Origin of the sequence: uncultured Phascolarctobacterium sp. (assembly GCF_934190775.1) — a bacterium.
Lineage (GTDB): Bacteria > Bacillota > Negativicutes > Acidaminococcales > Acidaminococcaceae > Phascolarctobacterium_A.
The window spans coordinates 1-57,671 of record NZ_CAKPTG010000012.1 but is presented as its reverse complement, the minus strand read 5'-3'; the positions used below and the strand labels follow the sequence as shown (position 1 = coordinate 57,671).

The 57,671-nt window shown below is 46.1% G+C and carries 44 protein-coding genes and 1 riboswitch (1 of these 45 running past the window's edge); of the genes, 35 read left to right on the top strand and 9 right to left on the bottom strand.

Annotated features, from left to right (window positions below; genetic code table 11):
* The 17 genes from Q0G26_RS07710 to Q0G26_RS07630 all read left to right on the top strand — a co-directional run.
* Positions 1-502, top strand: the final stretch of a protein-coding gene (locus Q0G26_RS07710) for a TonB-dependent receptor (protein ID WP_293829609.1). Its footprint begins 1,409 nt before the window's first position; the window shows 502 of its 1,911 coding nt (coding positions 1,410-1,911); its start codon lies beyond the left edge, outside the window; its stop codon occupies positions 500-502.
* Between the two features lie 273 nt (positions 503-775).
* Positions 776-1,567: an ABC transporter substrate-binding protein gene (locus tag Q0G26_RS07705; protein ID WP_293829607.1), complete on the top strand. Its 792-nt coding sequence runs from the start codon at positions 776-778 to the stop codon at positions 1,565-1,567.
* Positions 1,568-1,697: 130 nt separating this feature from the next.
* Positions 1,698-5,408: a cobaltochelatase subunit CobN gene (gene cobN, locus Q0G26_RS07700; RefSeq protein ID WP_293829606.1), complete on the top strand. Its 3,711-nt coding sequence runs from the start codon at positions 1,698-1,700 to the stop codon at positions 5,406-5,408.
* 98 nt (positions 5,409-5,506) lie between these two features.
* A complete protein-coding gene (locus tag Q0G26_RS07695) occupies positions 5,507-6,535 on the top strand; it encodes an AAA family ATPase (RefSeq protein ID WP_293829604.1) in 1,029 nt (342 codons plus the stop codon).
* A 12-nt stretch (positions 6,536-6,547) separates the two neighbouring features.
* Entirely contained in the window at positions 6,548-8,503 is a 1,956-nt protein-coding gene (locus tag Q0G26_RS07690) for a VWA domain-containing protein (protein ID WP_293829602.1), read from the top strand.
* Positions 8,504-8,559: 56 nt separating this feature from the next.
* Positions 8,560-9,117, top strand: coding sequence for a hypothetical protein (locus tag Q0G26_RS07685; RefSeq protein ID WP_293829600.1), 558 nt, complete (start codon positions 8,560-8,562; stop codon positions 9,115-9,117).
* Positions 9,118-9,302: 185 nt separating this feature from the next.
* Positions 9,303-10,376 (top strand): efflux RND transporter periplasmic adaptor subunit, encoded by a 1,074-nt coding sequence (locus Q0G26_RS07680; RefSeq protein ID WP_293829598.1) that lies wholly within the window; start codon positions 9,303-9,305, stop codon positions 10,374-10,376.
* Positions 10,376-13,435 carry an efflux RND transporter permease subunit gene (locus tag Q0G26_RS07675; protein ID WP_293829597.1) on the top strand — a complete coding sequence of 1,020 codons (3,060 nt, stop codon included), beginning with the start codon at positions 10,376-10,378 and terminating at the stop codon, positions 13,433-13,435. The genes Q0G26_RS07680 and Q0G26_RS07675 overlap by 1 nt, the downstream gene beginning before the upstream one ends.
* Before the next feature lie 286 nt (positions 13,436-13,721).
* Positions 13,722-15,608, top strand: coding sequence for a TonB-dependent receptor (locus Q0G26_RS07670; RefSeq protein WP_293829596.1), 1,887 nt, complete (start codon positions 13,722-13,724; stop codon positions 15,606-15,608).
* A 119-nt stretch (positions 15,609-15,727) separates the two neighbouring features.
* Entirely contained in the window at positions 15,728-16,951 is a 1,224-nt protein-coding gene (locus Q0G26_RS07665) for an ATP-binding protein (RefSeq protein ID WP_293829594.1), read from the top strand.
* 191 nt (positions 16,952-17,142) lie between these two features.
* Positions 17,143-17,331, top strand: a complete 189-nt coding sequence (locus Q0G26_RS07660; protein WP_293829592.1) for a hypothetical protein — start codon at positions 17,143-17,145, stop codon at positions 17,329-17,331.
* A gap of 257 nt (positions 17,332-17,588) precedes the next feature.
* Positions 17,589-19,595 (top strand): TonB-dependent receptor, encoded by a 2,007-nt coding sequence (locus Q0G26_RS07655; protein WP_293829590.1) that lies wholly within the window; start codon positions 17,589-17,591, stop codon positions 19,593-19,595.
* 100 nt (positions 19,596-19,695) lie between these two features.
* A complete protein-coding gene (locus tag Q0G26_RS07650; RefSeq protein WP_293829587.1) occupies positions 19,696-19,950 on the top strand; it encodes a hypothetical protein in 255 nt (84 codons plus the stop codon).
* The gene (locus tag Q0G26_RS07645) at positions 19,947-20,498 is read left to right on the top strand and encodes a hypothetical protein (protein WP_210684351.1); all 552 of its coding nucleotides are present in this window, start codon (positions 19,947-19,949) and stop codon (positions 20,496-20,498) included. Before Q0G26_RS07650 ends, Q0G26_RS07645 begins: the two co-directional genes overlap by 4 nt.
* Positions 20,499-20,819: 321 nt before the next feature.
* Positions 20,820-22,007 (top strand): ATP-binding protein, encoded by a 1,188-nt coding sequence (locus Q0G26_RS07640; RefSeq protein WP_293829585.1) that lies wholly within the window; start codon positions 20,820-20,822, stop codon positions 22,005-22,007.
* Positions 22,008-22,631: 624 nt separating this feature from the next.
* A complete protein-coding gene (gene trpE / locus Q0G26_RS07635; protein ID WP_293829583.1) occupies positions 22,632-24,095 on the top strand; it encodes an anthranilate synthase component I in 1,464 nt (487 codons plus the stop codon).
* Positions 24,096-24,098: 3 nt separating this feature from the next.
* Complete coding sequence (locus Q0G26_RS07630; RefSeq protein ID WP_293829581.1) at positions 24,099-24,665, top strand: aminodeoxychorismate/anthranilate synthase component II; 567 nt, start codon at positions 24,099-24,101, stop codon at positions 24,663-24,665.
* 435 nt (positions 24,666-25,100) lie between these two features.
* On the opposite strand, the gene Q0G26_RS07625 is transcribed toward Q0G26_RS07630, so the two are convergent.
* Positions 25,101-25,301 carry a helix-turn-helix transcriptional regulator gene (locus Q0G26_RS07625; protein WP_044484102.1) on the bottom strand — a complete coding sequence of 67 codons (201 nt, stop codon included), beginning with the start codon at positions 25,299-25,301 and terminating at the stop codon, positions 25,101-25,103.
* Positions 25,302-25,523: 222 nt separating this feature from the next.
* Between Q0G26_RS07625 and Q0G26_RS07620 the strand changes: the two genes are divergently transcribed.
* The 9 genes from Q0G26_RS07620 to Q0G26_RS07580 all read left to right on the top strand — a co-directional run bounded on the left by Q0G26_RS07620 (position 25,524) and on the right by Q0G26_RS07580 (position 39,665).
* Positions 25,524-28,760, top strand: a complete 3,237-nt coding sequence (locus Q0G26_RS07620) for a helicase-related protein (RefSeq protein WP_293829579.1) — start codon at positions 25,524-25,526, stop codon at positions 28,758-28,760.
* The gene (locus tag Q0G26_RS07615) at positions 28,760-29,371 is read left to right on the top strand and encodes a DUF4391 domain-containing protein (protein ID WP_293829577.1); all 612 of its coding nucleotides are present in this window, start codon (positions 28,760-28,762) and stop codon (positions 29,369-29,371) included. The genes Q0G26_RS07620 and Q0G26_RS07615 overlap by 1 nt, the downstream gene beginning before the upstream one ends.
* Before the next feature lie 2 nt (positions 29,372-29,373).
* Positions 29,374-31,248: a site-specific DNA-methyltransferase gene (locus tag Q0G26_RS07610; RefSeq protein ID WP_366517758.1), complete on the top strand. Its 1,875-nt coding sequence runs from the start codon at positions 29,374-29,376 to the stop codon at positions 31,246-31,248.
* Positions 31,248-34,415, top strand: a complete 3,168-nt coding sequence (locus Q0G26_RS07605) for a DEAD/DEAH box helicase family protein (RefSeq protein WP_293829573.1) — start codon at positions 31,248-31,250, stop codon at positions 34,413-34,415. The genes Q0G26_RS07610 and Q0G26_RS07605 overlap by 1 nt, the downstream gene beginning before the upstream one ends.
* A gap of 161 nt (positions 34,416-34,576) precedes the next feature.
* A riboswitch (Lysine riboswitch) is annotated at positions 34,577-34,742 on the top strand.
* Positions 34,743-34,836: 94 nt separating this feature from the next.
* A complete protein-coding gene (gene dapB / locus Q0G26_RS07600; RefSeq protein ID WP_210684542.1) occupies positions 34,837-35,607 on the top strand; it encodes a 4-hydroxy-tetrahydrodipicolinate reductase in 771 nt (256 codons plus the stop codon).
* 20 nt (positions 35,608-35,627) lie between these two features.
* Complete coding sequence (locus Q0G26_RS07595) at positions 35,628-36,665, top strand: aspartate-semialdehyde dehydrogenase (protein ID WP_293829570.1); 1,038 nt, start codon at positions 35,628-35,630, stop codon at positions 36,663-36,665.
* A 111-nt stretch (positions 36,666-36,776) separates the two neighbouring features.
* Entirely contained in the window at positions 36,777-37,997 is a 1,221-nt protein-coding gene (gene dapG, locus Q0G26_RS07590; RefSeq protein WP_293829568.1) for an aspartate kinase, read from the top strand.
* A 367-nt stretch (positions 37,998-38,364) separates the two neighbouring features.
* Complete coding sequence (gene dapA / locus Q0G26_RS07585) at positions 38,365-39,261, top strand: 4-hydroxy-tetrahydrodipicolinate synthase (RefSeq protein ID WP_293829566.1); 897 nt, start codon at positions 38,365-38,367, stop codon at positions 39,259-39,261.
* Positions 39,258-39,665, top strand: a complete 408-nt coding sequence (locus Q0G26_RS07580; protein WP_009145027.1) for a CGGC domain-containing protein — start codon at positions 39,258-39,260, stop codon at positions 39,663-39,665. Before dapA ends, Q0G26_RS07580 begins: the two co-directional genes overlap by 4 nt.
* Before the next feature lie 75 nt (positions 39,666-39,740).
* On the opposite strand, the gene msrB is transcribed toward Q0G26_RS07580, so the two are convergent.
* The 3 genes from msrB to Q0G26_RS07565 all read right to left on the bottom strand — a co-directional run bounded on the left by msrB (position 39,741) and on the right by Q0G26_RS07565 (position 42,959).
* A complete protein-coding gene (msrB, locus tag Q0G26_RS07575; RefSeq protein ID WP_293829563.1) occupies positions 39,741-40,712 on the bottom strand; it encodes a peptide-methionine (R)-S-oxide reductase MsrB in 972 nt (323 codons plus the stop codon).
* A gap of 488 nt (positions 40,713-41,200) precedes the next feature.
* Positions 41,201-42,703 carry a sodium/pantothenate symporter gene (gene panF / locus Q0G26_RS07570; protein WP_293829560.1) on the bottom strand — a complete coding sequence of 501 codons (1,503 nt, stop codon included), beginning with the start codon at positions 42,701-42,703 and terminating at the stop codon, positions 41,201-41,203.
* Complete coding sequence (locus Q0G26_RS07565) at positions 42,696-42,959, bottom strand: YhdT family protein (RefSeq protein WP_293829557.1); 264 nt, start codon at positions 42,957-42,959, stop codon at positions 42,696-42,698. Before Q0G26_RS07565 ends, panF begins: the two co-directional genes overlap by 8 nt.
* A gap of 182 nt (positions 42,960-43,141) precedes the next feature.
* On the opposite strand from Q0G26_RS07565, the gene Q0G26_RS07560 reads away from it, so the two are divergent.
* The 3 genes from Q0G26_RS07560 (at position 43,142) to Q0G26_RS07550 (ending at position 44,782) form a co-directional block, all read left to right on the top strand.
* Entirely contained in the window at positions 43,142-43,549 is a 408-nt protein-coding gene (locus Q0G26_RS07560; protein ID WP_293829555.1) for a hypothetical protein, read from the top strand.
* Positions 43,539-44,348 (top strand): Cof-type HAD-IIB family hydrolase, encoded by an 810-nt coding sequence (locus Q0G26_RS07555; RefSeq protein WP_293829553.1) that lies wholly within the window; start codon positions 43,539-43,541, stop codon positions 44,346-44,348. The genes Q0G26_RS07560 and Q0G26_RS07555 overlap by 11 nt, the downstream gene beginning before the upstream one ends.
* 62 nt (positions 44,349-44,410) lie before the next feature.
* Positions 44,411-44,782 (top strand): metal-sensing transcriptional repressor, encoded by a 372-nt coding sequence (locus Q0G26_RS07550; RefSeq protein WP_009145261.1) that lies wholly within the window; start codon positions 44,411-44,413, stop codon positions 44,780-44,782.
* A 40-nt stretch (positions 44,783-44,822) separates the two neighbouring features.
* Here Q0G26_RS07550 and Q0G26_RS07545 read toward each other — a convergent pair whose 3' ends face one another.
* Positions 44,823-46,133: an MATE family efflux transporter gene (locus Q0G26_RS07545; protein ID WP_293829550.1), complete on the bottom strand. Its 1,311-nt coding sequence runs from the start codon at positions 46,131-46,133 to the stop codon at positions 44,823-44,825.
* A 147-nt stretch (positions 46,134-46,280) separates the two neighbouring features.
* Here Q0G26_RS07545 and Q0G26_RS07540 point away from each other — a divergent pair, with 147 nt between their 5' ends.
* The 4 genes from Q0G26_RS07540 (at position 46,281) to ftsY (ending at position 52,332) form a co-directional block, all read left to right on the top strand.
* A complete protein-coding gene (locus Q0G26_RS07540; protein WP_293829547.1) occupies positions 46,281-47,294 on the top strand; it encodes a radical SAM protein in 1,014 nt (337 codons plus the stop codon).
* The gene (locus Q0G26_RS07535) at positions 47,261-47,758 is read left to right on the top strand and encodes a DNA-deoxyinosine glycosylase (protein WP_293829544.1); all 498 of its coding nucleotides are present in this window, start codon (positions 47,261-47,263) and stop codon (positions 47,756-47,758) included. The genes Q0G26_RS07540 and Q0G26_RS07535 overlap by 34 nt, the downstream gene beginning before the upstream one ends.
* An 87-nt stretch (positions 47,759-47,845) precedes the next feature.
* A complete protein-coding gene (smc, locus tag Q0G26_RS07530) occupies positions 47,846-51,415 on the top strand; it encodes a chromosome segregation protein SMC (RefSeq protein WP_293829542.1) in 3,570 nt (1,189 codons plus the stop codon).
* Positions 51,415-52,332: a signal recognition particle-docking protein FtsY gene (gene ftsY, locus Q0G26_RS07525; protein WP_210684530.1), complete on the top strand. Its 918-nt coding sequence runs from the start codon at positions 51,415-51,417 to the stop codon at positions 52,330-52,332. The genes smc and ftsY overlap by 1 nt, the downstream gene beginning before the upstream one ends.
* A gap of 157 nt (positions 52,333-52,489) precedes the next feature.
* On the opposite strand, the gene Q0G26_RS07520 is transcribed toward ftsY, so the two are convergent.
* Entirely contained in the window at positions 52,490-53,320 is an 831-nt protein-coding gene (locus Q0G26_RS07520; RefSeq protein WP_293829539.1) for an Rpn family recombination-promoting nuclease/putative transposase, read from the bottom strand.
* A gap of 521 nt (positions 53,321-53,841) precedes the next feature.
* Here Q0G26_RS07520 and Q0G26_RS07515 point away from each other — a divergent pair.
* Positions 53,842-54,600 (top strand): hypothetical protein, encoded by a 759-nt coding sequence (locus Q0G26_RS07515; protein WP_293829537.1) that lies wholly within the window; start codon positions 53,842-53,844, stop codon positions 54,598-54,600.
* A gap of 127 nt (positions 54,601-54,727) precedes the next feature.
* Here the strand turns inward: Q0G26_RS07515 and Q0G26_RS07510 are convergent, their stop codons facing one another.
* Positions 54,728-55,570 (bottom strand): Rpn family recombination-promoting nuclease/putative transposase, encoded by an 843-nt coding sequence (locus Q0G26_RS07510; protein WP_293829535.1) that lies wholly within the window; start codon positions 55,568-55,570, stop codon positions 54,728-54,730.
* Between the two features lie 336 nt (positions 55,571-55,906).
* Here Q0G26_RS07510 and Q0G26_RS07505 point away from each other — a divergent pair, with 336 nt between their 5' ends.
* The gene (locus Q0G26_RS07505; protein WP_293829533.1) at positions 55,907-56,392 is read left to right on the top strand and encodes a GNAT family N-acetyltransferase; all 486 of its coding nucleotides are present in this window, start codon (positions 55,907-55,909) and stop codon (positions 56,390-56,392) included.
* A 308-nt stretch (positions 56,393-56,700) separates the two neighbouring features.
* Here Q0G26_RS07505 and Q0G26_RS07500 read toward each other — a convergent pair whose 3' ends face one another.
* Both Q0G26_RS07500 and Q0G26_RS07495 read right to left on the bottom strand, forming a co-directional pair.
* The gene (locus Q0G26_RS07500; protein ID WP_293829531.1) at positions 56,701-57,024 is read right to left on the bottom strand and encodes a hypothetical protein; all 324 of its coding nucleotides are present in this window, start codon (positions 57,022-57,024) and stop codon (positions 56,701-56,703) included.
* The gene (locus Q0G26_RS07495; protein ID WP_293829528.1) at positions 56,996-57,547 is read right to left on the bottom strand and encodes a thermonuclease family protein; all 552 of its coding nucleotides are present in this window, start codon (positions 57,545-57,547) and stop codon (positions 56,996-56,998) included. The genes Q0G26_RS07500 and Q0G26_RS07495 overlap by 29 nt, the downstream gene beginning before the upstream one ends.
* Between the last annotated feature and the right edge of the window lie 124 nt (positions 57,548-57,671).

Sequence of the window (57,671 nt, the reverse complement as noted above, 5' to 3'; positions counted from 1 at the left end):
GGCTTATGATGCTACACCTACTGCAACTCATCCAAAAGGACAATATGTAAATATTGCTCAAGAACATGCAAGAGGTGCTTCTTTAAGATTAAACAAAATCTTAGGAAATGGTTTCAGTGCTAATGTTGGTTATAACTATTTATATATTAAGCCAGATGCCGGCAAAGCACCTAACAGAAATGGTGCAATGCCAAGAAGTAACTTTAATTTAGGTATGAATTACAAAAGCAGTAAATTTGATATAGATTTAGCAGGTCGTTTGACCGTTGGCAAAGCTCAGAACAGATCTAAAAACCAAACAATTGGTAAATCGTTTAGAACATATTGGGTTTGGGATAGTGTTGTTAACTACAAACCGACAAAAACAATAAATATTTTTGGTAGAGTTAACAATATATTTAATAGAATGTATACTGAGACAAGCTATGAATTGAATCCTAACGATAAATGGTTCTCAGCACCGGGCAGAAACTTTGAATTAGGAGTAGAGTATAGTTTCTGATAGATTAAGGCAGCTAACACTCCCGAAAAAGTGGGGCGGATTCATTCCGTCCTGCTTTTTCATATAACAGAAAAATGAGGTGAAACTATGTGGAAGAATTTACTGCTGCTTTTACTGCTGCTGGCATTTTGTGCAGCAGGCTGTCAAAAGCAGGACGTTGAAAAAACAAGCGGAGCAGCCTATCAGGTAGTTGATTCGCAAGGGACTGTAATAAAATTTTCCCAAAAGCCCCAGCGGATTATGACAACACATTTTAATCTGGATAATATTGTAATGGGACTTGTTGATGAAGAGCGTGTTGTTGCACTTTCTAAATCAATGTATGATGCTTCGGTATCTTACATAAGTACTGAGGCAATAAAAAAGCCTACAAAATTAAATTATGATTTTTCTTCAGAGCAGGTTCTGGCGCTCAAGCCGGATTTAATAATTGCCCGTGAAAGCACCGGAGAAAACCGCATTCAGACTTATCGTGGTATGGGAATACCTGTATATGTTGTGAGCAATGCGAATAATGTGGAAGAAATTAAAAAGCAGATTCAGGATATAGGTCAGGCTGTCGGCGAAAAGGAGCATGCAGACAAGCTGTTGCAAAAAATGCAAAAACAGCTCGACTATATTAAAAACAAGGTGGATAGCGCTGGCGTGAAACCAAAAAGTGTGATGCTTGTTTCTAAAATGAACCATAATTACGGTGGTAAGGGATCTTTTTTTGATGATATGTGCCACTTTGCCGGGGTGAAAAATGCACCTGCAGAGATAGGGGTGCTCAACGGTCAGCTAATGGATAAAGAAATAATGCTACGTGCTAACCCGGATTACTTTCTGCTTTCACTGTCATGGGAGCTTAAGCATGATAACAAGGACGGGTATAAAAAGGAATTTTTGGATGATCCTGCGTTGGCTAATCTGGAGGCGGTCAATAATAATCATGTCTGCTATTTGAAGGACAAGTATTTATATGCTTCCAATCAAAACTGCGTATGGGCGATTAAGAAGATTGCCAATCTTGCTTATGGAAATATATTTACTGATGAAGAGGAAGTTTTTCTTAAGGGATATTAGCAAATAAACCCAAAGTGCTTGACTGTATGAGAACTATATAGCGTAATATTATTTTATTGTGAGGGCGATGGTTGTTCGTCCTCATTTTTATGAAAGAATAGGAGTATCGATAATTTTCGGAGGTGAAAGAATGCAACAAATTTTATTTCTCACCAATATGGAGCAGACTGCAACCTATATGCAGGACGCATTGAAGCTGGCGCAGCAGACGCAAGAAGCTGTCGCGGGGCAAGTGCTGTATGTCCCAAGCGATACAGAGTGGACAAAGGATATGGAAAAGCAGATGCAGCAGGCGGAGGTAGTCATCTTCCCTTGGATGGGCACAGGACTTAGCACCAAGTTTCTGTCGGAATCATCATCATATCTGCTAGCCAACAAAAAGAAACACGTCTATCTGATGACCGGTAATCCGGAGGATATACTGCACGGCGGTCTGGCTGAGGAGGAGCTGAAGCGGATAAATGATTATTATAAATTCGGCGGTCTGCAGAACTGGACGAATTTGTGGCTGTGGTTGGCACAGCAGTTTTTGCAGGCAGCATGTAATGCGCCTGCTCCTGAGCTTTTGCCGTGGGATGGTATTTATCATCCGCGTGCAGCCAAGGTTTATGATGATGTGGATGAGTATCGCCGTGATTTTTGCAAGGACGGCAGACCTACGCTGGCCGTTGTCTTCTTTCGCAGTGACTGGCTATGGGGCAATACCGTTTTTGCAGATGCGGTAGTCAGAGAGATTGAAGCGCTGGGGTGCAACGCCTTATGCTTCTTCTCTACAAGCTCGCCTGACGCCGCAAGTGGCTGCGGCGGCTTTAAAGAAGCCTTAAGCAAGTACGTTTGCGCGGACGGCAAATGCTATGCCGATGTTTTCATCAACACTATAAAATTTTCCTTGTTCAGCATTCGCGCTTGTGCCTTGGATGATTTGACCAAGCTCAATATCACGGTACTGCAGGCCTATACCTTGTATCGTTCGTATCAGGAATGGTACGAAAACTTTGATGGCATGAGCGCCGTAGAGGTGGCGTACAGTGTGAGTCTGCCGGAGTTTGACGGTATTATCCATAGCTGCCCGGTAACTACGGTGGAGCGTGATGCTGAGGGCAAGCAGGTTACGCAGGAGATTGCGGAGCGCATGAATATGTTGGTGCGTAAGGCGAAAAAGCTGGCACTTTTGCGTATCAAGCCGAATGCCGAAAAGAAAATCGCTATTGTTTTTCACAACCATCCGTCGACCAATTCCAACATTGGCAGCTGTGCGGCGATTGACAGTATTGAAAGCGTGCGTTTGCTGCTGCAGGACTTGCGTGATGCAGGTTATGTCATTGACCATATTCCGGCGGACAGACAGGAGTTTATTGACGAGCTGATTGCCGGTGCGACGAATGACAGGGACTACATGAGCGAAAAGCAGATTGATAATGCCGATGCCAAGCTGCTCGTCAGTGCATACCGCGATTATTACAGGACGTTGCCGGAAAAGGTACAGCAACGTCTGGCGAACGATTGGGGAGAAGCCCCGGGCGAGGTTTTCTTTTATGATGATTTTTTACTGATTCCCGGAACGATGAACGGCAATATTTTTATTACGATGCAGCCACCGCGTGGCTTTGGCGAGGATCCTGACAAAATTTACCATTCGCCCGACTGCGCGCCGACACATCATTATTTAGGCTTTTATCATTGGCTGCGCGATATCTGGGGCGCAGATGCGATGATGCATATCGGTACGCATGGCAGTTTGGAATGGCTTCCGGGCAAGGGCGTGGCGATGGGCAATGAATGCTATCCCGATATCTGTACTGGTGATTTGCCAAATGTTTATCCCTATTGGGTAGTTGATACGGGCGAGGGCATACAGGCCAAACGCCGCAGTGCTGCCTGCCTCATCAGCTATCTTTCGGCACCTCTGAGTATTAGCGGCGTGTATGATGAGCTGGCGGAGCTGGAAAAGGCTTTGGAGGAATATGTACACTTTAAGGCTGATAAGGATGCCGATTTGAGCGAGCCGATGGCACAAATCAGGGAGAAGGCCGCTGCTGCCGACCTTACGGATGAGGTGCGTGAAGAGGATGCTGCCGATTTTGATGATTACGTCAGCCATCTGCATACATATCTGACGGATTTGAAGAATATGCAGATGACTACCGGCCTGCATATCATGGGCAATCCGCCGCAGGGCGAAAAGCTTACGGAATATCTTTATGCGTTGGTGCGCTTGGAAAATCCCGATATGCCGTCACTGCCTAAAACATTGGCACAGGCCTACGGCTACGATTATTATGAGCTGATTGACAACAGCAGTAAGCTGTTGCCGGACGGTATTTTGAGCTACGGTATGCTGCTTGATAAAATTAACGGCCAATGCTTGGAGATTATCCGTCTGCTGCAAAATGATGGCTTCGTAGTCCACGAAGATAAATTGCGGGCGTTGGAGTGCGTAAAGTGTTGGGATGAGACTGTGCAGCAGGATATTATAAAAATCGCCGGCTTCATCTGCGACAAGCTGTATCCCAGCCTGGCGCATACTACCTGGGAACGCAGCAACTGCATCCGTGCGCTGAAGTCAGAATATATTGAGCCTAGCGCCGGCGGCGCGCCTACGAGCGGCGGTGCTGAGATCTTGCCGACCGGACGCAATTTTTACGGCGTTGACCCGCAGCTGCTGCCTACTCCCGTAGCGTGGAAGATCGGTTCGCAGATGGCGGAGGATGTAATCAACAAGTTTGTGGCGGAGGAAGGCCGTTATCCCGAAAGTGTTGGTATTTTGCTGTGGGCAACCTATAACATGCGCTCCAATGGTCAGTGTATGGCGGAATTTATGCGCCTGATGGGCGTGCGTCCTGTTTGGCAGAAGGGAACGCTGAAGGTGACAGGCATCGAGATTATTCCGCTTGATGAGCTGAAGCGTCCACGTGTTGATGTTACCGGACGTATCAGCAGCCTGTTCCGTGATACACTGCCTGGAGCGGTTTGCTGGCTGGATAAAGCAGTACAGCAGGTGGCAGCGCTTGACGAAAGCTTTGAGGACAACTTCGTGCGTAAGCATGTGGTGGAGGAATCTCAGCGGTTGGAAAGCGAGGGCGTGGACAAGGAGCAGGCCTGGAGACAGGCGTCCTACCGCATTTTCGGCGACCCGCCGGGAGCGCATGGTGCAGGCGTGAGCGCACTTTTGGCTTCCCGCAATTGGGATGATTTGGGCGATATTGCTGATGTGTATGTGCGTTGGGGTGCACATGTTTACGGCGAGGGCGAAAAAGGTCAGTACAGGCCGCAGCTGTTCACTAATCGTATGGCGAAGCTGGAGGTTACCGTCAGCAATATTGATAACCGCGAGTCTAATCTGCTGAATTCCGATGATTACAACGCTTATCGTGGCGGCATGATTGCTGCAGTACGCAATTTCAGCGGTAAGATGCCGAAGAACTATTGCAGTGACAGCTCCGACCGTCAGCATGTTGTGATTCGTACGTTGGCGGAGGAGGTTAAGCGCCTGTTCCGCGGTGAAGCGATTAATCCCAAATATATCCAGGGCATGAAGGAGTTTGGCTATAAGGGAGCAGGTGATTTGGCAACCTATGTTGACAACTGCTTCCAATGGGATGCTACCAGCGCCGTTATGGAGGACTGGATGTATGAAAAGTTTGCGGAAAAATATGCCTTGGATACAGATATGCAGAAATGGTTTGCTGAGGTTAATCCCTGGGCGTTGCGCAGACTGACGGAGGTTTTGCTGGAGGCGGAGCAGCGCCAGCTGTGGAATGCTAAGCCGCAAACAAAGCAGTCGCTGCAGGAGCTGCTGCTGAATATTGAAGGAGAAATTGAAGAACGCGGCGATGAATAAAAAATTTCCCTAATTCGCTTGCGTGTATACCTAGTAGACACTGTATAATTAGATACATATTTTATTGATAGTTCTTTTTAATAAACGGAGGAATATAAATGAAACGTACTGCTGTATATCCTTTTACTGCGATTGTAGGACAGGAGGAAATGAAGCTGTCCCTGATTTTGAATGTTATCAACCCGGCCCTGGGCGGTGTTTTGATTAAAGGTGAAAAGGGCACGGCAAAATCCACCGCTGTGCGCGCTCTCGCCGAGCTGCTGCCGCCGATGGCGGCTGTGCACGGCTGCCGCTTCCACTGTGACCCGCACAGCAGCCAACTGTGCGATGACTGCACTGCGAAGCTGCAGGCAGAAGGCAGTTTGCCAGAGGAAACCATCAACATGCGCGTAGTTGAGCTGCCTGTCAGCGCCACCGAAGACCGCGTTGTCGGCACCTTGGATATTGAGCATGCGATTAAGCATGGTGAGAAAAAGTTTGAACCCGGTATTTTGGCGCAGGCTAACCGTAATATCTTATATGTAGACGAAATCAACCTGTTGGATGACCATGTTGTTGACGTTCTGCTGGACGCTGCTGCTATGGGCGTAAACACCGTTGAGCGCGAGGGTGTTTCCTACTCCCATCCCGCACGTTTTGTGCTGGTTGGCACTATGAATCCCGAAGAGGGTGATATCCGCCCGCAGCTTTTGGACCGCTTTGGTTTGAGCGTTGTTGTAACCGGCGAGCATGACCCGCTGCAGCGCGTAGAGGTAATCAAACGCCGTCTGGCTTATGAAAACGATGCTGAAAGCTTCATTGCAGGCTATCAGGAGGAACAACAGGAGCTGGCAGAAAAAATTATCGCTGCCGGCAAGCTGCTGCCGGAGGTAACTATTGATGACAAGCTGTTGGAAACCGTGGCTAAGCTGTCGGTAGAGCTGGGCGTAGATGGCCACCGCGCTGATATTACCGTTATCAAGACAGCGCTGACACTGGCTGCCTTTAACGGCCGCAAGCAGGCTAACCTTGACGACCTGAAGGAAGCTGCTAAGCTGGTGCTGCCGCACCGTATGCGTCGCCGTCCGTTTGAAGATGGCGAGCTTGATTGGAATAAAGTAGAGAGCTTTTTGGCTGCCGAAGCCTGAGGAGCGGTGACTATGCTGAAAAATAATCTCTATCCTTTTACTGCGGTTGTGGGGCAGGAGGAGGCTAAAAAGGCCTTGCTGATTGCTTTGGTCAACCGCAGAGCAGGTGGTCTGCTCATAGGCGGTGCCAAGGGTACGGCAAAATCCGTACTGGCGCGCAGTGTGCAGAGCCTGATTGGTGCGCAAAGGATGTTGACGTTGCCGCTGAACGTAACAGAGGATATGCTTTTTGGCAGCATCGACCTGGAGGCTGCCGTAAGCCTGGGCGAAAAACGTTTTTCACCGGGCATTTTGGCGCGTGCGACAGATAACATTCTTTATATTGATGAAGCTAATCTGCTGCGTCAGGAGCTGCTTACTGCAGCGCTGGATGCCAACAGCGCAGGCATCAACAATGTGGAGCGTGATGGCATCAGCTGCAGCCATGAGGTGCGCACGACTGTCATTGCTACAATGAATCCGGAGGAGGGCACTTTGCCCGGACATATTCTGGACCGCTTCGGTATGTACGCCGATATGCAGGCGCTGCAGGATATCGGCCAGCGCGTGGAGGTTATCCAACGTGCCCTGGCATATAGTAACAATACCCTTGCGTTTTGCGAGCAGTATGCGGAAGCAACAGCTGCCCTGGCAGCGAAGGTGCAGGCGGCGCGTGAGTTGCTGCCGCAGGTAGAGGTGAGCGATGCTATGCTGATGCTTGCTGCTCAGCTGTGCTCGCAGGCCTTCTGCGCAGGTCATCGTGCGGAAATTTATCTGCTGGAGGCTGCGCGCGCTATCGCCGCCATGGCGGGGCGCGCTTATGTGCTGCCGAAGGACGTGGAGGAGGCAGCACAGTTCGTGCTGCCGCACCGTATGCGCAAACCGCCCGAGCAGCAGCCTGAAGAGCAGGAGCAGCAGGACGAAAACCAAAGCGAAGAAGAAAATGAGCAGGATAACGAAGATAATCCTGACGATGATAATAACGACGAGAATAATGACGATAACCAGCTGCCGCCACCACCGCCCTTGGATAACGGCGATGATGAAGAAGATGACGATGCTTCTGACGATGAGGACGAGGAAGACGAAAGCGACGAGGACGAGCAGCAGCAGGAGCAGAATGACAGTAATCTGGCACCGGAGGAGCAACTGGCCGATATCGACAAAAGCTTCCGCCTGCCGAAGATGCTGCTGGATTTGGGCAAGGACCGCAATGTGCGCCGCGGCAGCGGCAAACGCAGCGTGACGAAGACTGACCTGAAGCAGGGACGTTATGTGCGCGCCGAGCAGCCTAAAAGCAAGGTTACGGATTTGGCCTTTGACGCAACCATCCGTGCTGCAGCGCCTTATCAGCGCCTGCGTGAGGACAACGGCTGCGCGTTGAACATCAAGGAGGAGGATTTACGCCAGAAGGTACGCGAAAAACGTATCGGCAACACCTTCCTGTTTGCGGTGGATGCCAGCGGCTCTATGGGTGCGCGCGAGCGTATGCGTGCTGTTAAGGGTGCTATCTTCTATATGCTGCAGGAGGCGTATCAAAAGCGTGACCGCGTAGGCATGATTGCCTTCCGTCGCGATAAGGCGGATATGCTGCTGCCGATTACCCGCAGCGTTGACTTAGCGCAGAAGCGTCTGGCGGAAATGCCGACCGGTGGCAAAACGCCGTTGGCAGACGGCCTGGCGCTGTCGCTGCAGACGTTGGCAATGATGAACAAGCGTGACAGTGAGCTGGAGCCGATTCTTATCGTTGTAACTGACGGACGTGCGAATGCCGTGCACGAGGGCGAAAAGGATCCTGTGGCTGCAGCAATCAGTATTGCTGAAAAAATCGCCAAGGCGAAAATTACCACCGTGGTGATTGATACGGAAAGCGGTTTTATCAAGCTGGGCCTGGCAAAGAAGGTTGCCGCCGCTATGCAGGCCAATTATTATACGCTGCAGAAGCTATCGAAAGAAAATATCATTCATATTGTAAGAAATTTGAATTAAAGATAAGAGTATAGTATACTAATAGGTATATTGAAATATAAAGGAGTGGAGTTTTCATGAAAAAACTGCTTATTTTATTGATGACCTTATTTTTCTGTGCAACCGCTTTTGCTGCAGATGCAGACAAGAAGCCTGCAACTCAGGAGGGAATGAACTGGGAAATCAGCATGATGCCTAAACCTAGTGAGGAAGAACAGGAGCAGGCTCGCTGGTCTATCGTTGTAGAAAACAACGTAGGTATTTATGCTTACGATATGGATTCTCTGACCTTCAGCAAGGTTACAAACGGGGTAGCAGATAAAAATATTATCACTGTGCTGACCAAAACAGTCTTCACTGATAAGGATATGCTGAAGAAGCTTAATGAAAAATACAAAGCCTCTCTGGCTAAAAAAGAAAAGGTGCAGTACTGCGAAATCGTTATGACCTTCAACCTGCAGGATAAAACCTACGGCGTAGAGAGCATGGACGTATATGGCAGCAAGAAAACTTTGCTGAGCCATCAGGCCAAGGAGCTGAAGTTTGTTCCGGTTCCCGCAGGCAGCTTTGCTGAGGCTATGTTGGAAATCTGCCAGCAGGCAGTAGCTGCTGATGCGCAAGCAGCAGCGAAATAATGCTGCGCCCCGATTTTACTCAGGCAAAAAATTATATATTACAACACAAACTCCTTAGTCTGCTCGCTATCTGTGTGATAGGCATTACCTTGACACTGGGCCTTAGGCATCTCTCCAACCAGTCTCCGTCAAAAAAAGCTGTAATGAAACCTATTGTGCACACGCAGGCAGTGAGCAGGCGACCATTGTATAAAAGCATTACCATCTTTGGCCAGCTTAAGGCTAAGGCGCAGATTGATATCGTCAACAAGTATGCCGGTATCGTCGACGAGGTTAATGTGGATTTGGGCAGCAAGGTGCAGCCTGGGGATATCCTCCTGGTGCAGCATCTTGATGACGCCAAAGCCGAAATGCTCAAGGCCAAGGCACGCTATGCCGAGGCCGGAGCCAATGCGGCAACTACGGACGTGAGCTACAGCACCAGCCTTACCCGCTATGAGGCTGATTATAAGCTGGCGCAGGTCAACGCAGAGCGTTACCGTAAGCTGTATGCGCAGGGCGCTGTTTCCAAGTCCGAGCTGGACAGTATGGAACAGACGTTGGCGAATAAAAAGGCGCAGTATGATGCTTTGGCGCAGCAGGTGGACTATGACGGCACACCATCGCAGGTCTACCGTCAGGAGCAGATTGCTGCCAGACGCGAGCAGGAGTACATTATTGCGCAAAACAAGTATCATGATCTGATTTTTAAGGCACCACGCGCAGGTATTATTACCTACCGCGATGCAGAAGTGGGTGGCTATGCGCCTGCAGGGAGCAGGCTGCTTACCCTTTTGGATGACAGTGGTTTTACAGTAGACTGCGATATTACGGAGGCAGAGGCTGCTTCTGTGACCGTTGGCACGCAGGTCGAGCTGAAGCTGGAGGCGATTGGCGAAATATGCCGGGGTACTGTTGTTTATGTGAGCCCTGTAAGAAGCAGGGAAACAAACAAATTTACCCTCCGCATCAGGCTGGATGAGCCTGGCTCCAATGTAAAAGCAGGCTTATTTGCCAAGGGTGAATTGCGTTTTCTGCAAAAGCCATCCACTATATATTTACCTAAAAATGCTGTTCTGGAAAGAGACGGCAAATATTATGTCTATGTGCTGGGCAAGGGTAACAAAGCGCTGAAAAAGCTTGTAACCACCGGCGCAAGCAATAACGAAAGCATTGAAATAGTGCAGGGTGTGAAGATAGGCGAGACGGTTATCCTTGATAATCTTGCGCGTCTGCGTGACGGCATGGTGGTTGAGGTGGCCAAGGAGGAGGCGAAGTAATGAATATTACACGCTTTTCCATTAAACGGCCTATCGGTATCTGCATGATTTACATATTAGTCTGCGTCCTCGGTCTTATCAGCTTCTTTCGCATTGGCGTGGAGCTGCTGCCGGACGTGGACTCTAAATTTATCAGCGTCATTGTCAACTATCCCGGCGCTAGTACGGAATCAGTTGAGCAGCAGGTGACAAAGCCGATTGAGGACGAGCTGTCCTCAATTTCGCACTTCAAGCAGGTGCGTTCCGCTACCCGTCCTGGACGTGCGGAGATTTTTGTCGAGCTGGACAGTCAGGCTGACGCTGATATGGTGGCGATTGAGGCAACTAAAAAGGTCAGCCGTATCCGCAAAAATCTGCCGGAGGATATTGATGAGCCGGCAGTGCTCAAGCGTTCCTCCGAAGAATATCCGATTATCCAGATTGCAGCAACGTCTAAGGATAACCTAGACGATATTTTTGCCTTGGCAGACAGCAGCTTTAAGGAGCGCTTGCAGCAGGCAGCCGGTGTAGCCGATGTTGACGTTACCGGCGGCCGTGCCAAGGAAATCGCAATCGAGGTAGATAAGGATAAGCTCAATTATTACGGTTTGACTCTGCAGGATATTATTACAGCGGTGCGCAAGGAAAACGTTATTGTTTCTTCCGGCTCCGTCTATACCGATGCTTTGGAAAAAACCGTGCGCCTGCAGGCGCAGTATAAGACTGCGGAGGAGCTGCAGCATCTGCAGCTGAAGGGAGCAGGCGGCAAATACGTCGAGCTGGGACAAGTGGCCAACGTGCAGGCCAAGGATAAGCGTGCTGTGGCCTACAGCCGCGTCGATGGCAATGAGGCGGTGTCGCTGGAGGTTTATAAGGCCAGCGGTGCCAATATCGTCGACACAGCAGACGGCGTACTGCAGCAGCTGGAAACGCTGCGTAAGGATTATCCGGACTACGTTTTTACTGTTGTCTATGATCAGTCGCATTTTGTGCGCGATTCCCTGAGCAACACGCTTAAAACGCTGCTCGAAGGCCTTGTTACTACAGGACTTGTCTTGTATCTGTTCCTGCGTGGCTGGAAGTCCTCTATGGCAGTTATGATTGCCATTCCGACCTCACTTATTGCAACCTTCTTCCTGATGTATCTGGCAGGCTTTACCTTCAATATGATGTCACTTATGGGTATGGCGCTGTGTATCGGTATTCTTGTGGATGACTCCATTGTTGTGTTGGAGAATATCCATCGCTTTCTGGCGATGGGCAAAAGCGCCGACGTGGCAGCGGAGGAAGGACGTAATGAGATTGGTATGGCGGCAATCGCTATGACGCTTTGCGACGTAGTGGTATTTTTGCCTATTGCCTTTATGCAGAGCGCGACAGGACAGTTCTTCAAGCAGTTTGGCATGACGATTGTTTTTGCTACGCTGATGTCGTTGGTCGTATCCTTCACACTGACGCCGATGCTGGCTTCGCGCTTTTATAAAAACGGCGTGGAGGAGCCTAAGGGCAAGCTGTGGAGCAGATTGGACAGTCTTGAAGCGCAGATGATTGCCCAATATGATGTGCTGCTGCGCAAATGCATCGAAAAGCCGAAGAAGCTGGTGCTGGGTGTGCTGGCAGCCTTCGCGGTGGCGGTAGCGCTGGTGCCGCTCGGTATAGTTGGCTCGGAGTACATGCCTCGTACCGACGAAAGCGCAATTCAGGTTAATATTGAGCTGCCTACGGGTTATAACGCCGACCAAACCAACGAGGCTTTGCTGTTATTTGAGGATTATCTGGCTAAGGTGCCGGAAATCGAGCATTATATGACGAATGTAACGACCACGCAGAGCATGGGCAAGCTGGTCATCGCGCTGAAAAGCAGCGATGAACGCAGCAGGGACGTGTGGCAGGTAGCACAGGGCATCCGCAGCTTTGCCAAACAGAATTTGGGCGAAATCAAGGTGCGCGTCAACGAAATCCAGTCTTCCGTCACCGGTGTTTCCGGCGGTCGCAACCTTGTGCGCTCACCGGTACAGGTGGAGCTTAAGGGCAGCGATATGGACCAGCTTGTGGCTGATTCTGCCAAGGTGGAGCAGATTTTTGCTTCGACCGCAGGCCTGAAGGATATAAAAAACTCCTATGTCAAGGGTATGCCGGAGCTGAAGGTGACGGTAGACCGCGACAAGCTGAAATATTATCATGCGACAGTCAATGATGTGGCGCAGTCCTTTAACGCTGCCATTGGCGGACGCAGTGCCGGTGTGCTGGCGAACGATGTGCAAAACCATGGTAACGACACCGACATTGCAGTACGCTTTGCCGGTGGCAGCGGTTATGATATTGAAGACGTGCGCGCTATTCCGGTGCAGACAGGCAGAGGCAGCGTCTTTCTTGGCGACCTTGCCGACGTAGAAGAGGGCGTAGGCCCTATTACTATCCGTCGCGTGAACAAGGAGCGCATTATCAACATCCAGTGTAACCTGACGGACAGACCGCTGAACGAGGTAGTCAAGGAGCTGACGCAAAAGCTCAATGCCGCAGGTCTTAAGAGTAGCTATGCTTTTTCCGGTCAGGCGACCACGATGAACGAATCGTTTGTTGAAATGGCTATGGCGTTGTCGCTTTCACTGCTTTTGATTTATCTGCTGCTGGCAGTGCTCTATGAATCGGTATTTACGCCGTTTATCCGTATGTTTTCGCTGCCGTTGGGCATTATCGGTGCCATCTTCTGCCTGCTGCTAACGCATAATACCATCAACCTGTATTCTCTTATCGGTATTCTGGTTATGGACGGCTTGGTAGCGAAAAACGGCACACTGCTTTTGGATTACACGCTGACGCTGATGCATGAAGGCATGACGGCGAAGGCAGCGGTAATCGAGGCAGGCAAAACACGTCTGAAGCCTATCTTTATGACAGCAATGACGATGGTGGTGGGCATGCTGCCGACGGCGCTGTCGCTGAGCGCAGGCTCGGAAACGCGCGTGAGCATGGCGTGGGTAATCATCGGCGGTATGATAACGTCGACGGTGTTCACGCTGCTGGTGTTGCCAATTCTGTTTTTATGGCTGAAAGAAAAATTTCCTAGTAGAATTTAATCTAATAATAAGAATACATATTGAATATGTAAGAATTGTGTAGTATACTATAGATATGTAAAAAGAGAGATTCTTAAAGCGAAATTTAACTTTGCAAAGAAACTTTCCATATAATATCAGAAGAGCTACTTGCGCCTTTGCTGATTATAAAAGCAAGGGCGCTTTTTTCATAGCTATATTGCCGTATAGCTTGTGAATCTGCTTGATGCGCTTGGTAGCCCGTGGCCATGCAAGACTGGACGGGGGAAGAGTGGTCAAAATATATTTTTTAGGAGTATGAGTAAACATGAAGAGTAATTTTTCCAAGGGTTTATTGATGACTGCCCTAATTACCGGTAGTGTAATGTGGGGGGGCACAAACGTATTTGCTGAAGAGCTGCAGGAGTATACGCTTGACCAGATGGTTGTAACTGCAACGAGAACGGAAACTAGGGATGTTGCTACCCCTGCTACTACAACAATTATTAAGTCTGATGACATTAAAAAAGCTGGTTACAAAAATGTTTTTGACATTATTGATAATCAATTAGGTATGGCCAGCACAGGCTATGGCGATGCAGGCCAAGAGTTTGGTTTTAGCTCTGGCAGAAGTATTGTAAGAGGTTTTGACCGTGGTACATTAGTTATGGTTGACGGTATTCCTATGAACTTAAAAAATTACAATAGTGCTGATACTATACCTGCAGCTATGGTTGAGCGTGTTGAAATCGTTAGAGGTGCTTCCGGTACTTTATATGGCGCAGAAGCAATGGGCGGCGTAATTAATATTATTACTAAGCGTCCAGCTGGCAAAGAACAAATTAAAGTTAGCGGTACCGTAGGTAATTATTATAAAGATTACGGCGTAGCTTTGACTAGCGAAAAATTTATGATTAGCGCAGGCAAAGAATATTCCGATAAATATACCCATAGTAATGATTATCCCTATGGCTCAGATACTGACTGGTGGATTGGCAAAGGTCAGAAAGAAAGAGTTGCTATGACTGGACAGTTGACTGATGAGCTGCGAGCAAACTTCTTTTATTCTCATGGTGATATCACTCGTGGTGGTCATAAATATGCGAAAAAACCTGCGGATGTTAAGGATTATGATTACAGATATAAAGATTCTCGTATGACTATGGGATTAGCTTATGCTGGAAAAGACAATGGAATTAATGCTACGCTTGGATATAATTATAGAAAAGCAGATGGATACGATTTTGTAAAAAATGTAAAAGTTGATAGTAATGCGAAATTAGACAGCTATGTAGCAGATATTCAGAAAAAATGGGATTTTGGCAAGGATTCTCTGATTTTGGGTTATACTTTTAAAAGAGAGAATTATGAAGGCTTGGTAAAAACTGCTAATGTAGCGCATAGAACTGATAATTCTGTATATGTTTCCTATGATAAGAACTTTAGCGATAAGTTTGAAGCTATCTTGGGCTTGAGAAGCGAATCCTTTAGCGATTTGGCTACCTCTAAAAAAATTGCTTTGCCGCAAATTCAGACATTATATAAATTTGATGAAGATACCAGCTGGTATATCAATGTGGGCAAGGCTTTCCAAATGCCTGCAGTTGATTCCTATTTTACTTCTTCTAACTTTACTAATCTTGTTCCTGAAAAAGGCTGGAATTATGAAACCGGTATCAAAAAATTAGATGGAAATAAATTGTATAAGTTAGCTGTATATCATATGAAATTCCAGGATAAATTTGGCTGGTCTGGTTCTAAGAAACTTGGTCCTGATGGTAAGCAATATATTGTTAATAAAGGTGATTTTAGAAACACTGGTGTCGAATTTGAATTTACTAACAATGTAAATGATAATTGGCAATATAATTTAGGTTTAGGTTACAGTAACCCTGAAATTTATGATAAATCCGTAGCTAAACCAAAATGGACACAAGATTCTGGTCGCATTGACGTAGCTGCAGGTGTTACCTACAGTAAGGATAAATGGACGAGTAATTTGACTTTTAAATATTTAGGTGATAGAGAAGACTATAACAACCGTCAGATTCCTGAAAGAATCAGATTGACTTGGAATACATCTTATGACCTGACAGAAAATGACAACATTACAGTCACTATGAACAACCTGTTGGATAAAAAGAACTATGCTAATAAATACGCTAACTTGGATTTGCCGTACAACTGGCGTGTAATGTTTACTCATACCTTCTAATTTAATAAACAAGCTTTGGCGGCGCGCTTGCGCCGCCTTTTTTTCTAAAAAAACTTGCGTTCTTAGAAAAAAACGGCTAATATATTATTAAAAAATAAATTAGTCGAAAGGAGCACCTTATGTATATTCATCGTCACTTGGAAAGCATACTTGAAAAAGCTTCAAAAATGTTTGGTGCAGTTTTGGTAACAGGTCCGCGTCAGGTTGGTAAAACAACCTTGCTACGCAGGTTCGCCAATAGTGCTAATTACATAAGCTTAGATGATCCCATGCAGCTTCTTGCTGCTGTTGAGCAGCCGGCTACTTTTTTTAAAGATAATACTCCACCGGTTTTTGTGGATGAAATCCAGTATGCGCCTAATCTGTTTCCTTATATTAAAATGCAGGTAGATGAACAGAACGGCAAAGGGATGTTTTACCTTTCCGGGTCGCAACAGTTTAAACTGATGAAGAATGTGGGCGAATCGCTTGCCGGCCGCTTAGGCATTCTTAATCTTTTGGGGCTTTCGTTGCGTGAGTATCAGCAGATTAAATTTAATGATGCATTTTTGCCAGTTGAAGAGTATTTTACTGCACGCAAAAAGGAACTAAAGCCTATAACCTATGAAGATTTATGGAAAGTAATTCATAGGGGCAGCATGCCGGATTTATTGCTTAATGAGGATTATGACTGGCAGATTTTCTACGCTTCTTATGTAAAAACTTATATTGAACGTGATGTGCGTGAATTGACACAGGTTGGTGATGAAGTGAAATTCATTACGTTCATGATTGCTGTAGCAAGTATTACCGGCCAGTTGCTTAATATTTCGTCACTTGCCAAGAATGTGGGAATTAGTGTATCAACCGCCGAACGCTGGCTATCTATTCTTGTTACTTGCAATATAGTGTATTTGTTGCGTCCATATGCGAATAATGTGTTAAAAAGGGTGGTCAAAACGCCGAAGCTTTATTTCATGGATACTGGTTTGGCAGCCTATCTGACGAAATGGACTACTGCTGATGTGCTGAAAAACGGAGCCATGGCAGGAGCGTTTTTTGAAACGTTTGTCATTGCTGAAATAGTTAAGAGTTATTACAATAAGGGAATAGCAGAGCCGCCTTTATATTTTTATAGAGATAAGGAGCAAAAGGAAATAGATTTACTTATCGAATGTAATGGAGTGCTCCATCCTTTGGAAATGAAAAAACATGCTGATCCTAAAGCAGCAGACATCAAAGCCTTTTCTGTGCTGGATTCTATCCCTGGAGTGAAGCGTGGCAGTGGCGGTGTTATTTGCACGTATGATAGAATAGCTGCGTTGAAAGATAATGATAAGGTTATCCCGATTTCGTATCTGTAATTTTTGCAGGCGTATGGTTTTATGGCGGCGCGTTTGCGCTGCCTTTTTCGTCCACAAGCGGAGCTATTTAATACAAAAAGCACGATATAAGGATATTTGACTTTAATTTTTACGTTTGTTAAGATAATAAACGGATAGAGCTTGCTGAAAAAATTAGATACTTTAAAGAAGAGAAGGAGGGCTTGGATAAAATGGGCGATGTAATGGAGAAGCTTATAGCAAAACGTGAAAAAGAAGCTATGAGAAAAGCGCAAAAGGAAGCGCGCATCAGTTTAGCTAAAGAAATGCTTGCCAATAATGAAAGCATAGATAAGATTGTTAAGTACTCTAAGCTTTCGGTGAAAGAAGTACGTGCGTTGGCTGCTAAAATGAGCGCCTAGGGATACAATTTAATAAAAACATTGATCACCGCTATGATTGAAGACGAATCTGGCGGTGATTTTTTTATTTGTAAAAATTTTACGAAAAAAACTTGCCTATAAAGTAGCTATATGGTTTAAAATAAGATATAATATTATCTAGATGAGTTGATATACAGATATTTTTTGCCGATTGTAAAGCTTACTGCATATGACCATGAAAGACTGGATGTGCTGGGGCTTTTCAATAAATATTTTTGATAGGAGTATGAGTAAACATGAAGAGTAATTTTTCCAAGGGTTTATTGATGACAGCCCTCATTACCGGTAGTGTAATGTGGGGGGGCACAAACGTATTTGCTGAAGAGTTGCAGGAGTATACGCTGGATCCGATGCTGATTACAGCACAGAGAATGGAGAAGAAGGATTTAGATACGCCAGCAGCAGTAGATGTTATTCCTCGTGAGCAGATTGAAAAAACTGGTGGTGCTAGTGCTTTTGAAGTATTACGTCAATCCATTGGTTTGAGTGTAACAAGTCAAGGACCTAATGGTGTATCTTATGGTTCAATGACAGGTGATGCAACTATTAGAGGTGTTGATCGTGGTACTTTAGTACTGTTGGATGGTATGCCTTTAAATCAAGATGGTAAATATAATTTAGAAGATATTCCTACAGATATTATTGAAAAAGTTGAAATAGTACGTAGTGGTGGTTCTGTATTGTATGGTAGCGAAGCCAGCGGTGGCGTTATTAATATTATTACCCGTAAAAATGTCGGTAATAAAATAAAAGTTTCTGCTGGCGATATGGGCAGACAGAGCTATTCCTTAACTGTTGGTGAAGAAGGTTTTAGTGCTGTTGCTTATTTAGATAAACGTGGTAAAATTAATAGAACTTCTACAACTGCTAGTTCTGGTATGGAAAATATGAAGGTTCTTAAATATTATCGTTATGATGATGGTGAACGTAAAGGTATTCGCTGGAATTATAAAATAAATGATAATTTAACATTTACGCATGCGTATGGTGAAAATGAAAACAATGTATCTCAAATTCATCCTAATGCAGCAAAATATAATCATGGTGTATATCAAGAAAATAAATACAAAAATACTGATAATAGCTTCTTGTTAAATTTCAATGATTTAAATGGCTTGAAAATTTTAGCTTCTTATGGCACACAAGAAAAAAGTTATGATAAGAGTCAATGGAAATCAAATGGTAAATTGAGCTCTTCTGGTCTTTATAGTTGGCGTAAAGGTCATAATACTAACCTCGAAGTACAAAAATCGTTTGACATGGGTAACAATAAGCTTCTTGTTGGTGCATCTTACAAAAAAGAAGATATGGATATTTTCTCATCGAAAGAACTTAAAGATGGTAAAATAAGCTTAGGTAAAAATGCTAATTACAGTAGAGATATTTATTCTATTTATGCATCTTATAATTGGGTATTGAGTGATAGCGATACATTGGATATTAATGTTCGCGAAACATTTGCAAGAAATTGTGATGCCAAATATGAGAAAAAAGATGTAGCTAGTAAAAATTTAAATAAATTTACTCCTGAAATTCAATATATTAAAAAGTTGAATGATGACAGTTCTGTATATACTAAGGTAGGTAAATCTTTCCGTTTGCCGGAATTAACGAGAATTTATGGTAGCAGTGTAATTCTTTCAGCCAATGAATTAAAACCAGAGCAAGGAACTCACTACGAAATTGGTTATAAATTAAATAGTGGTAAAACGGCTTGGCGTGCTGCTTTGTATAAATATGATATTAAAGATTCTATAGAATCTACTGGTAGTGCGGCAAATGAAACTTTAAGATATTATAATGCCGATGTTAAGAGCTATGGTGTTGAATTGACCTGCGATATTCAACATGATGATTATTTTTCCAGTTCTTTCGGTATTGCAGTAAGCAATCCTAAACAAAAGGATAACAAAGGTAACTTCTATAAATATGGCGACAGATTACAATTAAATGCTGGTGTTAATTATAATAGAGATAAAGTAGCAGCTTCCTTGATGGCTAATTACTATGGAAAACGTTTGGATGACGATATTAAGAAGTATGCTGAGTATAAAGTTAAACCTGCCTTGTATACCGATTTCCATATGTCATATGCGCCAGAAAAAAATCAGAAGCTTTTCCTGCATGTGAATAATATTTTTGATAGAGAAGATTTAACTACCAATCAAGTTCCTAATCCCGATAGACTTGGATATATTTCTGTTGGCCGTAACTTCATGGTTGGCTACGAATACAGCTTCTAACCCTTAACCCCTACGGCGGCGCGCTTGCGCCGCCACTTTTATATAGCTTTTTCTAAACTTGCAAATATGCTATAATACGTATGAAAGGACGGTGTTTTATATGATTTATCCATATTTGACATTAAATGATGGAACTGAATACACGCATTCGGAAATGAAAGCCGATGGTACTGTTTTAGTATACGTGGAAACACCTGATGCAGAAGATGGATTTCACAGCCTTTTATGCGTTTTACCGAAATACGAAATCAAAGATGTAATTGGCTATACAAAAGAAGAGCAGGAGAAAATTTTAGCAAGAATCAAGAAAAATGCCCATTTGATAATTAAATATTCACAAAGAGGTGCAAAATGAAAAAGATAACGCTTTTAATCTGCCTCATGCTTTGCGGTCTTTTTGTTGTTGGCGGAGCAACTGCCAGCGCCGCAGGCAAGAAGCCCATGGATAAGGAAAAGGCAGTGAACGGTCTGCATGACAGCTTTCTCTTCGACAAGGAAGAGCTTGGCGAGCTTTTTGACAGCGGCATCAGCTACATGGAGCTGAAGAAGCTGTGCCTGCATGCCTACGCAGCGAAAAAGCCGGTGAAAGAGGTTGCGCAACTGCGCGATAAATACGTGTGGACGCGCGTTGATTACCTGCTGGGACTGACGCCGGAAAAGCTGGCGCGTGCTGAGCATGAGTATAAGGTTGACCGTATCCACCGTTTGTTTGGCCTGGATAAAAAGCTGGTAGACAAATATATGCGCATGGGCTATGCTTCGCATCAGGTGAAGCGTGCGATGTTCCTGGCACGCCACTGCGACAAGAGCGTAGAGGAGCTGCTGGCGATGAAGACACGTCAGCAAAAATGGGGTGATATCTGCGAGCAGCTGGGACTGCCGCGTGATGCGTGCATGAAATAAGAAGCTGTTAATTGAAGCCTTGGGGCGGTGCGAGTGCACCGCCTTTTTTGATGACGTATAAAATCAGTTGCGCAAATTCAATTTAAAAAAGTAGACATAGAGACTACCTTTTGGCATGTGAAAGAAAAAATAGCAGCTAAAGTTTTTCGTCTGTAGAAGAAAAAGTGCTTGAAAATCCAAAGTTTTTCGTTTAAAAAAGAAAAACTTCTGATTTTGGGTGAGTTTTTCTTGTAGAGGAGAAAAACTTGCGTAGTATTATGCTTTCTGTTATGATATAAAGGACAAAGAAATATAATGGAAGTTTAGGAGAGGAGGATTTGTATGATTGTACGTCAGGCATATTTGGAAAAACTAAAATTGATGCGAGATAAAAAGATTATCAAGGTTATTACAGGTGTGCGTCGTTCCGGTAAGTCGACACTGCTGGAAATGTATAGAGATTTTTTAGTGAGCATTGGTGTGCATCCTTCATGCTGCCAATATATAAATTTTGAAGATTTGCGTTGGGAAAGCCTTAAGGATTATCATGCTTTATATAATCATATCCTGGAAAACTTATCCCCTAATGAAAAAAATTACATATTCTTAGATGAAATCCAAATAGTTCCTGAGTTTCAAAAAGCTATCAACAGTTTGTTCTTACGTGATGATGTAGATATTTATATTACCGGCTCTAATGCATATTTGCTTTCAGGTGAATTATCTACATTGTTGTCCGGAAGGTATATTGAGCTGAGCATACTGCCGTTGTCGTTTAAGGAGTATTGGGAATTAGTCGGTGGAGATAAAAAGACAGCGTTCAATAAATATTATCTTAACGGTGGCTTTCCTTATGCTGCAACTATTGATAACAAAGAAATTCGCTTGGAATACTTTAGAGGTATATTCAACACTGTTTTACTCAAGGATATTGTTGAACGCAAGAGGATTTCAGACGTAAAGCTCTTAGAAGATGTAATACGATTTTTGTTTGATAATATAGGAAATATAGTTTCAACTAAAAAAATAGCTGATACCTTGAACAGTAATGGCAGAAGGACTACATCAGGGACTATTGATAACTATATTAAAGCGCTAAAAGACGCTTTTATTTTGTATGAAGCAAATCGCTATGATATCAAAGGCAAAGAGTTTTTGAAGTCACTGGAAAAATATTATATCGTTGATATAGGCTTGCGTAACCTTTTATTGGGAGAACGTACTCGCGATATCGGGCATATTCTTGAAAATATTGTTTATCTGGAGCTTTTGCGAAGAGGGTATCAGGTCAGCATAGGCAAATTAGATTTGCTCGAAGTAGACTTCATTGCTCAAAAAGAGGATAAGCGCATTTATTATCAGGTATCAGCAACGGTTTTAGATGAAAAAACATATGAGCGTGAGTTTGCTCCGCTTAAAAAGATTAATGACAGCTACCCGAAGTATGTGCTTACTCTTGATGAATTACCGATGGGTGAGAATGGGATTGAGCAAAAGAATATTATAGATTTTCTTTTGGAAGACAACTGAGTCAAGTAGTTATATTTCTTCCTGCATTCCAAAGTTTTTCGCCTGCAGAAGAAAAAGTACTTTAAATTCAAAAGTTTTTCACTTACAGAAGAAAAACTTCTAATTTCAGGTGAGTTTTTCTTGTAGAGGAGAAAAACTTGCGTAATCTAAACTTTATATTGCTTGCTGTTGCACTGAACTGCAAAACTGTAACCTGCTTTACATTATTTGCTATAAAATGAGCGGAAGTGCGCAATATGTAAAAATGTGTTGACTCTATCAAGGTAGAGTGTTACACTAGGCACAACTTCAAAAAAGACCACAAACCGTTGAGACGGAGATCAAGTCAGCAGATGCGCTTACAGAGAGTTCGGGCAGGTGGGAGCCGGATAGAGATGCAGGCTGATAAATGGACCGTTGAGGGTGCTGTCAAATCGCGCAGGCGAGAGTATTCAGCAACGTTACACCGGCGTTAAGGGTGAGGAATGTGTCAGCATTCTGCGAGAGAGCGCCGATGTACGGCGAAGCAAGGTGGTACCGCAGGTATAAGTATTTATAGCCTGTCCTTGATATTGCTCAAAGTGAGCAGTACGAGGACAGGCTTTTTTGTTGACACGGGTGAAAATAAGCAGATGAGGTGACAAAATGTTGAATTTATCTTTGGAGCAGGTCATGCAGTATGCAAAGGACTACAAGGCTGTGCCGGTAGCGAAGGAATGCCTGGCGGATATGCTGACGCCGCTGGCATTTTTGGACAATGTAAGACGCAGCAGCCGCAATTACTTCCTTTTGGAGAGCATTGAGGGCGGTGAGCACTGGGCGCGTTATTCCTTTGTAGGCTATGATCCTGTGCTGCGTTTGAAAATCACCGACGGCAACGCAGAAATCATCAGCGGCGCTGCCGTGAAGTATCAGGAAAGCGATCCCTTGGGCTGCATCCGCCATATTCTGGAGGAATACAAGGCGCCGCAGATTGAAGGTCTGCCTAATTTTACCGGCGGTCTTGTCGGCACCTTTGGCTTTGATTTCATGCGCTACTGCGAGCCTGATATGCATGTGAATAAAGAACGCAAGGCGGAATTTGCCGATATCGATTTGATGCTGTTTGATAAGCTGATTGCCTTTGATCATCTCAAGCAGAAGATTTTCCTGATTGTGAATGTCAAAACGGATAATGCTGCCATCAACTACGCCAAGGCGGAACGCGAAATCGCGGCGATGGAGAAAATGCTGCTGCAGCCGGTGCTGCCGAAGAAGCCGGTGAAGGCGAAGCTGGGCGAGTTCACCAGTAACCAGAGCCGTGAGCAGTATAATAAAAATGTGCTCCGTTGCAAGGAATATATCAAAAACGGTGATGCCTTTCAGATTGTTTACGCGCAAAGGTTCAGCGCTACGTACGACCAGAGTCTCTTCAGTGCATACCGCTACCTGCGTACGACGAACCCATCGCAATACATGGTGTTCCTGCATAATGACGATGTGGAGATTGCCGGCAGCTCGCCGGAAACGTTGGTGAAGGTGGTTGGCAAAAAGGTCATCAGCATGCCTATTGCCGGCACACGCCGTCGTGGCAGGACGAGTGAGGAGGACCTGGCGCTGGAGCAGGAGCTTTTGGCAGACGCCAAGGAGATTGCGGAGCATAATATGCTGGTGGATTTGGGGCGCAACGATGTGGGACGTGTCTGCGACTTTGGCAGCGTTAAGGTGAGTGATTACAAGGCGATTAAACGCTTTTCGCATGTTATGCATATCACGAGCAAGGTTACAGGCCAGTTGAGCGCCGATAAGGACGCACTGGACGCGTTGCGGGCAGTGTTCCCGGCAGGTACGCTGAGCGGAGCGCCGAAGATTCGCGCCTGCGAGATTATCGACGAGCTGGAGCCGGAGCGTCGCGGTATTTACGGCGGTGGCATGGGTTATCTTGATTTTGGCGGTAACATGGATATCTGCATTACAATCCGCACCATGGTCAAGAAGAACGACAGAGTTTATATTCAGGCCGGTGGCGGTATTGTAGCGGATTCCGTAGTGGATAACGAATTTCAGGAGACTGTGAATAAGGCGGGCGCCTGCATGACAGCACTGCGCATGACGGCAGAGGAGGAGTAAGCAATGATTTTGATTATAGATAACTACGATAGCTTTACTTTTAATCTGTATCAGCTGATTGGCGAAATCAATCCGGATATCAAGGTTGTGCGTAATGATAAGCTGACGATTGAGGATATCAGAGCTATGCAGCCGGATCATATCATCATTTCGCCGGGACCTGGCAATCCCAAGCAGGCCGGTATTTGTCTGGAGGTGATTCGCCAGCTGGCAGGTGAGTTCCCGATTTTGGGTGTTTGCCTGGGGCATCAGGCTATTGGCGAAGCCTTTGGCGGCAACGTGGTGCATGCGCCGGAGATTGTGCATGGCAAGGCGGATAAGGTGTATTTGGCGGCAACAAGCCCCATTTTTAAAGATATGCCGGATTGCTTTGAGGCGGCGCGCTATCATTCGCTGATTGTGGAGCCGGAGAGCCTGCCGGAATGCCTGGAGGTTACGGCGAAAACGGCGAAGGATGAGATTATGGCGCTGCAGCATAAAACGCTGCCGGTGTATGGAGTGCAGTTCCATCCGGAATCGATTATGACGCCGCAGGGACGGACGATTTTGAAGAACTTTTTGAGCCTGTGAGCTTTGACGCAGGGCGTGACGTTGTACGTGCGCTCTGCGTTTTCTATTACGAGAAAAGTGCACTAGGTGAAAAATCTCGTAATAGGATGCGTGATGAAGCGGTAAATTGGGGGAATGCTATTACGGGAAACGGGAGAAAGTGCCAAAATCTCGTAATAGGATGCGTGATGAAGCGGTAAAGGGGGGATTCTATTAAGGGAAAAGGGAGAAAATGCATAAATTTCGTAATAGAAAGTAGTGTTAATACAGCAAAAAAGCAATTCTATTACGAGAAAAGGGAAAAAGTGCATAAAACTCGTAATAGAAAGTAGCGTTGATACAGCAAAAAGTTAATTCTATTACGAGAAAAGGGAAAAAGTGCCCAAATCTCGTAATAGAATCCATCGTTATAATAAAAATAAGGATTCACTTCCGATTTGCTTGCGAAGTGAATCCTTATTTTTTGTTTGTTAAGCCTAAAATGTAATCCGTGGATGTGTTATGAAATTTAGCTAAGGCAATGAGTATATCTGTCGGTATATCCCGCTCGCCTTTTTCATAGTTGCTGTAGACTCTTTGCGAACAGTTAAGGATTTCAGCCATTTGTGTTTGCGTCATATCCTTGTCCTCGCGTAAGTCGCGAATGCGCTGATACATTGTTATCACCCAATAACATTATAAAAAGAGATAGCAGTCTAACTTGCTATTTAGCGCAAATTGCGCTAAAATCAGAATAGAAAAGTATTAGCTTGCTAATACTTCAGGCAAAACACACTCAATGTGTGCTTTTGCTTGACTGGGGGGACAACAGTGTATCATTATAATGAGTTATTGACAAATTTTCGATATATAAACAATTAACGGAGCTGACTTGGGAAAATGAAGTTTATTAATAATGTTAATGAAACATTAAGAGATGATATGGCTGCAGAAATGCAAAAAGGCAGTAAGCTGTCTATCGCTGCTGCCTATTTTTCTATCTATGCGTTTGAAGCTTTGCGCAAAGAGCTGAGTAATATCGACGAATTACGCTTTATTTTTACTGATCCTACATTTATCCAGAAGGAGAACAGCAAAAAGGAGAAGCGTGAGTTTTATATTCCCAAATTAAATAGAGAGCGTGGCATTTATGGTACAGAATTTGAAGTGAAGCTGCGCAACGAACTGAATCAGAAGGCTATAGCCAGGGAATGTGCCGCATGGGTTAAGAATAAGGCTGTTTTTAAATCCAATGTAGGCAATAAGGATATTACGGATAAGTTTATTTTGCTGGATGACAAGGCTTATTTTCCCGTTAACGGCTTTACAACAGTTGATTTAGGCTGCGAACAGGGCAACAATATGGGAACTAACATTGCGAAGGTAGCAAGCCCCATGCCGCTGACGCTGATAGAGCAGTTTGAAAAGCTTTGGCAGAATAATGAAGAGTTAAAGGACGTAACCAACAATGTTATAAGCAGTATAAGCTCGGCTTATAATGAGAATGCGCCTGAGTTTATTTATTTCGTGACGCTGTATAATATTTTCCATGAATTTCTTACGGATATCAGTGAGGATGAGCTGCCGAATGAGCGTACAGGCTTTAAAAACAGCAAAATCTGGAGCATGCTCTTTAATTTTCAACGTGATGCTGCGTTAGGCATTATTAATAAGCTGGAAAAATATAATGGCTGTATTTTAGCTGACAGTGTTGGTTTAGGCAAAACCTTTACTGCATTAGCCGTTATCAAATATTATGAAGGACGCAACAAGAATGTACTTGTATTATGTCCGAAAAAGCTGGCAGACAACTGGAATACGTATCGCGCTAACTATAAAAACAATCCTATTGCCAGTGATAGGCTGCGTTATGATGTTTTATATCATTCTGACCTGCTGCGCAAGCGTGGTTATAGCGGTGAGATTGATTTGAGCAGGATAAATTGGAGCAACTATGACCTTGTAATTATTGATGAATCGCATAATTTCCGTAATGGCGGTGCCTTTGATGGCGAAGATAAAGAGAATCGCTATACGGTGCTAATGAACAAGGTTATTCGTGAGGGCGTGCAGACAAAGGTGTTGATGCTTTCTGCTACTCCCGTTAATAATCGCTTTAATGATTTAAAAAATCAGCTGCAATTAGCCTATGAAGGAGATAGTAGCAAAATTAACGATAAGCTGAATACGAAAAGCTCAATTGACGATATTTTCCGCAATGCGCAGGCAGCATACAACCATTGGTCAAAGCTGCTGCCGGAAGAGCGTACCTTGCAGAAGCTGTTGGAGCATCTGAGCTATGACTTCTTTACGCTTTTGGATTCTGTGACGATTGCGCGCTCGCGTAAGCATATTACCAAATATTACGATACCAAGGATATAGGCAACTTCCCGGAGCGCAAAATGCCGTTGTCTTTCCGTCCTGCGTTGGTTACGGATGGCTCGGTAAATTACAGTGAGGTTTTTGCCAAGCTGGATGAGCTGGAGCTTTCGGTGTACACGCCTACGGAGTTTATCTTAAGCAGCCGTCAGCAAAAGTACGCAGCACTTTTTGATGATAACAAGGTTAATACCGGTTTTACGCAGACGAACCGTGAGCGCGGTATTCGCCGCTTAATGGCGATAAACATTCTGAAGCGTATGGAAAGCTCGGTGTATTCCTTCAGGCTGACAGTTGCAAGAGTGCGGGCAAGTATTGCAGCGGTTTTGGATAAAATCTATCGCTATACGCAGCATAGGCTCGCAAATGCACAGATTGAAACAGGTGCGGATATAGACAGCACTGATTTCGATATGGAAGAGGAAATTTTCAACGTAGGCAAAAAGGTGCCTATTTCGTTGGCTGATATGGATATTGTCAGCTGGGGCAACAGCCTGCAGCGTGACAAGGAGCGCTTGGATGAGCTGTTGGCACTGGTGCAGGGGATAACACCTGAGCAGGATAATAAGCTGCATGAGCTGTTTAAGCTTATCGACAATAAAATTCAGCATCCTCTGAATGCAGGCAATAAGAAAATTATCATCTTTACAGCTTTCGCCGATACAGCGCAGTATCTCTATGAGCATGTAAGTGCTTATGCCAAAGAAAAATTCGGCTTAAACACAGCTATGATTACCGGTACGGTTGATGGCAGGTCTACAATTCCTAAATTGAGATGCGATTTCAACACTGTGCTGACCTGTTTTGCGCCTTTGGCGAAGGATAAAGCACTGTTGTTCCCGGAAGATACGAACGAGATAGATATTCTGATTGCGACAGATTGTATTTCCGAAGGCCAGAACCTGCAGGATTGCGATTATCTGGTAAACTATGATATTCACTGGAATCCGGTGCGTATTATTCAGCGCTTCGGGCGTATTGACCGTATCGGCAGCAAGAATGCTTATATTCAACTGGTTAACTTTTGGCCTGATGTTGACTTAGATGAGTACATAGATTTGAAAAGTCGCGTTGAAAGCCGTATGAAGGCGGTGGATTTGACGGCGACGGCAGATGACAACCTGCTGAGCAATAATGAAAAGCTGGATTTGCAATATCGCAAGCAACAGCTGAAGCAACTGCAAAAAGAGGTTGTTGATATTGAAGATATGGGTACAGGTATTTCCATCATGGATTTAGGCTTGAATGAATTCCGCCTGGATTTACTGGAATATATTAAGACGCATGGCGAGCTGGATAAAACACCCTTTGGCCTGCATGCCGTTGTGCCTGCGAGTGAGGAATGTCCTCCGGGTGTAATTTACGTGCTGAAAAACTGCACGGATAACATAAATATAGACAGAAAAAATCTTCTGCATCCGTTTTACGCCGTATATATTGGCGAAGATGGCGAAATTATCTGCAACCATCTGGCGCCGAAAAAGCTGTTGGACAAGCTGCGCTTTACCTGCCGTGGCAAGGATAAGCCTTTGACAGACGTGTGCAGCGATTTCAACAAGGCGACGAACGACGGCAGAAGTATGGGTATTTATTCCCAGCTTTTGGAGGATGCTATTGCTTCCATAATCAACGTGAAGGACGCTGACGATGTGGATAGCTTCCTGAGCGGTGAAGAAATCAGCTTCTTTGACAATAGTATTAAAGGACTGGACGATTTTGAACTGATTTGCTTCCTCGTTGTGCGAGGTGAGCAGTAATGTTAGGTTTACCGCAGACTACAGAAGTAAAAAAGATTATTCCGAAACGTGCCTTATACAGCAAGTTTGAAATGAATACAACGGAGCAGAAGGAGTTTGACGCAGCCATCAGGCAGATGACCATCGTCAACGAAATTTCCTTACGTACAATTCCTGCCTTGCAGAAGCAGGAGCAGGAAAAAGCCGTTTTTGTTTTGGCGGTACAGCTGAAGCAAGAGGGCTGTGCGGAAAGGCTTTTACAAAAGCTGTGTAGGCTGATTGACCAACGCTTGCTGTTGGCGCTTTGCTATGAGGACAAGCTGCAGCTGGCACTGTATTTCGATAACAGAATATTGCTCAATGAATTTATGCCTGTGGCTGAGCAAAAGGTGAATTTGCAAGGCACAAGCTTGAACGATATTTGGGAGCACTTAGCTCTGCAAGTGGCAAATTTAACGCCACTTGCAGGGCTTACACCTGCTTCCGTGATTGCCGACGCCGGCAGGCGGACTGAAACAGAAGCACAGATAGCAGCGCTGACGAAGAAAATGTTTGCGGAAAAGCAGGCACGCAAAAAACTGACCTTGCGTGAAGCAATAAACAAGCTGAAAAAGGAACTGGAGGAATTATAATGATGGAACATCTCAACATGCAATCTATGGATAAGGTTGCAGCAAACGTAGCGAAGATAAGGGAGCTATTCCCTAATTGCGTTACCGAAAGAATCAATAGTGAAGGCAAGCTGGAGCATGCCATTGATTTTGATATGCTGAAACAGGAGCTTAGTGACCATGTTGTAGATGGTTTGCAGGAACGCTATCAGTTTACCTGGCCGGACAAGCGTAAAGCAATTTTGGCTGCCAATGCGCCGATTAACAAAACCTTGCGCCCTTGCAGAGAAGAAAGCGTGGATTTTGACAATACTGAAAACCTTTACATTGAAGGCGACAATCTGGAAGTGCTGAAGCTGCTGCAGGAAACTTACTTAGGCAAGGTGAAGATGATTTATATCGATCCGCCTTATAATACAGGTAATGACTTTGTCTATAATGATAATTTTAAGCAAAGCACAGAGGAATATATTGAAAATAGCGGTCAACTTGACGAAGATGGCAATCGTATGGTAACGAATACGGAAAGCAATGGTCGTTTTCATACCGATTGGCTGAATATGATGTATCCAAGGTTGAAGCTGGCAAAGGATTTGCTGAGTGATGATGGAGTTGTTTTTATCAGTATTGATGATAATGAAGTAGAAAATTTGAGAAAGATTTGTGATGAGATTTTTGGAGAGAATAATTTTTTAGCACAAGTTATTTGGGAACGTGCTTTTTCACCTAAAAATGATGCTAAATTTTTCTCGGTAAGTCATGATTATGTTTTGATTTATGCTAGAAGTATTGAAGTTTTTTCAATAGGATTACTTCCGCGTTCAGCAGAGTCAGACGCGAGATATAAAAATCCTGATAATGATCAGCATGGTCCTTGGACATCTGATAACATGACAGTAAAATCGTATAGTGCTAACTATGATTATCCAATAAGAACTCCGAATGGAACAATATATTATCCGCCTGCAGGAAGATGTTGGTTTACAAGCAAAGAACGTATGCAAAAATTAATAGAAAATGGGGCCGTTTGGTTTGGTAATAATGGCGGTAATATGCCAAGAATAAAAAGATATCTTTCCGATGTTCAACAGGGGATGACTCCGATAACCATTTGGAAATATTTAGATGTTGGACATAATCAAGAAGCTAGACAAGAATTAAAGAAGCTATTTGATGAAAAAGCATATTTTGATGGGCCTAAACCTATTAGATTATTAAATCGTATTTTGACTATAGCTAATGTGAAAAAAGATGATTTCATACTCGACTTCTTCTCTGGTTCTGGTACAACCGCTCATGCAGTCATGCAGCTTAACGCCGAAGATGGCGGTAAGCGTAAGTTCATCATGGTGCAATTACAAGAAGAATGCGCTGAAAACAGTGAAGCGTATAAGGCCGGTTATAAAAACATCTGTGAAATTGGCAAAGAGCGCATCCGCCGTGCCGGTCAAAAAATCAAAGAAGAAAATCCGTTGACAACGCAGAATTTGGACATCGGCTTCCGTGTTTTGAAATGCGACAGCAGCAATATGGAGGACGTGTACTTCACGCCGAAGGATTACATGGATAAACAGCAGAGCCTGTTTGTTGACAATATCAAAAAAGACCGCAGTGATGAGGACTTGCTGTTTGATGCTATGCTGAAGCTGGATACGCCGCTTTCCAGCAAAATCGAAAAGATAAATATTGCCGGCAAAACTGTCTACAATGTGGCGCAAGGTCATTTAATGGCATGCTTTGATAAGGATGTTACGGATGAGGTTATTACTGCCATTGCCAAAGAAATGCCAAGCTATTTTGTTATGCGTGACAGCTCGCAGGCTGATGACAGCGTAGCGATTAACTTTGAGCAGATATTCAACACCTATAGTCCGCAAACAGTAAGGAGGGTACTGTAATGAAGTTTAGTTTTAAAATTCAACAGTACCAGACGGATGCCGTCAATGCAGTGGTGGATGTGTTCAAGGGACAGGTGCGTCCTGCGCAGGATAACAGCTATTTTTTTGATCCGGGCAGACTTGTGCCGGTGAAAACCAAAAAAGCAAAGAATACCAATGGTTACAATTTGTTTCAGCAGGAGCTTGATGAACAGGAAGCCAAGCAGGATATAATACTCGGTTATGCCAACGCGCCTATCAAATTGGAAAAAGTGCAGCTTCTGGAGAATATCAAGTTCATTCAGGGCAATAATAATATAAATCCGTCTAAGGAGCTTATAGAAGGTCAGGGAAAGTGCAGTCTTGATATTGAAATGGAAACAGGTACAGGCAAAACCTATGTCTATATCAAGACCATGTTTGAACTGAATAAGCAATATGGCTGGAACAAGTTTATTATTATCGTCCCTTCTGTCGCAATCCGTGAAGGCGTCAAGAAAAGCCTGGAAACTATGGAAGAGCATTTCATGAGCCAGTATGGCAAGAAAGCGCGCTATTTCATTTATGACAGCAAAAACCTGACGAAGATTGATGATTTTGCCAAAAGCAACGAAATCAACGTAATGATTATTAATAATCAAGCCTTTGCTAAATCCTTGAATAAGGAGAAGAATAAGGAAGGCCGTGGCGGTGATAAGGGTGCATTGATTATTTACAGTGAACGTGATGAATTCGGTTCACGCAAGCCTATTGATGTTATTGCCAAAACTAATCCGATTTTGATTATCGATGAGCCACAGAAGTTGGCAGGCAATGTTACGCAAAAAGTAATGAAGCGCTTTAATCCGCTTTTCAGCATTAATTATTCCGCTACGCATAAGGATAAACATAATATGGTTTATGTTCTTGATGCACTTGATGCTTATAATCAGAAGCTGGTCAAGAAAATCGAAGTAAAAGGCCTGGAAATGAAGAATCTGAAGGGCATAGACAGCTACCTTTATTGCGAAGAAATTGAAACTTCTCCTACACAACAACCAAGAGTGCGTCTGGAATTTGAAGTGCAACAGGCAAATAGCATTAAACGCGTAAGAAAACTTTTGGGTAAGCGTGACAGTCTGTATGAATTATCCAATGGCATGAAGCAGTATGAAGGCTATGTAATCAACGACATAGATCCTCGCGGTAAGGGTACAGTAACTTTTACAAACGGTGAAGTATTGCATTGTGCGGATGTTGTCGGCGATGTGACGGAATTATACAAACGCCGTCTGCAGATACGCGAAACGCTGCTTTCACACTTTGAAAAGGAAAAAGAGCTTTACGCACAAGGTATTAAGACGCTGAGCTTGTTTTTCATTGATAAAGTAGAAAACTATCGTAAATATAATGAAGATGGTACACAAGAGCTTGGCGAGTACGGTAAAATTTTTGAAGAAGAATATATGCGTATTTTCAACAGCAAATCTACCGAGCTTTTTAAAGATGATCCTTATGTACAATACCTGAATAGAGTAGCTGCGGATGTGCATGATGTGCATACCGGTTATTTCAGTATCGATAAAAAAGGGCATAGCGTTGACAGTAAGTGCGAACGTGGCAAGGATACCTCTAACGATGAATCCGCGTATGATTTGATTATGAAGAATAAGGAAGCCTTATTGAGCTTTGATAATCCGGTACGCTTTATATTCTCTCACTCAGCATTGCGTGAAGCCTGGGACAATCCGAATATTTTTCAGATTTGTACACTGAAAGCGTCTAACAGTGATGTCAATAAACGTCAGGAAGTGGGCCGTGGCATGCGACTTTGCGTCAATCAGCAAGGTGAGCGTATGGATTTGTTGACCTGCAGAGAAGCCATGGTACATAAAATAAACCAACTGACAGTTGTTGCCAGTGAAAGCTATGCTGATTTTGTCGGAAGTCTGCAAGATGATATGAAGGCAGCATTGTATAAGCGTCCTACGCATGCATCTATTGACTATTTTGCTGACAGAACAGTAAAAGTCGATGGTAAGCAATATAAAATTGAAAGAGAACAAGCCGGTACTATTATGCTTTACTTAGGTGTAAACGGCTATGCTGATTATGATGGCAAAATCACTGAAAAATATAAGGCTGATAAAGAAGCAAATGATTTTGCGCCTTTGCCACCGCAATTAGAGGAGCTTGCACCGGCAATACATAAACTGATACAGGGAATTTTTGATGAAGAAGTTCTTAAAATGATGGTTGCTGATGCTAAGGAAACAAAGGTTAAAGCTAATCCGTTAAATGCAAACTTTGATAAAGCAGAATTCCAGGCTTTGTGGAATCGCATAAATCATAAATATGCTTATAAAGTTAATTTTAGCAGTGATGAGTTAATTAAGAAGGCTTCGGATGCCATCAATAGTGAGCTGGTAGTAACCAAAATTCAGTATAGGCTTGTAGTAGGTTCACAGAACGAGAATTTACAGGAGCATGAAATTGATAGCAAAACCGGCTTTACTACAACTCGTACAAAAACCGATACTATGCAAAATACATATGATAGCGGGTTAAAGTACGATTTACTGCATGAAATTGCTTCGAGAACTACGCTTACACGTCGCACTGTAGCAAAAATACTGCAGAACATTTGGGAATCTAAGTACCGTATGTTTGCAGAGAATCCGCTTGACTTTATTAACAAGGTATCAAGTATTATCAATGTCCAAAAATCTGCTTTAATAGTAGACCATGTAACTTATAATACGACCAATGAAACATTTGATACTGATATTTTTACTGCTGAATATACTCGTGGCAATTTCGCTAAAGCATATCGTGCAAAACATGCTATTCAAGATTATGTTTTTACGGATGGCACTGCAGAAAAAAGTGTGGAACGTAAATTTGTAGAGGAACTTGATACAGCAGATGAGGTTGTTGTTTATGCTAAGCTGCCGCGAGGATTTCATATTCCTACGCCGGTTGGAAAATATTCGCCTGACTGGGCAATTGCTTTTAAGAAGGGTGTAGTAAAGCATGTATTTTTTGTGGCAGAAACAAAGGGTACTTTGCAAAGTATGGAGCTGCGAGCTATTGAAAAAGCTAAAATAAACTGTGCTGAAAAGCTTTTTGAAAAGCTTTCCAATGGCGAAGTGCATTACGGTCAGGTAAAGGATTACAAGAGCCTGATGGATATTGTACTGGATAGATAAAGTCACAACTGAATATGAAATGATTCGCACTGATAGTTTACTTGTGCCTATGCGTACACTCTTTTTGTAAAATCTTTACACTTGCTGCTATAAGAAGATGCTAATAATTTTCCTCGTTGACAAATAGCAGTAACAGTAATATAATTTTTCTAATAGCAAACCATTAAGATAGAGGCGCGGAAAGCATGAGTAGGTTGTGGAGCGGGAGCTGAGAAGCATCACAAAAGGGCTAACGCCGAAGTGCAATGGCAGCCGTGTCGTTGTGCTGGGCCGTCAGTGAAAGCTGCCGGACTGTCGCTGCATCTGCAGCGGAGGGCTATCTCGGCTATGGGTGTGAATATTTATTTGACATGCTAACCGTTGAGATAGAATCCAAAGGAAATATCTCAACGGTTATTTTTATGATTAAGGAGTGAACGAAATGATTCGTGTTTTGGTAAATGGTGCGCTGGGCCGTATGGGCAGCGAGGTATGTAAAAAGGTTTATAGCGAAGCTGATTTGGAGCTTGTAGGTGCTGTTGATATTAAGGAAGGCACTGTGCAGTTGGGCGATGGTGTTAAGGTAACGACTGACCTGGTTGCTGCTATTGAAGCTGCCAAACCGGACGTTGTTGTTGACTTCACCCGTCCTGATGTTGTTATGGGCAACCTGCGCAAAATGCTGCCGCTGGGCGTGCACGCTGTAGTAGGCACAACAGGCTTCAGCGATGCGGATTTAAAAGAGGTTGATGAGCTGGCACGCAAGCACAACACCAGCCTGCTGATTGCTCCGAACTTTGCGCTTGGCGCAGTTGTAATGATGAAGCTGGCGTGTGAGGCTGCCAAATATTTCCCACATGTGGAAATTATCGAGAAGCATCACGATAATAAGCTGGATGCTCCCAGCGGTACGGCGATTATCACCGCACAAAAAATTGCTGAGGTGCGCAAGGCTATGCATCAGGGCAATCCTGATGAAAAGGAAACTATGGCAGGTGCGCGCGGTGCCGATTACGAGGGCATGAAGATTCACAGTGTCCGCTTGCCGGGATACGTTGCTTCCCAGGAGGTTATCTTCGGCGGTCAGGGCGAAACTTTGAAAATCAGTACCGACCCGATTAACCGCGAATGCTACATGCCGGGCGTTGCGCTTGGCTGCCGCAAAATTGTTGACCAAGTAGGCCTGGTATACGGCTTAGATAAATTACTCTAAATAGTGAGGGGGAGAATTTTATGAAAAAGTATAACGTTGCTATTTTGGGCGCTACCGGTGCTGTTGGTACTGAATTTCTGAAGCTTATCGAAGAAAGAAATTTCCCATTTGCAGAACTGCGTCTGCTGGCTTCCAAGCGCAGCGCAGGCAAGCAGATTGAATTTATGGGTAAAACATATACTGTAGAGGAGGCTACCAAAGACTCCTTCGAGGGTATTGATATCGCTCTGTTCGCTGGTGGCAGCGTTTCCAAGGAGTTCGCTCCTTACGCTGTGAAAGCTGGTGCCGTTGTTATCGACAACTCCAGCACCTTCCGTATGGATCCCGAGGTGCCGCTGGTTGTGCCGGAGGTTAACCCCGAAGACATCCTGAAGCACAAGGGCATTATCGCTAACCCCAACTGCTCTACCATTATTATGGTTATGGCACTGAAACCGCTGTATGACCTGGCACGCATTAAACGTATTGTCGTTTCTACCTATCAGGCTGTTTCCGGCGCGGGCAAAGAGGGCATTGACGAGCTCACCGACCAGACTAAGGCTTACAGCGAGGGCCGTGAGATGGAGGCACACATTCTTCCGTCCGCAAGCCTGCCGAAGCATTATCCGATTGCGTTTAACCTGATTCCGCAGATTGATGTTTTCCTTGATAATCTCTACACCAAAGAAGAGATGAAGATGATCAACGAAACCAGAAAGATTATGCATGATGACGAAATGCGCATCACCGCTACTACCGTACGTGTGCCTGTATACCGCAGCCACAGCGAATCGGTAAACATTGAATTTGAGCATGATCTGGAGCTGAAGGATATGGCAGCTGCTATTGATGCCTTCCCGGGCGTTCAGATGATGGATGATCCGTCCAACCAGGTTTATCCGATGCCTTTATATACTTCGGAAAAATATGACTGCTTCGTTGGCCGTCTGCGCCGCGATGAGTCCAATCCGAATACCTTCAACCTGTGGGTAGTAGGCGACCAGATCCGCAAGGGCGCTGCGCTGAACACTCTGCAGATTGCCGAGGTTATGATTAAAAACGGCTGGTTAGAAAAATAATAATGCACTTCTGCGGTGTAAAGACTACCTGGCGTACAGCTTGTACGCCACAGCCTTTCCGGCATCCGGTACATTTTGCATTTTAATTTAAACAGATGAGGAGCAATTTACATGAAAATCATTGTACAGAAATTCGGCGGCACCTCCGTCGCGAGTGAGGAAGCCCGCGTTGCAGTTAAAAATAAGGTACAGCAGGCTATCCGCAACGGTTACTCCCCGGTAGTAGTTGTTTCGGCTATGGGACGCAAGGGTGCTCCCTACGCAACCGATACGCTTATCGGCGCACTGAAGGACGTTAACCTTTCCGTTAATGTGCGTGAGATGGATATGATGATGTGCTGCGGCGAAATCATTTCCTCCTGCGTAATGGCAGCAACCCTGCAAAAATTCGGCATCAACGCTATGGCGCTCACCGGTGGCCAGGCAGGTATTATCACCGATTCCCAGTTTGGTGCTGCACGTATCAAAAACATCAACACCTCCGGTCTTATCCGTCTTTTGGAGGCAGGCATCATTCCGGTTGTCTGCGGCTTCCAGGGTATGACGGAGAATAACTATAAATTTACGACCTTGGGCCGTGGTGGCAGCGACACTTCTGCTGCTGCACTGGGCGCTGCGCTAAAGGCTGATTTTGTGGAAATCTATACAGATGTTGAAGGCATCATGACTGCTGACCCGCGCATTGTAGAGAAGGCCAATATTTTGCAGCAGATTTCCTATGCTGAGGTTTGCCAGATGGCGCAGAACGGTGCCAAGGTTATTCATCCGCGTGCCGTGGAAATTGCTATGGGCAGCAACATTCCTATGTATGTAAAATCTACCTTCAGCGATGCTCCCGGCACCTTGATTACCAGTGAACGCATCGGTCAGGGCAACGGCGGCGAAATTGCGATTAACGAATCCTGCGCCAGCGGTGTAGCTCATCTTAACGATCTGGCACAATTCCGCATTGACCTGAACCCGCAGGATATTACTGCAGGCCGTAATCTGTTCGAGGATTTGGCGGATGCAGGCATCAGCGTAGGCTGCCTGAACCTGTCCGAGAAGGAGGCAATGTTTGCAGTCTTCTCTCCGGATGTAGAGCACACCTGCAAGGTGCTTGATGCAACAGGCTTTAAATATACGCTGAACGAGGGCTGCGGCAAGGTTTCCGTTGTCGGCAGTGCTATGCGTGGCGTGCCCGGCATTATGGCTACCTTTGTAACTGCGCTTGCCAGCCACAATATCGCTATTCTGCAGACTGTGGACAGCGATACTACGATTTCCGCGATTGTTAAAGAGGAGCATTTGGTGGAAGCGGTAAAAGCATTGCATGAGGCCTTCAAGTTATAGTCTGTGTATAAAGCACCGTCTGCGTTGTTGTGTTTCCTCGACGTACGTGAAGTACGCCGTCGTCAACACGCCTAGCATCCGGCACTTTCTCCACAGCCTATTAGGATAAAAAGGAAATAAAGCACCGCCTGCGTCGCTACGTTCCTTTGACGTACCGCTAGTACGCCGTCGTCAACACGCCTAGCATCCGGCACTTTCTCCACAGCCTGTTAGGTTAAAGAGGAAATAAAGCACTGTCTGTATCGCTACTTGTTACGTTTATTCGACGTACCTCTAGTACGCCGTAAAAAATATAAAATCATTTAGATAATAAGCAATATATCATAGAGAATTTTAGTTTCAATTAGTTTTAAGAGGTGGAATTACAATGAACAAACCGTATTTTGGCAGATTATTAACGGCAATGGTTACGCCGTTCAACGCTGATGGCAGCGTTAATTATGCAGCTGGTGCAGATTTTGCTGACTGGCTGCTGGCTAACGGCAGTGACGGCCTGGTAGTAGAAGGCTCTACCGGTGAAGCTGCAACCATGGACATGGATGAAAAAATTAAATTCATGCAGACCATCGTTGCACGTGTCAACGGACGTGCCAAAATTGTTGCCGGTGCAGGCACCAACTGCACTGCCAGCACTATTGATTTGGTTAAGAAAATGGAAGCCTGCGGTGTTGACGGCGTGCTCGTAGTTGGCCCGTACTATAACAAACCGACTCAGGAAGGCTATTACCAGCATTTTGCAGCCGTAGCCAAGGCTACTAAGCTGCCGATTATCGTATATAACGTTCCCGGACGTACCGGCGGCAACATTGCTCCGGAAACTGTTGCACGTCTGGCAGCAGATTTCAGCAACATTGTGGCTATCAAAGAGGCAGCAGGCAATGTAGCACAGACTGCAGAGCTGTATCGTGTACTGCCGGAGGATTTCTCTATTTACAGCGGTGACGACGGCCTGATTCTGCCGTTCCTGTCCGTTGGTGCTTGCGGCTTGATTTCCGTTCTGGCCAATGTTAACGGCAACATACTGCAGCAATTGATGCAGGCTTACAGCGAAGGCCGTGTGAAAGACGCCGCCGACCTCAACAAGGTTATGGTGCCGCTGGCTAAGGCTATGTTCATAGAAAGCAACCCGATTCCTATCAAGGCTGCAGTTACCAAGGTTACCGGTATTGATGCCGGTGCTCCGCGTCTGCCGCTGACTCCTATCAGCGCTGCCGCTGAGGCTAAGCTGGATGCAGCTTTAAAAGCAGCAGGCATGATAAAATGAGCAAGCTGGTAGTAATTATCCAGTGTGATACAGTGCAGCAGCGTTGTTGCGGCTACAACTGTACGCACGCTTTTTACAGTCGCGAGGGTAAGTTTGCCGGTTATCCAGAGGATACGCATTACATGAGCTTCACCTGCGGTGGCTGCTCCGGCGGTGCGCTGACGGTTAAGCTGGAGAACCTGGCGAAGCGCCTGCGCCGCTTTAAAGAGGATGGGCAGGAGATTTGCGTGCATCTTTCTACCTGCATGGTATCGGATAATTCGCATAAGCCGCCATGCCCGCATCTTGATTACATCCAAAAGATTTTAGCGAAGAAGAAGCTTACCAATATTGTTCATGGTACCTACGTTTCCAAAACGGCAACCAGACGCCGTGAGGAAGGTATCTACAAGGATTTTGCATAAGCTTTGTATAAGCAAATGAAAACACCCTGCGTATTGCCATTGGCAATGAGCAGGGTGTTTGTGTGTTAGAGAGTATTATTTGAAAAGGTACAGCAAATAGCCATAGCCTTCGGCTTCCATCTGTTCGTAGGGGATAAAGCGCAGGGAAGCACTGTTGATGCAGTAACGTACACCGTTGGGTGATTCGCTGTCACCGGTGAAAACATGCCCCAAATGCGAATCGCCGCTGCGGCTGCGCACCTCGGTGCGTACCATACCATGGCTTGTATCTTTGCGTTCAATTATCAAAGGTGCTTCAATAGGCTTGGTAAAGGCGGGCCAGCCGCAGCTGCTCTGATATTTGTCAGTTGAGGAAAAGAGCGGTTCGCCGGTGACGATATCAACATAAATGCCTTTGGCAAATTTATCCCAGAATTCGTTGTAGAATGGTCGTTCGGTACCGTTTTGTTGTGTTACATGAAATTGTTCTGCGGTAAGCTTATCGCGTATAGTTTCGGCAGCAGGTTTTTTGTAGGCACCGGCATCAATTTTCAAGGTGCTGAGTAGCTTGATTTTGGAAGGTGATATATGGCAGTATCCGCCTGGATTTTTATCAAGATAGTTCTGATGATATTCTTCTGCCGGATAATAGTTTTTCAGTGGTCCGACTTCGACTGCAAATACCTTATGACGACCGCGTTCCAGTTCCACGATACGTTCTACTACAGCCTGCGCTTGTGTATTGGTATAGTAGATGCCGGTCTGATACTGTGTTCCGGTATCATTCCCCTGTTTGTTGAGGACTGTTGGGTCAATGACGTAAAAATATGCCAAGAGCAGATGGTCAAGACTTACCTTTGCCGGATCGTATTCAACACGCACGGTTTCGCGAAAACCGGTTTTCCCACCCAAAATCGTCTGATACTTGGCATCGGCTTTGCCTGTGCCGTTGGCATAACCGCTTTGGGCATCGATGACACCCGGTATGGATTGCATCAGCTTTTCAAGCCCCCAGAAGCAGCCTCCTGCAAGATAGATAACGTTTTCTTTTTCTTGGGAAAAATCCATAATTGTGACCTCCTTGACTTTGGGGATTGCCTGTTGTTTAGCAGACTGTTGCATACGTGTGTTGGCAAAGCAGCTGGTAATTAAAAGCAACATTCCTGCGAGAATAATGACAGATTTTTTTAGCATGACGGCACGCTCCTTCCTGCATCGTGGGGTGAGTGGCTGAGAACTGCTTATACTTTTAAGATAGCAGAAAATAACATTCTATGTCAATGGATAATTATGATTACTTAATGAAAACTACTTGTCGCTTTTGTAAATAAGAATAAGGCGGATATAAAAGACAGGTGTGCTAACGTTGAGAACTTTATTATTTATGAGGAAATGAATCAGCAGTGTCTGTTATATGCAAGAAGATAATAGGCAAATATTGTTGAAAACTTAATTTTATAAAGATAACAGAGCAAAAAAATCTCTGCTAAGGTGCTTGAAAACACCGGAAGCAGAGATTTTTGATTTGTGGATATTGGAATAATATGCAGTTTTATTTATTTTTCGTCGTCAAATTTTTCGGGGAAGAAGATGCGCAGTGTTTTTTCGTCGACTGTTTTGCCGAAGCTGTTGCCAATGAAGAAGCACAGCAGGGAAAGGCCGATGCCAAGTACAATCTGATGCAGGTCGAGCACCTTAATCTTAAAGACCATGGCCAGGCAGTAGATGATTACACCACCGCCCATGGCTGCAATAGCGCCGTATTTGTTGGCCTTGGACCAGAAAAGACCGAAAATCAGCACCCAGAAGAAGGCTGTTTCCAGACCGCCGAAGGCAAACATGTTAATCTGCCAGATAACGCTTGGTGGTTTGATGGCGATGGCATAAACCAAAAGGCCGAGAATAATTGTCGCACCCAGGCTGTAGAGGCGAATTTGATTATTGCTGAGCTGTTCTTCGCGCTTGCCCTTGATATTCATGTACACGTCCTTGACGATAGAGGAGGACGAGGAAAGCAGCAACGAGGATACGGTGGAAATGGTTGCAGCAATGGGTCCGATGATGATGACGCCGGCCCAGAAGGGCGTGAGGCTGTGCACGATGGCAATCGGCATGATGTTATCCACGCTGTTGCCGTAGGCTGTAATCGGTCCGGTAAGGATGCCTTTGCTGATAACACCGATCCAGGTGGCAACCAGCGTCATGGCACCGATGACAACGGTACCGATAATCATAGCATTGTGCAGCGCCTTGGTATCCTTGTAGCTGATGCCGCGGACAACGGACTGCGGCAGTGACAGCGTACAGATGCCGACGAGCAGCCATTGGCTGATATACAGCGAAATCGGCATTTTGCCGCGGGAAAGCGGCTCCAGCATATCGGGATGCTGCGTGCTGATGTAGCTCATTATTTCGTTGAAGCCGCCGCCTGCGTGCATCATACCGCCCATGAGGATGCACAGGCCGACGATCATGGCGATGGCGCAGCAGGCGTCGGTAACGGCAACGCCCTTAAAGCCTCCGATGGTGGTGTAGATGACAACAATCAGGCCGAACATCGTGAGGCCAGTGAGATAAGAAAATCCGGTTACTGCTTCGAAGAGCTTGGCGGCGCCGACGAACTGTGCCACCATAGTGGCGCAGAAGAAGGCAACAATGACAACGGCGGCCATGTTCGCTAGAAAGTCGGAATGATAGCGGGCGCGCAGCACGTCAATGACGGTTACGGCGTCAATTTCGCGCGCGATCAGGGCAATCTTTTTGCCGAACACGCCCAAGACGAGGAAGATAACGACTACCTGTACGATAGCCATGTACAGCCAGCCGTAGCCGATAACCCAGGCTACGCCCGGACCGCCGACGAAGGTGCTGACGCTGCTGTAGGTGGCAGCAGTGGTCATCGCCAGCACAAAGCCACCGAGGGTGCGGCCGCCGATAAAGTAATCCTTGGCAAAATCCTTTTGCCTGTTTTCTTTTGACGTGCGCTGGATATAGGCGCTGATGCTCAACAGAATCAGCAGGAAGGCCAGTGCCGGTAAAATATTTAAAATACTACTCATGCTGCTTCTCCTCCGTGCTGTCATCCAAATCAAAGTTGACAAAAACCTTCTTCGTCAAGAAAACGGTAACGGCGATGGCAAAAAGCCAGGTGCCTACGCAACCGCCCCAAACCCACAGAGGTGTATGCCAAAAGGTAATATTGCTGTCTGCCAGTCCAAAGCCTGCCAGGCACCAGAAGATGATGACGGCGATGGTGGCGACAACAGTAGCCAGGGCCTCGCGGTTGGCCTGGCGGAATTTATCACTGCGCTTCATATAAACTGCTCCTTTCGTACAGACAATGCTGTCTGACTGCGTTAACAAATTTATTTTATCACAAATTCTCCAAAAATACTTCTAAAATATGCTTAAAAGCATCATAAAATGTAAGATGGCCTAGTGTAATTTGACGGCTGTCTGTGTTATAATGTATTTTGGTGATTAATTTGAAGAAAACAATGTATAATTTAGCTACAATGTGGCTGACGCTAAGCGTCATTTTTTTCCTATGTGAATATGTAACCGGTATGCTGCAGGTTGTTACCTTGGGCGGTCTGGTGGCAGGCTCTTTTATCGAAGGTGCTTTTATGTGCCTGGGCCTGAAGCTGATGCACGTTATTGTGGATAAGCAGTTTTTGCTGACGAGGCTGCAGGAGCTGGCCAAGCGCAGAAACGATTCCCTGAAGGCTATGCTGGTGATGGCTGCCTTCTCCCTGGAGGGTGCCGTAACGGTTTGCCGTATGCTGCCGGGCTACAATCTTAAATTTGGCATCATGCATGGTATTTTTCTTTTGCTGCTTTATCCGGCAGCAGCTATATTTTTGGATAAATTGATGTTAAAGGAGCAGATGGAGCATGGAAATTAAGCTGATTGCCAGTGATATGGACGATACACTTTTGAATAAGAACTGCCAGATTTCTCCGCGCAACGAGGCAGCTATCAGAAAGGCGCTGGACGCAGGCAAGATTTTTTTGATTGCCACCGGCAGAATGTACGTTTCTGTGCGCCCTTATGCGCAAAAGCTGGGCCTGGATGTGCCGCTGGTTACCTATAACGGCGCTCTCGTTAAGGGCAGCCTGAGCGGCAAGGTTTATTATGAGCACAAGATGAAGCTGTCTACAGCCAATGAGGTGTTGGCGTACTGCCGTGAAAAGGGCTATTACCTGCAGCTTTATGTGGGCGACAGCATTTTGATTAAGCAGGAGAATGACTGCTCCCGCATGTACACCAAAATCAGCGGCATTCAGACGACTGCTATCGGTGATGCGCTGTATCATACGGATGAAGAGCCGTATAAGATTCTGGTGATGACGAAGGAAGGCGAATTTGCTGACGTTTGGCAGCAGTTCAAAGAGGACTTTGCCGGTAAGCTGGATGTTACCAGCTCCAAAGACAACTTCCTGGAGCTGATGGAGCCCGGTGTCAACAAATGGGAGGCGGTAAAAAGCGTAGCTGCAAGCTATGGCGTACAGCCGCAGGAAATTATGTGCATCGGTGATTCCAATAACGATGTGAAGATGATTGCCAATGCCGGCATCGGCGTAGCTGTGGGCAACGCTAAGGACAGCGTGAAGCAGAATGCAAAAATCATTACCGCATCTAATAATGATGACGGTGTTGCTTTGGTTATTGAAAGCATTTTGACGCCACAGGCAGCGGAATAAAATGAGGGAGCGTGTTTAGTGCGCTCCCTTTTAATAATGTAGAGATAAGGTTGGTGAGAAAAATGGCAGAGGAAAAATCTTTATTGGAATATGTGCGCAGGCAGGCGGAGCTAAATCAGCAGGATGATAAAAAACAGCAGGCTTTGCAGGAAGCTCATGCACACGCTCACAACCATCCTAATAAGAAGAAGGTTGTCAACCGCCTGGCACGCATTGAAGGCCATGTGCGTTCTATCAAGACTATGGTAGATAACGACAGGGATTGCTCGGAGGTGCTGATTCAGATAGCTGCGGTGCGCAAGGCGCTGGATAATACGGCCAAGGTTATTTTGAAGGACCACCTGGAGCATTGCATTCTGCACGCTATCGAAAAGGGCGAGGGCAGCAAAAGCCTGGAGGATTTTGAAGCGGCCATTGACCAATATCTGCGCTAAAAAAAGACTGCACGTTAAGAACGTGCAGTCATGTTTGAGATTAGGCTAAAGCTACTCTTTGCTGCAGCTTGGAAACAAAAAACAGTAAAAAGCTGCTGCGGGCAATATAGAAGATGAGGAAGGCCAGCCACAGGCCGATGTTGCCGTAAAGCGGGATAAGCGTAAAGTAGGCGGTAAGGTAACAGCCTGCCGTCAGCAGCATGGAGATGCAGATAGGCTTGGTGTAGAGCGCACCGTTGAACACGCCGTAGTAGACAATGCCAAGCGCGCTGATAAGCGGGAAGAAGGCTATGAACAAATCGTACTGCTGCGCTGTGGCAATGACGCTGTGAAGATTGGTGAAGCAGCCGAGAATGGCGTGACGACAGCAATAATAGCCGACAGTCTGCAGCAGGCCGAAGCCAATGGCCCAAATGAAGCTGATGCGCAGCGTATCGTTGAGCATGGAGCGGTCATGCTCGCCGAAGGCAATGCCGGAATAGATGGCACCTGCCTGCGAAAGGCCGGTCAGAATATCGCCCATGATGAACTGGATCTGGAAGAGAATGGAATTGGCAGCCAAAAGCTCGCCGCCGAAGGCAGAGCTTTGATGCATAAAGCTGTTGACCATGATAATCATGCAGAACATACGCACGGTGAGATGCGAGCCGCACTGCAGCATCTGGCGGCAGGTGGGACCGGAAAAGATTTTTCGCAGCGGCACTGCTGTCAGCGGCAGGGGCTTGTGCTTGGCATAAAAGTACAGAATGGCCAAAAAGCCGGTAATATTGGCGATGCAGGTGGCAGCAGCAACTCCGGTTACTTCGTAATGCAATACAATGACGAAGAGCACGTCCAGCAGCAGGTTTATAATGTTGCTGGCAAGTGCGGTGAGTACCGCGATACGTACATGCAGTGTGCCGGCGAACCATCCCTGTGCTGTCTGGAAGACGAGCGTCAGCGGCATAATCCAGATGAGCATGCGATAATATTGCTCTAACATAGGCCTGGTTGCTGCGTCGGGATTGAAGAGCAGTAATGCTGTCCGCCAGATAGGCTCCTGTAAAATGACGAGGAGCAGGCCGATGCCGAAGGCTGCCAGCACTCCGCGGATAAAAGCACCGGCGAGCAGCTTTGGATCGTGCTGACCTAAGGCTTGCGCCGCAAAGCCGCTGGTGGATATTTTCAGAAAGCCGAAAAGCCAATAGACTGTGCTGAAAATTACTGCGCCTAAAGAAACTGCGTTAATATAGGTATAATTCCCCAAATGCCCGACTACGGCAGTATCAACGGCGCCCATGAGCGAGGCGGCCACTGTAGAAAAGGTAAAGGGAAGACTTGTTTTTATAAACTCCATGTGAGATAATTTCATTGCTGCACCACATTCCTATTAAATTTCTTGCAACACTATAATAACCCCCTATAGGGGATAATGTCAATAGGAATTATTATCATTAATTAGTTTTTTTCTAAAAAATTTACATAAAAGCTGTATTTTTGTTTAAAAGAAGGGATATCTATGTCTATTCTGCCGATTTTCATACCGCATGCAGGCTGTCCGCATCAATGCGTCTTTTGTAACCAAAAGACGATTAGCGGCCAGAAGCTGGCTGCTGTTGCAGCCGCCAAAGAGCAGCTTGCGCGCTGGCGCAGCTGGCTGCGACCGAGCGCTGCCAACGAGGCGGCGTTTTACGGCGGCAGCTTTACCGGCCTGCCTTTGAAGCTGCAGGAGGAGCTGCTGGCGCTGACGGATGCATTGCTGGCCGAAGGCTTTATCGGCAGTGTGCGTCTTTCCACGCGCCCGGATTATATAGATGAAGAACGCTTGCAGCTTTTGCAGCAGCATGGGGTGCGCCTGGTAGAGCTGGGTGTGCAGTCGCTGGATGACAGAGTGCTGGCGGCAGCGGAGCGCGGCCACACGGCGGCGCAGGTGGCGCCGGCGGTGGCGCTTTTAAAACGCTTCGGCTTTCATGTCGGCCTGCAGCTGATGGTTGGTATGCCGCAGCAAAGCTTTGATAGCGTGCAGGCAACAGTGCGCAAGGCCATTGCGATGCAGCCTGACGTGGCACGCCTCTATCCTTTATTAGTAATCAAGGGTACGCCGCTGGCTGCGGTCTACGCGGCGGGGCGCTTTGTGCCGCTGACGCTGGAGGAGGCCGTGACGCAGGCGGCCTGGGCTTATCGCGAGCTGACGGAAGCAGGCGTGAATGTAATCCGCATTGGCCTGCAGCCAGACGAGGAGCTGTGCGCACCGGGCAACATTCTTGCAGGACCGTTTCACCCGGCAATGGGCGAGCTGGTAAAAAGCAGGGTGCTGCGCACCGAAGTGACGTCACAATTAGAAAAGCTGGCTGACTGCGGCGCTATTAATATATATTGCCCTGCGCGCCTGGAATCGAAGCTGCGCGGGCAAAAAAGCTGCAACCTGCGCTATTGGGAGAAGTTATTCCCAGGCCTTAAGCTGCAGATAATCCAAGATAAGGCAGATGAGATAAGAGTATGTCCACATGTAAATCCTTTGCACCAATCGTAGATGAGCACAGCAGAATATTGATTCTCGGTTCCATGCCGGGGATAAAATCGCTGGAGCAGCAGGAATATTATGCACATCCGCAAAACCGCTTCTGGCGTTTGCTGGCGTTGCTTTTGCAGGAGGACGTGCCGCAGGATTACGCTGCCAAGCAAGCTTTGCTGCATAAGCATCACTTGGCACTGTGGGACACGCTGGGCTATTGCGAGCGCGAGGGCAGCCTGGACAGCAGCATCAAAAACGAGGTGCCGAATGCTGTCGTGGAGCTTGCAGGCGAGCTGCCGCATTTACAGGCAGTGGTCTGCAACGGCGGCAAGGCAGCTGCAGCGTTTAAAAAATATTTTGCCAAAAAACTGCCGCAGCAGGTGCGAATTTTTTATCTGCCGTCGACAAGTCCGGCCAATGCGCGCTTGCGCTTGGAGGATCTGGCGGAGCGCTGGCAGGTTATTTTGCAATTTTTAGCATGAGAGAACTTCTGGCTGGTGTAAAAAATCGTATTTTATGGTACAATAAAAAGATATAATAACTGATTTATAGAAGATGGGTGATTGCTAGTGCGTTTAAAGTCCTTTTCAACCTATGGCTTTAAATCCTTTGCTGATAAAACTGAATTGACCTTTGACAAGGGAATTACTGCTGTTGTCGGACCGAATGGTTCAGGCAAGAGCAATATTTCTGATGCCATTCGTTGGGCGTTGGGCGAGCAGAGCGCCAAGTATCTGCGTGGCAGCAAGATGGAGGACGTGATTTTCTCCGGTAGTGGCAAGCGCAGAGCGTTGGGTGTAGCGGAGGTCACCATTGATTTTGATAACAGCGACAGGACGTTACCGCTTGATTTTGAGCAGGTGAGCCTGACGCGCCGCATTTTCCGCAGCGGTGACAGCGAATATGCGATTAATAAGAAAAGCTGCCGCCTGAAGGATATTATCGACCTGATGGCGGATACCGGTCTTGGTAAGGGCTCCATGTCCATTATCGGCCAAAATAAAATTGATGAGGTTTTAAACAGCCGTCCCGAGGATAGACGCAGTCTGTTCGAAGAGGCGGCAGGCATTGCCAAATACCGCCTGCGTAAGAAGGATGCGGTGCGCAAGCTGGACGATACGGCCAACAACCTTACGCGTATCAACGATATCCGTAGCGAAGTAGATGCGCAGGTGGAGCCGCTGGCGCAGGCTGCAGCCAAAACGCAGCAGTTCAACGAGCTTAGCGAGGCGCTGCGCCGTTGCCGTCTTTCCGTACTTTTGCGTCGCCTTGATGCGATGGAGGACACAGGCAAGGAGCTGCTGGCGAAAAAGCAGGCGGCCGAAGCTGCCTACTCTGAGCAGGCGGCGAAGGTCGGCAGCATGCAGGCCGAGGGCGTGAAGGTGCAGCAGGAGCTGGATAAGCTGGCTGAGGCTTATAATAAATTACAGGACGATATCAAAAACCGCGAGACTGCTTTGGAAAAGCTGCGCGGTGACCAGAAGGTGCTTGATGAACGTGTCAGCCAGAACGAAAGAGCTGGCGAACGCCTGGTGCAGCGCAACGAGCGCCTGGAGCAGCAGGTGAAGGAGCAGGAAGCACGCATGCAGGAGCTGGCAGCAGAGTTTGATGCTGTCGAAAAAAGGCATACTGTGGCCGATGGCGCTGTCAAGCAGCTGCAGGCGCAGCGTGATGAGCAGAGCGCCAAGCTGGAGGAAGCGAAGCGCAGCGACGAGCAGGCGCAGTCGCAGTTCTTCAGCGGTATGCAGGAGCTGATTAAGCTGCGTAACGAGCTGCATAACCTGGAGCAGGAGCAGGAGCAGCGTGCACGTCGTCGCGATGCTTTGAAAAAGAGCATCGAAGAGGCGGAAGCTGCAGACCGTCAGGCACAAGAGCAGTACAACAGCCTGCTGGAGCAGCAGTCGCAGTGTGCGCACGGCATGGAGCTGGTACGCAGGCAGGGCGAAGAGCTGCGCAGTGCCTATGATGCAGGGCAAAAGGAGCTGCAGGAGGTGCGCAGCAGTCAGCAGCAGTGCCAGCGTCAGCTGACGGCGGCCGAAACGCGCGAGCAAAGCTTAAAGCGTCTGCAGCAGAGCTACGAAGGCTTCAGCTACGGCATCAAAGCGGTGCTGAAGGCTCAGGAGCCCTGGCGTGAGCAGGTTGTGGGTGTGGCAGCGGAGCTGCTGCAGGTAGAAGATAAATATGTCGCTGCTATCGAGACAGCGTTGGGCGAGGGCGCGCAGAACCTGGTGATGCGCTCGGCCAACGCAGCGAAGGAAGCGATTGCTTTTTTGAAGCGTACCAATAGTGGTCGTGCAACCTTTCTGCCGCTGGATACCGTACAAAGGCGTGGGCCGAACCGTGAGGAGGAAGCACTGGCGAAGCTGCCGGGCATTCTTGGCTATGCGGTGGATCTGATCGGCTTTAAGCCTGAGGCGGAAAACGCTGTCCGCTTTTTGCTGGGCAGAGTGCTGATTGCCGAAAATATTGACGCTGCCTTAGCTGCCGCGAAGGCCGGACGCTACCGTCTGCGCGTAGTTACGCTTGACGGCGATGTGGTAAACGCCGGCGGCAGTATGAGCGGCGGCAGTAAAAAGCATAAGGAAGGCTATTTGAGCCGTAATGTAGAAATTGCTCAGGCAGCAGCGCAGGTGAAGCAGCTGCATGCCGAGATGCTTGACTGGCAGGAAAAGCTGGAAGTGCTGGAAGAAGCCGAAGGCAGGCAGAAGGAGCAGCTGCAGCAGCTGGCAGCAGAGTTGCGTCAGCAGCAGCTGAAGGCCGACAGGCTTAAGCTGAACCTTGAGCAGGTGCAGCAACAGAAGACGCGCGACAATGAGCGTTTGCTGCTGCTTTTAGATGACCGCAGCAATATCACTGCTGCCTATATGGCAAACCGTGACAAGGTGAAGGAGCTGCGCGCAGCAGTTGCCGAGCGCGAGGGACAGGACACCGAAGCCAAGGAGCTTTTGGATAACCTGAAGAAGGAAATTGCAAAGTACGGCAGTGCAGTTACTGCCTTGGATAACCAGCTGCAGGATGCTAAGATTACCCTGCAGACCTCTGCCGCACGCACGCAGGATATCACCAAGGCTATGCACAGCCTGGATCAGGATACACTGCGCTTGCAGGAGGAGATTGCTGCCAATGGCAGGGAGCAGGAGCGCAGACAGCAGGAAATTGCCGATTGCGGCGTGCAAAAGCAGCGCCTGCAGCAGCAAAGCGATGAGCTGCTGGCACAGCTGCAGCAGATTCTGGGAGGCAAGGACGACTTCGCCCAGGAGCGCGGCGACCTGGTGGATAAGCAGCAGGAGATAGAACAGGCGCTGGCAGGATTGCGCAAGCAGGTGAACGACAGTGAAGCGCTGCTGAAGCAGACAGAGCTGGACTTGGCGCGCCATGAAAGCAGCTGTGGCCATATCCGGGAGCAGCTGCAGCAGGATTATCAGCTGGACGAGGCGGCGGCACGCAGCCAGGATTTGGCTGAGCTGCAGGATATGGAGCTGCCGGCACTGCAAAAGCAGGAAAGCCAGCTGACGCTGCAGATTGCGGATCTGGGACCGATTAATGCGGCGGCGATTGAAGAATACAACGCAGTGAAGGAGCGCAGCGAATTCCTGCGTAAGCAATATGACGATTTGTGTACGGCGAAGGATAATCTGGAAGCGGTCATCGCGGAAATCAACAGCGGTATGACCAAGCGCTTCAAGGAAGCCTTTGCCCAGATCAACGAATACTTTGCGCAATGCTATGTCAAAATATTTGGCGGCGGTACGGCAGTGCTGCGGCTCACCGAGCCGGATAATCTGCTGGATTCCGGTATCGATATCGACGTGCAGCCACCTGGCAAAAAGCTGCAGAGCCTGTACCTGATGAGCGGTGGCGAAAGAGCGCTGACGGTAATTGCGCTGCTGTTTGCTCTTTTGAGCTACCAGCCGTCACCGTTCTGCATTCTGGACGAAATTGACGCGCCTTTAGATGATGCCAATATCCAGCGCTTTGCTGATTTCCTGCGGGACTTTGCCAGCGACACGCAGTTTATCGTGATTACGCACCGCAAGGGTACGATGGAATGCGCCGATATTATGTATGGTGTAACAATGGAAGAATCCGGTGTTTCTAAATTACTATCCGTAAAAATAAATGCAAAGGAGAATGAATAATGGGATTTTTTGAGCGTTTAAAGGAAGGCCTGTCTAAAACAAGACGCAACTTCACTGACCGCATTCAGGAGCTTGTAGGCCTGTCTGCAACGATTGACGATGATTTTTTAGATGAGCTGGAAATGATTCTGCTTTCTGCGGACGTGGGCGTAAAGACTACGGAAAAGCTGATTGACGCAGTGCGCAAGGCAGCGAAGAAGAAGGAAATCAGCGGGACTGAGGATGTTATTCCCTTCCTGAAGAAATATATGGCAGAGATGCTGGCTGACAGCGGCCAACGTACACGTATCGGTGCTAAACCGACGGTTATTCTTGTTGTTGGTGTTAACGGCGTAGGCAAGACTACTACCATCGGCAAGCTGGCCAACTACTTCACCCTGTTCAAATACAAGGTTGTATTGGCAGCAGGTGACACCTTCCGCGCTGCAGCAGGCGAGCAGCTGCAAATCTGGGGCGAGCGTGCACATTGCGACGTTATCCGCCACGCTGAGGGTGCAGACCCGGCGGCAGTTGTCTTTGATGCTATGAAGGCTGCTATTGCGCGTAAGGCAGATATCCTCTTTATTGATACTGCAGGACGCTTGCACAACAAGGCTAATTTGATGAACGAGCTGGAAAAAATTCACCGCATCATCAAGCGCGAAATTCCTGAAGCTCCGCACGAAACCTTCCTGGTGCTGGACGCTACCACCGGCCAGAATGCAATCAACCAGGCTAAGGTTTTCATGGAAACTGCCAAGGTTACCGGCGTTGTACTTACGAAGCTCGACGGCACTGCCAAGGGCGGTGTGGTTGTGGCAATTAAGGAAGAGCTGGGACTGCCAGTTAAATGGATCGGCGTAGGCGAAGGCATTATGGATTTCCGCCCCTTTGAGCCGGATAAGTTTGTAGAAGCGCTGTTTGACAGCGGCAAATAAGAGGCTGCTTGCAGCCGACAGGCGTTGAGGCCTGGCTTATATTGATATAGTAGAAAATCTCCCGAGCTGCGTTTGGCAGCGTGCGGGAGATTTTTTTGTGCGGGCGTAAAAAAAGCCGTTCGCGGCAGCGAACGGCGGTGGGGGTAGTGGGAGAGGATCAAGCTTGTTCAGCCTTAAGCTTTTTAATCTGCTCAACAGAAAGCAGAGTGGCCTTGGCGACTTCCTGTACTGACAAGCCCATGCTTAAAAGACGCTTTGCGGTAGCGAGTTTTTCTTCGGCTTTTCCTTTGGCTTCACCTTCGGCAAGAGATTCTTCACGAATATCCTTCATACGCATTTCATAAGTCATATAGGAATCCCTCACTTTCTTATCATTCTTGATTTCCGTAATCGTATCGGCAACCTCGCGGGTGAAGTTGCTGGTAACTGTGTTGTTGTTAATGTAGTCAAACAGGCTTTGAATATCCGGCGATACATCGCCCTTAGTGCCTAATGTGTTAAGAAACATAATAGCAGCTTCATCTGCCAATTCAATCTCCATGTTTTCCAGGCAACGTCTTTTAAAGGTATAAATACGCTGGGAATCCTTAAAGAAGTCAAACAGACAGAAGAAGATTATATAGGTAGGAGAAAGCTCGTCATAATCCTGCCCCTTTTGCAGCATATCTGTATCCAACATGGCCTGATAGTAGCGGGTACGCTTAGGAAGCTGAAATTTACCAGTACGGCTGACAGGGTTCTTTACCTGCATTTCCAGATTGTAATGCGTATTGGTGTCGTCAGCAATTCTGACGTCCAGGCGAATACCATGGCTGTCGGGATAAACATCAAGCGTCTGTTCTGCTTCGAGATAGGTGATGTCTGCAATTTTGGTGTGTAAAAGTTCTTCCAGAATATGCTTGCAGATGCGCTTTCTGAGCATAACGTGCTTGAACAGAAAATCGTTGGAAAGAGTGAGCTTGTCAAGATTAGATACTTGGTTTTGCATATGTTTCCTCCTTTGATTATAGCATAAAGTCAGGTGAAAATATATAAGCAGCCAGATGAAAAAAGGCGCCTGCCGAAAGCTCGACAAGCGCCACTGGTCCGCATGACCAGGCATAAGCTCCGCAGGAATGCGGCTACCTATGCAACCAAGGTAATTATAGCATATACAAAGAATAAAAACAATAGTTTGCTAAAAGAAAATCATGTTATAAATAAAAGAGGCGATTAGAGTGAAGCAGGGATTATGGATATGTGTGTCGAATAGTATTCGAAATGAGTTTGTATTGATGACTTAAGTTATAAAAATTTGATGGGAAAATTTTTTATTTTATGGTACTACATGGATTAGATAGACAGATATTGTCCGCATCATATAGTAAACTTATCTTAAAGCTACAGCGATGCGAGCTAATTGCAAAAAAGCCTCATTATATGTAGGCTACATAATGTTAACCAGATATCTGTTATGCATAATATGGGCAGCATATAAGATATCAAAATAAAAAGGGAAGGTGTTTGAAAATGAAAAGAACAGGGAAATTTGCAGCAGCAATCATCAGCGGAATTATGATGGTCAATGGTTTGTGCTTACCTATGGCTTATGCTGCTCCGGCAAGCCGCTATGTGAATGTGGACGAAAAGTATGACCCGTTTGCAGAGGAGGAAGAACCGGTTAAGGAAGTTGACACATCAAAGCTGACATTTAAGGAAAGAATGGCTCTGCAGGCAAAACAAGAGCAGGCTGCTACACAAAAGGTAGCCATTACCAATGTTTTACCTGGTCATATTTATATTCCTAAGCAAACGATGCTTAATGTTGAGCTTATCGAAGCAGCAAATTCTAAAACTCATAAGAAAAATCAACAGGTTGAATTCAGAACTACTGAAAATCTGATTATTAATGGTGTAGTTGTTATTCCTAAAGGTACCGTTGGCATGGGTTATGTATATGAAGTGCAAAAGGCGGGCGGCTTTGGCAGAAAAGGCGTGCTGCGCATTGCAGGTAAGGAAATAAAGACGCTGAACAATGTAACCGTTCCTTTGAGAAAAGGCCTTGAAGGCAAGGGAAAAACTGATGGCGGTGCTGTGGCTGTTGCTGCTGCAGTTAGTCTGGTTGGCGGTCTTTTTATGAAGGGTAGCAATATTAACTATCCGGCTGGCACTGATTTTCAGGTAGAGGTTAGGGATAATGTGGATTTGGGTGTAACTCCGGAAGAGCTGAAGGAGGCTATGAATCCTAATATTCCACATGGTCAGGAACTTACTATTGAAGTAAAATAGGGTGTAACGCGAAACAGCTTTGTTGTTTTGTGCTTTGAGAAATCTGCGTAGGCTGAGGCTTGCGCAGATTTTTTGTATAAAAAAAGCCGTTCGCGGCAGCGAACGGCGGTGGGGGTAGGGGGGAGAATCAAGCTAATTCAGCCTTAATTTTTTCAACCTGCTCAACAGAAAGCAGAGTGGCCTTGGCGACATCCTGTACTGACAAGCCCATGCTTAAAAGACGTTTGGCGGTAGCAAGTTTTTCTTTGGCTTCACCTTTAGCTTCACCTTTGGCTTCACCTTCGGCAAGAGATTCTTCACGAATATCCTTCATACGCATTTCATAAGTCATATAGGAATCCCTCACTTTCTTATCATTCTTGATTTCCGTAATCGTATCGGCAACCTCGCGGGTGAAGTTGCTGGTAACTGTGTTGTTGTTAATGTAGTCAAACAGGCTTTGAATATCCGGCGATACATCGCCCTTAGTGCCTAATGTGTTAAGAAACATAATAGCAGCTTCATCTGCCAATTCAATCTCCATGTTTTCCAGGCAACGTCTTTTAAAGGTATAAATACGCTGGGAATCCTTAAAGAAGTCAAACAGACAGAAGAAGATTATATAGGTAGGAGAAAGCTCGTCATAATCCTGCCCCTTTTGCAGCATATCTGTATCCAACATGGCCTGATAGTAGCGGGTACGCTTAGGAAGCTGAAATTTACCAGTACGGCTGACAGGGTTCTTTACCTGCATTTCCAGATTGTAATGCGTATTGGTGTCGTCAGCAATTCTGACGTCCAGGCGAATACCATGGCTGTCGGGATAAACATCAAGCGTCTGTTCTGCTTCGAGATAGGTGATGTCTGCAATTTTGGTGTGTAAAAGTTCTTCCAGAATATGCTTGCAGATGCGCTTTCTGAGCATAACGTGCTTGAACAGAAAATCGTTGGAAAGAGTGAGCTTGTCAAGATTAGATACTTGGTTTTGCATATGTTTCCTCCTTTGATTATAGCATAAAGTCAGGTGAAAATATATAAGCAGCCAGATGAAAAAAGGCGCCTGCCGAAAGCTCGACAAGCGCCACTGGTCCGCATGACCAGGCATAAGCTCCGCAGGAATGCGGCTACCTATGCAACTAAGGTAATTATAGCATATACAAAGAATAAAAACAATAGTTCGAAAAAAGAAAAATATATTACACTTACAGAGGCGTTTACTACACGTCAAAATCGTCGCAAGCGCCTTTAGATTGTGTTTGCTGTTTAACAAGACGGTGATTCATGCTATAATTAATAGAATATGAATTTTACCGGAGGGGAACAGCTTATGATTATAAAATATGCAAATGAAGAGGATATTGCTGCGATTGCCGCAGTGGAGGCAGAATGCTTTCCGCCGGCGGAGGCCGCGACTGCCAAGGAATTTGTTGACAGGGTGAAGTATTATGGCAATCACTTTTGGCTGATGTACGAGGCGGAAAAGCTGATTGCTTTTGTAGATGGTTTTGTGACAGATGAGCGTGATCTGACAGATGTAATGTACGAAGATGCGACGCTACACAATGAAAATGGGGCGTGGCAGATGATTTTCGGCGTCAACACTATTCCGGCTTATCGCAAGCAGGGATATGCCGGTGAGCTGATTGGCCGCGCGATTGAAGATGCAAGGCTGCAGGGGCGCAAGGGCCTGGTGCTTACCTGCAAGGAGAGGCTGGTACCGTATTATGCGAAGTTTGGCTTTGTTGATGAAGGCGTGTCCGAAAAATCTACGCATGGAAATGTTGTCTGGCACCAGATGAGGCTGTCTTTTTAAGCATACCTGATGAATTTGTGCAGATGGTGTTTGCACAATTTGCAGTGAAAGTGAGAAGACTGTCAAGCTGACTAAAAAAGATGTGAAATACATAGGACATAGCACGAAGCACCTTGAGTGTTGCGTAGCTGGGCCAAACTATTAGGCTGGTGGTTTGCGTAGTTTTTTGGTGCAGTTATAGCAAAAACAAGTCTGCGCGCGGTTAGAATCTCATAACTTTCTAAATTATTTATAGCATTATTATTTTACTGCTTTTTTCGACAGAAAAATGCTCCGCTTACTCTTTTTAGGGTAGGCGGAGCATTTTTTTATTTATTGTTCAGCTCTATCGTCAGCAGCCTGATCTGCTCCTGCGCTTCTGCTTCAGTTTCGCACATGGAAAGGATGACTGGCATTTTGGACCAGTTTACAAAGGCAAGGACGAAGTAATGGTCTACGTATTTATCATTCGTATAAAAGTACCAGTCACCGGTCTCATAAACAATACTGGTAATCGTATCGCTGTTGATGTAATCAGGGAAGCGGTTCATGTAATCCCAATGGTTATCCTCGTAAGTGATTTCATCAAGCGTATTGTCTGTCAGCTCTAAATCGTCGGGGTAATCAGGCTTGGAAAATGTCTTTATGAACATTGCTATGTCTCCTTTTGGCAAGATGGTGGCGATAATCCCACGGTGTTTCTATATTATCCTGCGCCCACAAGCCTTGGCGGTGGCGCTTGGCAGCTTCTTCAAATTTATCATATATTTCGCAGTTATCAAAGTCCATGTGGTAATGCATGGCCATGCCTTTTCTGAGCATCTCGGCGCTCACGTCCTTTCCGTCGCAATTTACAAAGGCAACCTCGCGGTTATACTTATCAATGCAGTGCACCTTTAAGCTGACAGTGCCTTGCTTCAGCAGCTCGCTTAAGGCGTTGGTTGCTTCTTCCCCAAAGGGCTGTTCCTTTTCCGGAGCATCTATCATAGCGAGGCGGATGCGGTGAAAGCAGCCGGAATTATCATAGACCGTGATGGTGTCGCCGTCAATGATGCGTACTACCCTGGCAGTGTAGCACGTGCCGGGAAGCGGTTGCGCCTTGACGACGGTGGCCATGAAGATGATGGCGAAGCCAAGCAGAAGAAAGAGAAGATAACAGATGATTTTGTAGTTCATTGTGTTGTTCCTTTCGAGAATTCGAGATTTTTTATATCAAGTTTTTCTATAAAAAAGAGAGGCTGCCGCACTTTTGTACGACAGCCCCTGTGCCATATGATTAGTTATTTAGTATATTGCTTGT

What these genes read in the sequence shown, in the direction of transcription:
- Q0G26_RS07580 (WP_009145027.1), top strand. Translation starts at nt 39,258, where the DNA reads ATGAGCAAGCTGGTAGTAATTATCCAGTGTGATACAGTGCAGCAGCGT.
- Q0G26_RS07545 (WP_293829550.1), bottom strand. Translation starts at nt 46,133, where the DNA reads ATGAAATTATCTCACATGGAGTTTATAAAAACAAGTCTTCCCTTTACC.
- Q0G26_RS07555 (WP_293829553.1), top strand. Translation starts at nt 43,539, where the DNA reads ATGGAAATTAAGCTGATTGCCAGTGATATGGACGATACACTTTTGAAT.
- panF (WP_293829560.1), bottom strand. Translation starts at nt 42,703, where the DNA reads ATGAGTAGTATTTTAAATATTTTACCGGCACTGGCCTTCCTGCTGATT.
- Q0G26_RS07650 (WP_293829587.1), top strand. Translation starts at nt 19,696, where the DNA reads ATGATTTATCCATATTTGACATTAAATGATGGAACTGAATACACGCAT.
- trpE (WP_293829583.1), top strand. Translation starts at nt 22,632, where the DNA reads ATGTTGAATTTATCTTTGGAGCAGGTCATGCAGTATGCAAAGGACTAC.
- Q0G26_RS07685 (WP_293829600.1), top strand. Translation starts at nt 8,560, where the DNA reads ATGAAAAAACTGCTTATTTTATTGATGACCTTATTTTTCTGTGCAACC.
- Q0G26_RS07620 (WP_293829579.1), top strand. Translation starts at nt 25,524, where the DNA reads ATGAAGTTTATTAATAATGTTAATGAAACATTAAGAGATGATATGGCT.
- Q0G26_RS07535 (WP_293829544.1), top strand. Translation starts at nt 47,261, where the DNA reads ATGTCCACATGTAAATCCTTTGCACCAATCGTAGATGAGCACAGCAGA.
- Q0G26_RS07665 (WP_293829594.1), top strand. Translation starts at nt 15,728, where the DNA reads ATGTATATTCATCGTCACTTGGAAAGCATACTTGAAAAAGCTTCAAAA.
- Q0G26_RS07560 (WP_293829555.1), top strand. Translation starts at nt 43,142, where the DNA reads ATGTATAATTTAGCTACAATGTGGCTGACGCTAAGCGTCATTTTTTTC.
- Q0G26_RS07495 (WP_293829528.1), bottom strand. Translation starts at nt 57,547, where the DNA reads ATGAACTACAAAATCATCTGTTATCTTCTCTTTCTTCTGCTTGGCTTC.
- Q0G26_RS07520 (WP_293829539.1), bottom strand. Translation starts at nt 53,320, where the DNA reads ATGCAAAACCAAGTATCTAATCTTGACAAGCTCACTCTTTCCAACGAT.
- Q0G26_RS07690 (WP_293829602.1), top strand. Translation starts at nt 6,548, where the DNA reads ATGCTGAAAAATAATCTCTATCCTTTTACTGCGGTTGTGGGGCAGGAG.
- Q0G26_RS07550 (WP_009145261.1), top strand. Translation starts at nt 44,411, where the DNA reads ATGGCAGAGGAAAAATCTTTATTGGAATATGTGCGCAGGCAGGCGGAG.
- Q0G26_RS07675 (WP_293829597.1), top strand. Translation starts at nt 10,376, where the DNA reads ATGAATATTACACGCTTTTCCATTAAACGGCCTATCGGTATCTGCATG.
- Q0G26_RS07515 (WP_293829537.1), top strand. Translation starts at nt 53,842, where the DNA reads ATGAAAAGAACAGGGAAATTTGCAGCAGCAATCATCAGCGGAATTATG.
- Q0G26_RS07655 (WP_293829590.1), top strand. Translation starts at nt 17,589, where the DNA reads ATGAAGAGTAATTTTTCCAAGGGTTTATTGATGACAGCCCTCATTACC.
- Q0G26_RS07630 (WP_293829581.1), top strand. Translation starts at nt 24,099, where the DNA reads ATGATTTTGATTATAGATAACTACGATAGCTTTACTTTTAATCTGTAT.
- Q0G26_RS07595 (WP_293829570.1), top strand. Translation starts at nt 35,628, where the DNA reads ATGAAAAAGTATAACGTTGCTATTTTGGGCGCTACCGGTGCTGTTGGT.
- Q0G26_RS07660 (WP_293829592.1), top strand. Translation starts at nt 17,143, where the DNA reads ATGGGCGATGTAATGGAGAAGCTTATAGCAAAACGTGAAAAAGAAGCT.
- msrB (WP_293829563.1), bottom strand. Translation starts at nt 40,712, where the DNA reads ATGGATTTTTCCCAAGAAAAAGAAAACGTTATCTATCTTGCAGGAGGC.
- Q0G26_RS07605 (WP_293829573.1), top strand. Translation starts at nt 31,248, where the DNA reads ATGAAGTTTAGTTTTAAAATTCAACAGTACCAGACGGATGCCGTCAAT.
- Q0G26_RS07510 (WP_293829535.1), bottom strand. Translation starts at nt 55,570, where the DNA reads ATGCAAAACCAAGTATCTAATCTTGACAAGCTCACTCTTTCCAACGAT.
- ftsY (WP_210684530.1), top strand. Translation starts at nt 51,415, where the DNA reads ATGGGATTTTTTGAGCGTTTAAAGGAAGGCCTGTCTAAAACAAGACGC.
- cobN (WP_293829606.1), top strand. Translation starts at nt 1,698, where the DNA reads ATGCAACAAATTTTATTTCTCACCAATATGGAGCAGACTGCAACCTAT.
- Q0G26_RS07705 (WP_293829607.1), top strand. Translation starts at nt 776, where the DNA reads ATGGGACTTGTTGATGAAGAGCGTGTTGTTGCACTTTCTAAATCAATG.
- Q0G26_RS07610 (WP_366517758.1), top strand. Translation starts at nt 29,374, where the DNA reads ATGGAACATCTCAACATGCAATCTATGGATAAGGTTGCAGCAAACGTA.
- Q0G26_RS07695 (WP_293829604.1), top strand. Translation starts at nt 5,507, where the DNA reads ATGAAACGTACTGCTGTATATCCTTTTACTGCGATTGTAGGACAGGAG.
- Q0G26_RS07640 (WP_293829585.1), top strand. Translation starts at nt 20,820, where the DNA reads ATGATTGTACGTCAGGCATATTTGGAAAAACTAAAATTGATGCGAGAT.
- dapG (WP_293829568.1), top strand. Translation starts at nt 36,777, where the DNA reads ATGAAAATCATTGTACAGAAATTCGGCGGCACCTCCGTCGCGAGTGAG.
- Q0G26_RS07505 (WP_293829533.1), top strand. Translation starts at nt 55,907, where the DNA reads ATGATTATAAAATATGCAAATGAAGAGGATATTGCTGCGATTGCCGCA.
- Q0G26_RS07565 (WP_293829557.1), bottom strand. Translation starts at nt 42,959, where the DNA reads ATGAAGCGCAGTGATAAATTCCGCCAGGCCAACCGCGAGGCCCTGGCT.
- Q0G26_RS07670 (WP_293829596.1), top strand. Translation starts at nt 13,722, where the DNA reads ATGAAGAGTAATTTTTCCAAGGGTTTATTGATGACTGCCCTAATTACC.
- Q0G26_RS07615 (WP_293829577.1), top strand. Translation starts at nt 28,760, where the DNA reads ATGTTAGGTTTACCGCAGACTACAGAAGTAAAAAAGATTATTCCGAAA.
- Q0G26_RS07645 (WP_210684351.1), top strand. Translation starts at nt 19,947, where the DNA reads ATGAAAAAGATAACGCTTTTAATCTGCCTCATGCTTTGCGGTCTTTTT.
- Q0G26_RS07500 (WP_293829531.1), bottom strand. Translation starts at nt 57,024, where the DNA reads ATGTTCATAAAGACATTTTCCAAGCCTGATTACCCCGACGATTTAGAG.
- Q0G26_RS07540 (WP_293829547.1), top strand. Translation starts at nt 46,281, where the DNA reads ATGTCTATTCTGCCGATTTTCATACCGCATGCAGGCTGTCCGCATCAA.
- Q0G26_RS07625 (WP_044484102.1), bottom strand. Translation starts at nt 25,301, where the DNA reads ATGTATCAGCGCATTCGCGACTTACGCGAGGACAAGGATATGACGCAA.
- dapB (WP_210684542.1), top strand. Translation starts at nt 34,837, where the DNA reads ATGATTCGTGTTTTGGTAAATGGTGCGCTGGGCCGTATGGGCAGCGAG.
- dapA (WP_293829566.1), top strand. Translation starts at nt 38,365, where the DNA reads ATGAACAAACCGTATTTTGGCAGATTATTAACGGCAATGGTTACGCCG.